Genomic DNA, 57,671 nt, shown 5'->3' on the forward strand with positions numbered 1-57,671 from the left:
CAGGTGGAACTGGAAGTCCGAGGCCACCGCGTCGCGGCCGTTGGCCTGGCTCTCCTCCAGCGCATCCAGGGCGTCGCGCAGGCCCTGCAGCTGCTCGGGGCTGCGGCGCTGGGCGGCGAGCCCGGCGGACTCCACCTCCAGGCTGATGCGCAACTCCAGCACGGCCAGCACGTCACGCAGGGTGACGATGGTCGCCGGGTCGATGCGGAACGGGCCGTCCTTGGGCGTGTCCAGCACGAAGGTGCCGATGCCGTGGCGGGTTTCCACCAGCCCCGCGGCCTGTAGCCGGGAGATCGCCTCGCGGACCACGGTACGGCTGACGCCCTGCTCGGTCATGATCGCCGACTCGGTGGGCAGCTTGTCGCCGGGCTTGATGCGACCATCGCGGATACGCGCGGAAAGCTCGGCGACCACGTCATGGGCGAGGCTGCGGGAACGTTTGCGGGGAAGCGGACTGGTCGGCATGGTGGTCGCTGGAATAGATGAAGTGGCGGTCATCGTACAACATCGGGATGGCGCCCGGCCATGGTCGCCCGGTTGTGCGATGACTCTACCCTGCCCTCGTCCTGCCGATGCCGGATCTCGCGCAGGAGCGGACTCCGTCCGCGATGGCTTCGCCCAGCTCCTTGTTTGGCCGGAGCGGCACCGAACCGATCGCGGACGGAGTCCGCTCCTACGCTCATTGGTGTAACCGCAGTACCGCCTCCAGCTCTTCGCGCAGCCAGGGCTCATGGATTTCCGGCAGGCGCTGCGTGATCTGCCGGGCAACCCAGCGCTGGCCACGGCCGATGAAGTCGAAACGCAGCTCCAGGTCGTCGATGGCCATGGCGCTGGCATGGAAGTCGCCCACGCCGGTATCCGGCGTGGCGCCCAGTCGTTCCAGACAGCGCCGCAGGCGCCGGCAGCTTTCCGCCTCGCCCTGGTGCAAACGCTCCAGGCGGTTCCGTGCCACGGCCTCGTCGGCCTGCCGCAGGCTGTCGAGCATCACCCGCGCACCAGCGCGCTCGGCGCGCATCAAGGTCTGCAACCAGTCAATCAGATCGTCGGACATGAAGCCCCCAGGTCATCGCGAAGGCCCATCCTAGACCGTCTCGCGAAACGGTTTTAAATGAATTGAATTGCACTGACGCTGCAATTTTCCGAATACATCCAGCCCGCGCCGTACCTCTTCATTTCCGCTGCGCCGCTCGTCGGCCTTGACCCCGGACAAGGCATTGCAGAGCGGCCGCGTGCCAGATCTTCGCTTTCAAATCAAAATAACTGCACTTATGCAGCATTATTATTCGTTTGTTGCATCCATCTGCGCTGTTCAGACTGATCGGGCTCCCTGCGGCGAATTGCCTCCTACCTTGCCTCTTCGCCGATTAAGCAACGCTTAGCACTCTCGGGTGCCGTGGGAGCCGTCAGTCAACCGGAGTACGACGGAATCAAGATGGACAGCGCGATACCCCTCTATCAGCACACCCCCCGCGACGCCGAATACAACTACGACATCGTTCGCCGCTTCACCCTCACCACCCTGGGCTGGGGCATCTTCGGGATGCTCATGGGCGTGTTCATCGCCGCCCAGCTGGTGTGGCCGCAGTTGAGCCTGGAGATGCCCTGGACCAGCTTCGGGCGCATCCGGCCGATCCACACCAACCTGGTGATCTTCGCCTTCGGCGGCAGCGCGCTGTTCGCCACCTCTTTCTACGTGGTGCAGCGCACCTGCCGTGTGCGGATCATCTCCGACAGCCTGGCCAACCTGCTGTTCTGGGGCTGGCAGGCGAGCCTGGTGGCCATGGTGATCAGCTACCCGCTGGGCATCACCACCTCCAAGGAATACGCCGAGATGGAGTGGCCCATTGCCGTCTGGGTGACCTTCCTCTGGCTGATCTATGCCTACCTGTTCTTCGGCACCATCGCCCGGCGCAAGGTGCGCCATATCTACGTCGGCAACTGGTTCTACGGTGCCTTCATCGTGGTCACCGGGATGGTCCACGTGGTCAATCACCTGGCGATCCCGGTGACACTGTTCAAGTCCTATCCGCTCTACTCGGGCGCCACCGACGCGATGATCCAGTGGTGGTACGGCCACAGCGTGGTGGGCTTCATCCTCTCGGTGGGCTTCCTCGGCATGATGTACTACTACGTGCCCAAGCAGGCCGAGCGGCCGATCTACTCCTATCGCCTGTCCATCGTGCACTTCTGGGCGATCATCACCCTGTACATCTGGGCCGGCCCGCACCACCTGCACTACACCGCCCTGCCCGATTGGGCGCAGTCCCTCGGCATGGTGATGTCGCTGATCCTCCTGGCGCCCAGCTGGGGCGGCATGATCAACGGCATGATGACCCTCTCCGGTGCCTGGCATAAGTTGCGCACCGACCCGATCCTGCGCTTCCTCGTGGTGTCCCTGGCGTTCTACGGCATGTCCACCTTCGAAGGCCCGATGATGGCGATCAAGACAGTGAACTCGTTGTCGCACTACACCGACTGGACCATCGGCCACGTGCATGCCGGCGCCCTGGGCTGGGTGGCGATGATCTCCATTGGCGCGCTCTACCACATGATCCCCAAGCTCTACGGTCGCGAGCAGATGCACAGCGTCGGGCTGATCAATGCGCACTTCTGGCTGGCAACCATCGGCACCGTGCTCTACATCGCCTCGATGTGGGTCAACGGCATCACCCAGGGCCTGATGTGGCGTGCGGTGAACGAGGACGGCACGCTGACCTACTCCTTCGTCGAGGCGCTGGCGGCCAGCCATCCGGGCTACATCGTGCGGCTGATCGGCGGGTCCACCTTCGCCAGCGGCATGCTGCTGATGGCCTGGAATACCTGGGCCACGGTGCGCGCCGGCAAGCCGGTGTCGAACCTCGAAGCGACCGCGGCCTGAGGACGCGACGATGCTACTGAGCCTTATCGGCCTGATCGCCTGTATCGCCGCCTGCTGGCAATCCTGCCGCCATGACGACGAACAGGCGGCGCTGCTGCCCTTCGCCGACGACCCGGAAGCCGCACGGCGCATGAGTGCGGCCACCGGCCGGCACTGCGAAAGGATCGTCCAGCCGCTGCCGGAGCCGCCACCGCCCTACCGACTGCGCGCCTGATCTCCGACGCCAGTGATTTCCTGCTCCACGGACGGAGCCTCCCCGAGTGCCGATGTTGGCAACTTGCAGGGCTCTTTCCCGCGAGAGCCCGTTTTTTTTCAGACTTCGCTCCCCGGACCTTCCGATGCCCGCCCTCACCGGCTGGCGGCACCGCGCCGCCGCGTACCTGCCCGACATTCCCCATACCCGCCCGCGCGAATGGCTGCGCGCCTCGCTCGGCGCCAGCCTCGGCTTCCTGCTCAGCGCCGCCACCTGCGGCCTGCTGTTCGGCTCCTCGGTGGCGCTGCACTTCGCCGGCCCCTGGGCCGCTTCGGCCGTCCTGCTGTTCGCCGTATCCTCCGGCGCCCTCGCCCAGCCCTGGTCGGTGATCGGCAGCTACCTGTGCGCCTCGCTGGTGGCGCTGCTGATCGGCCTGTTCCTGCCCGCCGGCATCGCCAGCGCGGCCCTCGCCCTCGGGCTGAGCCTGCTGCTGATGTACCCGCTGCGCTGCCTGCATCCGCCGGGCGGTGCGCTGGCCTTCTGCATGGTGTTCGCCTCGCCGGTGCCCGGCGAACCGGTGTGGATGGCATCGCTGCCGGCAATCAGCGGCGGCCTCGGCCTGGTGCTGCTTGCGCTGCTGTTCAACAACCTGACACGCATGCCCTACCCGCGCCGCCGCAGCCTCGCGCCGGACAACCACCAGACCCAGGACCCGGCCCCCGGCGCGCGGGTCGGCATCCAGGCCGCCGACCTCGACCAGGCGCTGGACGAGCTTGAGGGCTTTGTCGACATCACCCGCGACGACCTCGAGCGCCTGGTGCGCAGCACCGAGCGCCACGCCCTGCGCCGCAGCATGGGCGAGACCCGCGCGCGGGAGGTGATGTCCCGCGACTTGATCTGCGCCTCGCCGGAAACCCCGCTCAGCCACGCCCTGCGCCTGCTGGTGAAGCACCACCTGAAGGCCCTGCCGATCCTCGACGAGGAGCGCCGGCTGGTGGGCATCGTCAGCCTGATCGACCTGCTGGTGCCCAGGGGCGCCTGGTGGAAGCGCCTGCTCGGCGGCATCGGCCTGCGCCGCGACCGCCTGCTGGGCGAGGTAATGACCCGCCCGGTGCTGCATGTAGATGCCGACACCCATGCGGTGGAACTGATCCCGCTGCTCTCCGACCACGGCCTGCACTGCCTGCCGGTGCTGGAACGCGGCGAGCTGGTGGGCGTGATCACCCAGACCGACCTGATCGCCGCGCTGGAGCGCGACCTGCTCAGTCACCTGGGCTGACCGCGCTTTCAGTTCGCCTGGGCTGACAGCCCTTTCCGTTACACTGGCCGCCTGAATCGCGCAGAAGCCTTTGCATGGACATCGACCTCACCCGCACCTTCCTGGAAATCGTCCGCCACGGCAGCTTCGTGGCCGCCGCCGACCGCATGCACGTCACCCAGACCGCCGTCACCGCGCGGGTGCAGAAGCTGGAGGCACACCTCAACTGCACGCTGTTCGTGCGCAACCGCGCCGGCGCCCGCCTGACGCCGGACGGCGAGGCCTTCGTCACCTACGCCAACCAGATCCTGCAGACCTGGGAAGCCGCCCAGCGCGACCTGCCACTGCCCGAAGGCATCCACAACGTGCTGCACATCGGCGGCGAGGTAAGCCTGTGCAACCCGCTGATGCTGCGCTGGGTCAGCCGTATCCGCCAGACCATCGGCGACCACGCAGTGCGCGCCGAGATCGGCGACGGCCAGAGCCTGCTGCGCCAGCTGGAGCTGGGCGTGCTCGATGCCGCCCTGGTCTACCAGCCGACCTACTGGCCGGGGATGCAGGTGGAGCAGTTGCTGGAGGAGAAGCTGATCCTGGTGCGCGCGCAGAACCCCGAACCCTACGTCTACATCGACTGGGGCGAAGGCTTCCGCCAGCAGCACGACAGCGCCCTGCCGGAACTGTCCAAGGCGCCGGTATCGTTCAACCTCGGCCCGCTGGCATTGCAGTACATCCTGGAGAACGGCGGCTCGGGCTACTTCCGCACGCGGGTGGTGCAGAGCTACCTCGACCGCAAGGTGCTGCGCCGCGTGCCCAAGGCACCGGAGTTCAGCTACCCGACTTATCTCGTGTATTCGCGGGACCGCGACTCGCAGACGCTGCAGCAGGCCTTCGCGGTGCTGCGCGAGGTGGTGGCGCAGGACCCGGACTGGTCGCAGCGCTGGGACCCGATGATCTGAGCCGCCAGAGCCGGGCAGGATCAGAATCCTATGAACCCTCCTCCAGAGTAATCTCATAGGGGCAAATCGGCCTCACTTCCACCATGGCGCCCTCTTTCTCCAGTGCGCCCACCATGAAACCGCTTTCTCTCATCCGCCACTCGCTGCTGCGCCCCTGGCTGATAATGCTGTCGTGCGTCGCCTCGCTGGCACAGGCGACCGACAGCAACACACCTCCCGAGCTACTCCGCCTGGCCACAGCTCAGTTCACCGTTGGCGCGCCGCTGTGGCGTTCCCTGATAGTGGGCAACCTGGTTACCGAAGCGAAACTCGTCACGCTGGAGGGCGCCCGCAACAACCTGGGCTCCGGCGAGTGGCAACACGACATGGACGGCGAAGACAGCCGCGACTGGCTCTGCTATTGGCTCCCGCATGCAAGGCTGGGCCTATGGCTGGTTTCCGACGCCAGGAAGACCGATGGCAGCCATCGCATCACGCGCATCACCCTGCGCAACCAGCCCCAGCCACAAACCACCAGCGCGTGCGCGGCACTACGGTCTCCCCAGCTTTCGCTGTCGCTCGATGGCTATGACTGGATTGGTGCGTCGAGTGCGGAAGTGCAGGCGGTCATGGGAGTATCGACACCGCCGGCGGACGGCTGGTGGCGCTTCGAACATCACCGCCGGATCGAAGGCAAGTGCGATAGAACCCGATACCGCACCAACTGGCTCTGGCTGCACTTCGCCAAAGGCCGCGTGGATGAGATCGACGCGGGGCAGATCTCCAACTGCTGAGTGTGCCTGGGCACAGTCCACGGCCGCCGTAGGAGCGAGCCCGCCCGCAAGCCCCGCCCGGACAACCATGGCAGGCAGGCTCGCCCCTACAGGTACCACGCCCTTGTCCTCCCCAGGTTCCCGGCCCTTTCCTGTCAGGGGAAGGAGGCGTATGCCGGGTGTTCCTGTGTTCGCAAAACCTTCGCCGACAAGGTCCGCAGCCCTCAACGCTGATACGCAGGGCGGATAACCCGTTCCGGGTTATCCGCCCTGCGCGGCTGCCCTATTGGCCGCGGTTACATCAACCGCGCCTTGAGCAACGGCCGCAGCAGGTAGTTCAGCACGCTGCGCTTGCCGCTGAGGATGTCCACCTCGGCGACCATGCCGGGGATGATCGGCAGCACCTCGCCGTTGCGCATCAGCTGGCTGCCGTCGGTCTTGATCAGCACCTGGTAGTAGTACTCCTTGCCGTGCACCGTATCTTCTTCGATCGTGTCGGCGCTGATCTGTTCCAGGGTGCCCTTCAAATCGCCGTAGATGCTGTAGTCGTAGGCGGTGATCTTGACCTTGGCCGGCATGCCCGGCACCAGGAAGGCCACGTCGCGCGGCTTGACCTTGGCTTCCACCAGCAGGCGTTCCTCCACCGGGATCACCTCCATGATCGGCTCGCCCGGCTGCACCACGCCGCCGCGGGTGCTGATCAGCACGGTGTTCACCCGCCCGCGCACCGGCGAGAGGATTTCCGTGCGGCGCAGCTGGTCCTTGCGCTGCTGGACGATGGGCTCGATCTGCGCCAGCTGGGCCTTCTTCTCCTGCCGCTCGGTGTAGGCATCCTGGAAATAGGTGTTCTTCAGCTCGGTGAGCTTGCCGCTCAGGGTAGCGATGTCCTGGCTCAGCTTGAGTGCTTCCATCTGGCTCACCGCGCGGCGCTCCACCAGCGGCTTGACCAGCGCCAGCTGGCTCTGCGCCAGGCGAACCTGCTGCTGCAGCGAGCGGGTGTTCTCCTCCAGCTTGTCGCGCCGCGACTTGAACAGCTCACGTTCGGAACGCGCCACCGGGCCGTCGGCGGGCACGCCTGCGGGGAAGACGATGTGGTCCTGGCCCATGACTTCCGCGTCCAGCCGGGCGATGGCGGCACCGAGGACCTCGGCCTGGTTGGCCGCTTCCTGCCAGGAGGTCTCGAAGTGCGTGCGGTCCAGGCGCACCAGCGGCTGGCCGACCTGCACCAGCTCGCCCTCCTGCACCAGCAGACGGTCGAGGATACCCCCCTCCAGGCTCTGGATCTTCTGCATGCGGCTGAAGGGCACCACGCGGCCATCGCCTCGTGTCACCTCGTCCAGCTCGGCCCAGGCTGCCCAGGCGACAGCGGCGACCAGGCTCAGCAGCAGCGCCCAGAGCAGCGGCCGCGACACCGGGTGGCTGGAAGCCAGCAGCGGGTCCTGCAGCTCGCGGCGCAGGCGTTCGGCAGCGCGGGTTTCACTGGCCATGGACGGCTCCTTCCTGTCCGGGAATCTGTACGGTGCGGTCCTTGACGATCTGGTCCAGGGCGCCGTCCATCACCACCTTGCCCTGGCTGAGCACCACGGCGCGGGTGGCCACGGCGAGCATGGTCTTCTTGTGCGTGGTCATCACCAGGGTGCGGCCTTCCAGCCAACGCTGCAGGTAGCCGATGACGTGCAGCTCGGTGCTCTGGTCGAAGGTCGCGGTGGGCTCATCGAGCAGCACCACGGGCGGGTCCTGCAGCAGCACACGGGCCAGCCCCACGGCCTGGCGCTGACCGCCGGAAAGGCTGCCGTTGCCCAGCAGCGGCAGGTCCAGCCCCAGCGGGTGCGAGCGGACGAAGTCGCCCAGGCCGACGCCATCCAGCGCCTCGAACATCTCGTCATCGCTGATCGCCGCGCCTTCCAGGTTGAGGTTGTCGCGCAGGGTGCCGTAGAACAGCGCGACATCCTGCGGCAGGTAGCCTATGTGACGGCGCCGATCGGAAGGGTCGATCTGCGCGATGGCCACGTCGTCCAGCAGCAGACGCCCGGACTGCGCGTCGTACAACCCGGCCAGCAGGCGCAGCAGGGTCGACTTGCCGGCGCCGTTGCCGCCCAGCAGCGCAACGCGCTCGCCGGGGCGGATCTCCAGCGCAGCGATGTCCACCGCCGGCGGGTTCTCGCCGTGGGCCAGCTTCAGCGCCTCCAGGCGGTAGTGCCCGGCGAGGCGCTCCTTGCGCACGAAGCGCTTGTCCTGCGGGCGCTCCATGGGCGCCTTCATCAGTTGGTCGAGCCCTTCCATGGCGACCCGGGTGTGCTGCCAGCGACCGAGGATGCCGGCGGCCTGGGACAGCGGCGCCACCGCACGAGCGGCAAGGATGGAACAGGCCACCAGCGCGCCGACACTCAGTTCGCCGGCACTGATGCGGTACACGCCGAACACCACCACGCCGATGTAGCACAACTGCTGCACGATGCTCGCGCCATAGGACAGCGCCGTGGTCAGCGTATGCGTGCGCATGGCATTGCCGGCCAGTTGCGCGGTGAGGTTTTCCCAGAGGTGCAGGCAGCGACCCTCGGCGCGGGTGGCCTTGACCGACTCGAGGTTCTCGATGGATTCGAGCAGGATGCCGTTCTTCACCGCGCCCTCTCGCAGGTTCTCCCGCGACAGCCGCGCCAGCACGCCCTGGCAGAACAGTCCGGGAATCAACATCAGCAATGCCGCCACCGCCGGCACCCAGACCAGGTGCCCGCCGATCAGCGCAATGATCAACAGGAACAGCAGCACGAACGGCAGGTCGCTGATCATCGCCGCACTGGAGGCGGTGAAGAATTCACGCACGCCCTCGAACTCGCGCACCTGCGTACTGAAGGCGCCCACCGAACCGGGCTTGGCCGCCAGCCGGGTGTTGAGCACGCGCTCGAACAGGAGCGTGGAAAGCTGCAGGTCGATACGCTTGCCCATGGTGGTCAGCAGGTGCCCGCGCAACCCGCGGATCACGCCCTCCAGCACGATGGCCAGGCCCACGCCGCTGGCTAGTATCCACAAGGTGTCCATGGCCGCGTTGGGCACCACGCGGTCATACACCTGCATGGCGAAGAGCGCCGAAGCAATCGCCAGCAGGTTCGCCATCATCGCCGCCATGGCGACTTCGAAATAGGAACGCCAGAGCCGCTTCAGCGGGCCGAAGAACCAGTGGTCCGGCTCACGCCTGGCGAAGTCGCCGACGCGCCCGTCAGCCCGGTAACGGCACTTGGCGAAGATCGCCACGCCGCTGTAGCGATGCTCCAGTTCGGCCCGCGCAATCCGCTCGACGCCGCCATCACTGTGCGGCACCAGCACGCTGGCGGTCTGCTCATCCTGCTCGCAGAGCACCAGGGTGCCGCCGTCTTCGAGCAGCAGCAGCGCCGGCAGCAGGTAGTTATCCATCTTCGCCAGGGCCAGGCGATCGACCCGCGCGACTATGTCCGCGCGGCGCAAGGCGCGGGGCACAAAACGCAGCGGCAGCCGGCCCTGGTGCAGCGGCATGCCCTCCCCCAGCTCGGCCACGCCCAGTGGCCGGCCCAACTGCCGGCAGAGCAGCGAAAGGCCCTGGCGCAGGGGATCGGTCTCGACTTCGTGATCCGCCAGCAGAACCACATTCTCGGCGTTCATCAGGAGGCTCCCGGGGCCAGGTGGTTTTCCAGCAGCGGCCCGAGCAGGCCGATCTGCGCGGCGGCACGGTACTCCACGCGCTTGCGCTCGAAGCGCAGGTTGGCCAGTTGGCGCTCGGCCTCGAAGCGCTCGCGCTGCACATTGAGCAGGTCGATCACGTCGCGCCGGCCGACCTCGAACTGGTCCCGGTAGACGCCACTGACCTGCTCCGATTCGCGCACCTGCTGTACCAGCGAATCCTGCCGCCAGCGCAGGGTGTCGTCGGTGTCGAAGAGGGTCTGCAGCTTGCGCTTGATATCGCGCCGCATGGCGTCGCGGGTCCAGCGGGTGGACTCCAGGTGCTGCTGGGCGGCGGTGGGTCGGCGGAAGTTGGACAGACCTTCGAAGGTATCCATGCGCAGGCGCAGCGACACCACCGAGTCGTTTTCCAGGTGCCCGCCGATCTCCCGGCGCAGCGACGAGGCCTCCAGGTTCACCTGCGGCAGCAGCGAGGCCTTGCTCTCGCGCAGCTTGGCCTCGGCCACTTCGGCGTCCTCGGCGGCCTTGCGGTAGAGCGGGCTGTCGACGATCAGGCGGTTCATGTCGGTACCGACCAGGTAGCGTTGCATGGACAGGGGCTCCGGTTCGGCGAGGTCGGCCGGCGGCTTGCCGACCAGCACCTCGTACTGGTTGCGCGCGTCCTGCAGGCTGCCCTTCTCCAGGGCCAGCTGTTCCTGGGCGCGGGATAGTTCGAGGTTGGCGCGGTCCAGCTCGCTGCGGTCGGAGTAACCATCGCCGCCGCGCGCCTGGGTCATCTCGCGGATATCGCCCAGGCGCTGGATGTGCTCGCGCACCGTCTCGATCCGAGCCTGGGCGGCGAGCACGTCGAGGTAGGTCTCGGTGATGTCCAGCGCCGCATCCTCGCGGCTCACCAGCGCGGTTTCATCCAGCTGGCGGTGAGTGGCCCTGGCGCTGTCCACCTTGCTCTTCATCTTGCCCCAGTCGTAGAGCATCTGGGACGCGGTGAGGTCGTAGACCACCTCGCCGAAGTCGAACTCGTTGGGCCCGCCGGACATGCTCACCTGCGGGTAGTAACCGCCCTTGCTGATCTCCACGTCGGTCTTGCCGCGCTCCGCTTCCGCCACCGCAGCGCGCACTTCGGGATGGATGGCGAGGCCGGCGCGCACGGCCTCCTCCAGTGTCTGCCCATGGCCTGCCACGCTCACCAGCAGCAGGCCGTACAACCAGGCGTTGCGTTGCGTCATGCAGTCTTTCCTTCTTCAGGACACGACGACGTGGACGGTGTTCTCCTCCACCAGCAGCGTGGTGTTGCCGAATGAATAGACGTCGTAGCTGACGCCGCTGTGGACCTGGTTGGCCCCGGTATCCACCGCGCCCCTCACGGTGAGGGTGTCGTTGGTGTCGCCGGTGATCTGCAGGACGTTGTTGGCGTCGGTCACCGCATCGACCTGCGCCGCGGTGAGGGTCAGGCTGCTGGGCGCGGCGTCGCCCTTGCCCAGGCTGATCCGCTCGATGTTGGTCATGGTCCCGGTGAGCAGCGAGCCGTAGGTGAGGTTGATGCCGCTGTCGAGCATCACCGTGTCGAAGCCGGCGCCGCCGTCGACGCTCTTGAAGGTGGTCGACTGCAACTGGATGGTGTCGTTGCCATCGCCCGCCTGCACGATGTCGCCCGTGCCGACATGGAGGAACAGGTCCGCTCCCGCGTTACCGTAGAAGTGCTCGGTGCCGCTGGTGCCCATCAGTACGTCCGCGCCGGCGGTGCCGCTGACGCTGATCTCGCCCAGCGCCAGGCCAAGGCCAGAGCCGGTCAGGGAAATGCCGTAGGTGGCGCTGGCGTGGCCGGCGGCGTCGTAGGCGATCAGGTTGATGCTCAGCTGGCTGCCCAGGTTGAGCAGGCCGGTGACGGACAGCCCGAGCTGCGCCAGCAGGTCCGGTGCCAGCAGGTTGATGGTGAAGTGGCCGGTGCTGTCGACGATGGGATGCAGCGCGACGTTCACCAATGGCGTGATGATCTCTACCCCCAGACTGCCGCCGGCTATCGCCGTGCCGCTGAGGCCCAGCACCGGCGGCAGCAGCCCGACGGCGAGGCCGAGGTTGCCGATGGTGACGGTGTTCTGGGTCAGCACGTTCTCCAGGTTGATGCCCACCAGGTTGCCGACGTTGCCTGCCGCATCACGGGCGCCGACGGTGACATTGGCGTCCAGCAGCTGGTCCCAGCTCATGGCGGTGGCCAGGCCGCTCAGCAGGTCCAGCGAAGCGAGCCCGGCGTTGCTTGCCGAGACTTCCGTATGCGACACCAGCCCGAGCAGCTTGGCATCCACCAGCAAGGTGCTGCTGGGCTCGGCGCCGATGGTCAGCAGGTTGCCCACCAATGACAGCACCGGGTTGGCCGGCGCGATGGTGTCGAGGGTGAAGTTCGCCGGGGTCGCTGTAAGCCCGCCGTTGACGTCGGCAGTGACGGTCGCCGCGCCCTGCGGGATCGCCGCCACGCCGGCCGCCGGGAGCATGCTCACCAGCACAACGCCAGCGGTGATTTCCGCCGCCGTGAGCACATGGGCCTGGCTGAAGGTATAGCCGCCGGGGCCGTTGTAGCGCAGGGTCAGGGTCTGCCCGGCGCGGGCGCCGGCCGTCAGGCCCACACGCACCTGGATACCGTCGGCCAGCTCGGCCTTGTTGATGTAACCGTCGGCGGCTTCGGCGATGGTCAGTACCGGTCGCGTGAGGTCTGGCGCCTGCACCTGGATGATGGCTCCGGCATTGCCGGCAGCATCCACCGCGTTGACCGTCAGCAGCTGCCCCGCCGTCAGCGCCGGGCTGAGGTTGACGGTGAAGTTGCCGCTGCCGTTGGCCTGCACCGTAATCGGGTTGGCCGCATCGCCATTGATGACCACCTTCACCGTACTGTTGGCCTCGGCGATACCGGTGAGCACCGTGCCATTGGCGGAAACGCTCAGGCCGCTGGGTGCGACCGGCGCCACGCTATCGACGCCAATGGTGGTCGCCACGCTGGTGTTGCCGGCGGCGTCCTTGGCCGTGACGCTGACCTGCGTGTTGTTCGCCAGCGGGCTGCCGGGGGTGAAGCTCCAGTTGCCGGTGGCATCGGCGGTGACCTGGGCGATGATGGCGCCACCGACCTTGAGAATCACCGTCGAACCGATCTCCGCCGTGCCACTGAGGACCGTGCCATTGCTCGGCGCGACAACCAGCGCGGTCGGCGCCACGGCGTCCACCGTGACGCTGGCGGCGACGCTGGTATTGCCCACGGCATCCTTGGCCACCACGCTGACCTGCACTCCGTTAGCCAGCGCCACGCCGGGGGCGAAGCTCCACTGGCCCTGGGCATTCGCGGTGACCTGGCCGATGACGTTGCCGCCCACGCTGAGTACCAGCGTGGAACCGGCCTCGGCAGTACCGGCCAGCAGCGCGCCGTTGCTCGGATTGACCACCGGCAGCGCGGGTGGCAGCGCATCCACCGTGGTGGTGGCGGCAATCAGGCTGACGTTGCCGGCGGCGTCCTTGGCCACCGCGCTGACTACCACGCCATTGCCCACCGGGGTGGTCGGGTTGAAGGTCCAGATACCACTGGCATTGGCCGTGACCTGACCGAGCAGAGCGCCATTGGCGCCGCTGATGATCACCGTCGAATTGGCTTCGGCGGTGCCGGTGAAAGTGACGCCGTTGCTAGCGGCGATGGTCGGCGTATTGGGTGCGACACTGTCCACGGTAACGCTCGCCGCGACGCTGGTATTGCCCGTCGCATCCCTGGCCACCACGCTGACCTGCACGCCGTTGGCCAGGGGTACACCGGGGCTGTAGGTCCAGTGCCCGGAGCCGTCGGCAACAACCTGGGCGATGGGCGCGCCAGCCACGCTGAGCACCACCGTGGCGCCCGCTTCCGCCGTGCCGGCAAGCACGCTGCCATTGCTCGGCGAGACCACCGGCACGTTCGGCGCTACCGCATCGACCACCACGGTGGCGACGCCGCTGAGGTTGTTGCTGGCATCGCGGGCCACCGCGTTGATCACGGTACCGTCGACCAGCGGCGTGCCCGGGGTGAAGCTCCAGTTGCCGTTGACATCGGCACTGACCTGGCCAATGGGCAAGCCGCCGGTGGTGGTAAGGAGGATGGTGGCGTTGGCTTCGGCCGTGCCGCTGATGACCGTGCCGTTGCTCGGGGTGATGACCGGGACCGCCGGCAGGCTCGCGTCGATGACGACGCTGGTCGTCAGGCTGACGTTGCCGACCGCGTCGCGAGCGCTGATCACCACTTCCAGGCCGTCGGCCAGCGGCGCGTCCGGCACATAGTGCCAGTTGCCGTTGGCATCGGCCTGGGCCGAGCCGATCAGGTTGCCCAGGCCATCGCGCAGGAGGACCGTCACGTTGGCTTCGGCAGTACCCGCCAGCACGGCGCCATCGCTGGGCGTTACGGTGGGCGCCAGCGGCGCCAGGGCATCGATGGTGACACTGACGCTCGCGCTCAGGTTGCCAGTGGCATCTACCGTCACGGCGTCCACGACCGTACCGTTGGCCAGCGCCGAGGGCACCGGGAATGACCAGGTGCCGTCACCTTGCACCGCCACCCGCGCCAGCTCCACGCCATCGACGCTGAGCACCACGGTCACGCCCAGTTCGGCAGTGCCGCTGAGCAGCGTGCCATTGCTGGGGTCGATCACCGGCGGCTCGGGCGCCTGGCTGTCGACCACCGTGGAAGCGGACCCGCTGGTGTTGCCGGCGGCGTCCTGGGCCACGGCGGTGACTGCAGTGCCGTTGGCCAGCGCCGGGCTGGGGGTGAATGCCCAGTCGCCGCTGCCGTTGGCCTGGGTGGTGCCGATGAGGTTGCCGTTGCCGTCGGTGAGGACAACGGTGGCGTTGGCCTCGGCGGTACCGGCCAGTTCGGTGCCGTTGCTGGGTTCGATGGTCGGCGGCGGCGGTGCGACGTTGTCGACCGTGGTGCTGACCGAGCCGCTGGTGTTGCCGACCGCATCGCGGGTGGCGGCCTGGATGACCACGCCATTGCCCAGCGGCGTGGCCGGGTCGAAGGACCAGTTGCCGGCGCCGTCGGCGACGGTGGTGCCGATGGGATTGCCGCCGCCATCGGTGAGCACCACGGTGACGCCGGCCGTGGCGGTACCGGTGATGTGCACGCCATCGCTCGGATCGATGGTCGGGCTGGCCGGCGCCACGGCGTCCACCGTGGTGCTGGCAGAACCACTGGTGTTGCCCGCAGCGTCCTGCGCCAGGACGTTGACCACGGTGCCATCGGGCAGAGGGACACCCGGCGCGAAGGACCACTCTCCGGAGCCATTGGCCGTGACCTGGGCGATGGGGTTGCCGTTGCCATCGGTGAGGATGACCGTGGCGTCTGCCTCGGCAGTGCCCGTGAGCAGCGCGCCGTTGCTGGCATCGATGGTTGGGGTGGGCGGCGCCAGGTTGTCCACCGTGGTGGTGGCCGCGACGCTGGTGTTGCCGGTGGCATCCGTGGCCACGGCATTGACCACAGTGCCATCGGCCAGCGCTGTGCCAGGGGTGAAGGTCCAGTTGCCGCTGCCATTGGCGGTGGTCTGGCCGATCAGGTTGCCGTTGCCGTCGGTGAGCAGCACGGTGGCATTGTTCTCCGCCGTACCGTGCAGTTCGGTGCCGTTGCTCGCCGCGATGGTCGGTGCGACGGGTGCGACCGAGTCCACCGTGGTGCTGACACTGTTGCTGGTGTTGCCGGCGGCGTCCTTGGCCTGGGCATTGACCACGGTGCCGTTGGCCAGCGCCGGGCTGACCGCCAGGCTCCAGGCACCATTGGCGTCGGCGCGCACCTGGCCGATGGCATTACCGCCGCCGTCGGTCAGCAGCACCAGCGCATTGGCTTCGGCGGTGCCAGTGAGCAGCGTGCCGTTGCTGAGGTTAATAGTCGGGTCGGCCGGCGCGGTGGTGTCCACCGTGGTGCTGACCGAGGAACTCTGGTTGCCGGCCGCATCCACCGAAACGGCATTGACCGTGGTGCCGTTGGGTAGAGCCGGCGATGGCGTGTAGGTCCACTTGCCGTTGCCATCGACGCCGACCTGGGCAATCGGATTGCCGTTGCCATCGGTGAGCACGATGCTCGCCCCGGCCTCGCCGGTGCCGCTGAGCACATTACCGTTGCTGGGCAGGATGGTCGGCGTGGTCGGCGCGGTGGTGTCGACCACCGTGTTGACCACGCTACTGGTGTTGCCGGCGGCATCCTGGGCCACGGCATTCACCGTGGTGCCACCCACCAGCGGCGGGTTGGGGGTGAAACTCCACTGCCCGGTGGTGGCATCGGCGACGACCTGGCCGAGGGGACTGCCGTTGCCGTCGGTGAGGAGCAACGTGGCGCCCGGCTCGGCGCTGCCGGTCACCACGTTGCCATTACTGGCGTTGATGGTCGGGGCGATGGGCGCCACCGCATCCACCGTGGTGCTGGCGGGCGCGCTGACGTTGCCGGCGGCATCCTGCGCGACGACATTGACCACCGTGCCGTTGGCCAGCGGCGCAACGGGGGAGAAGTTCCAGTGCCCGCTGCCATCGGCGACGGTCTGCCCCACGGGGTTGCCGTTGCCGTCGGCGAGGATCACCGTGCTGCCAGCTTCGGCGGTGCCGCTGAGTTCGGTGCCATTGCTGGCGACGACGGTCGGCGCATCCGGCGCCACGGCGTCGATGGTGATCGCAGTGGCGCCGCTGGTGCGGCCCTCGACCACCGCCACGGCCACCACTTCGGTGCCATTGGCCAGGGCCAAGCCGGGTTCATAGCTCCATTGGCCGCTGATGGGGTCCGCAGTGACGCGGGTGATCTCGTTGCCGTTGCCATCGCTCAGCACGACCTCCGCGCCGGGCACGGCGGTGCCGGAGATCACACTGCCATTGCTGGCATTGATGATCGGCGCGTCAGGCAGGGTGTTGTCGACCACCACGCTCTGCAACGGTCCCTGGTTACCCGCAGCGTCACGTGCTACGGCGTTTACCGTGGTGCCGTCGGGCAACGGGCTGGCCGGCGTGAGGCTCCAGTGGCCGTTGGCGTCAGCGATGGCCGTTCCCAGCGGGTTGCCGCTGCCGTCGCTGAGCAGCACGGTGCTGCCGGCCTCCGCGGTCCCCGACAGCAAGGCGCCGTTGGTGGCGTTGATGACGGGCTGCCCCGGCGGCACCGCGTCGATGGTGACTGCGGTCGGCTGGCTGATGTTGCCCGCTGCATCGCGCGCGGCAACCTGCAGTACTTCCCCGTCGCCGACGGTGCTCGTTGGAGTGATGCTCCACTGCCCCGTCACCGGGTCGGCGGTCGCGCTGCCCAGCTCGACGCCGCCACGGCTGATGGTCACGGTACTGCCGGGCTCTGCGGTGCCCGTGAGCACGCTGCCGTTGCTCGCCGCGACCACAGGCGCCGCCGGCGGCGTGGCATCGATGATGATGCTCGCCACCGAGCTGGCGTTACCGGCGGCGTCCTGGGCGATCACGTCGATCTTCGTTCCGTCGGCCAGCGGCGGGTTCGGGGTGAAGGTCCAGTTGCCGTCCGGGTCGGTGGTGGCCTGGCCGATCAGTACGTTGTTGGCGTACACGAGGGTGATGGTGCTGGCGATCTCGGAGGTCCCGGTGATCAGCGTACCGTTGCTCGGGTCGATGCTCGGCGCCGGCGGTGCGGAAGCATCGACCACCATGCTGTCGCTGCCACTGGTGTTGCCGGCGGCGTCCTGGGCTACCGCGCTGACCGTCACGCCATTGCCCACCGGGGTGGTCGCGGTAAAGCTCCAGCGGCCTTCGGCATCCACCAGGGCGCGGCCGATTTCTCCATCCGGCCCGCTGAGGATGACCGTGCTGCCCGCCTCGGCCGTACCGGTGAAGGTGCTGCCGTTGCTCGGGAGGATGTCCGGCGCGCCGGGGGCGAGCCCGTCCACGCTGCCGTTGACGATCGGCGTGGTGTTGCCGGCAGCATCGGTGCCCTGCACCGAGATGGCCGTACTATCGGCGATCGGGCTGCCGGGCGTGTAGCTCCAGCGCCCGTCCGGGCCGACCTGCACGCGGGCCACTTCACTGCCGGCGACATTGACGATGACCGTACTGCCGATCTCGCCGGTGCCACCCAGTGCCAGGCCATTGCTCGGGTCGAGTGTTGGAGTGCTGGGGGCGCTGGAATCCACCGTCACCTGCACCGGGCCGCTCTCGTTGCCGGCTGCGTCGCGAGCGACGATGGTCACCACGGTGCCGTCGGCCAGGGGTTGGTCCGGGGTGAAGGTCCAGTTGCCACCCACGCCCACCGTGACCTGCCCCAGCGCATTGCCGGCGCCATCGGTGAACACCAGGGTGCTGCCCTCTTCCCCCGTACCGCTGAGCACGGTGCCGTTGCTCGGCCCGGCGGCAGGAGTCGTCGGTGCGCTGGTGTCGATGGTCAGCGTGGTGCCATTGCTGGGATTGCCGGCCGCATCGGTGGCGACCACGGTCACGCTGCTGCCATCGGGCAGCGGCGACGCCGGGGTGATGCTCCAGTTGCCCTGGTCGTCGGCGGTGGTCTGCCCCACCGGATTGTTGTTGCCATCGGTCACCGTGACGGTGCTGCCCGGCTCGGCAGTACCGCTGATCTGCGTGCCGTTGCCGGGGTTGACCAGCGGGTCGGCCGGCGGCGTGCTGTCGACGGTCACCGTGGTGGTTTCGCTGCGGTTACCGGAAGAATCCACGGCGACGACGCTCAGGGTCGCGCCATCGGGCAGCGGCGTGCTCGGGGTATAGCTCCAGGTGCCGCCGGGGCCGACCGGCACCTCGGCGATCACCTGGCCGTTGGCGGAGATCACCACCACCTGCGCATTGGGTTCGGCGGTGCCGCTCAGTTCGGCGCCGGTGCTGGGGGTGACCACCGGCGCAGCCGGCGGCTGTGCATCCACGGTCACGCCCACCGTGCCGCTTTCGTTGCCCGCTGCGTCGCGGGCCATCACCGTCACCTGGGTACCGTTGGGTAGCGCCGGCTGTGGAGCGAAGCTCCAGACACCGCCGCCATCGGCGATGGCCTCGCCGATGACGTTGCCGCCGGCGTCGCGGATGATCACCGTGGCGTTCGCCTCGGCGGTGCCGGTGAACAGCTGGCCGTTGCTCGGATCGACCAGCGGCGTAGGCGGTGCCACGGAATCCACCGTGGTGTTCGCCGGCTGGCTGACATTGCCGGCCGCATCGGTCGCCGTGACGTTGACCAGCGTACCGTCGGGCAGGGCCGTACCGGGTGTGAAGGTCCACTGGCCGTTGTCGTCTGCCGTGACCACGGCGATGGGGTTGCCGCTGCCGTCGGTGAGCGTGACCGTGGAGCCTGGCTCCGCCGTGCCCGTCAGGGTTACGCCCATGCTGCCGTTGATAGTGGGCGCAGCCGGCGCCACGGAGTCCACCGTGCCGACAATGGGCACGCTTTCATGGCCGCTGACCGGGTCGACGGCGACCACCTGGTAATCGGAGCCGTTGGCCAGCGGCGAAGCCGGCGTGACGCTCCAGTTGCCGTCGCCATCGGCGGTGGTGCGGCCGATCTCGTTGCCATTGGCATCGCGCACTATCACCTGCTGGCCGGCCTCGGCGGTGCCGCTGATGACACTGCCGTTGCTCGCATCCGGTGTCGGCGGCGTGGTCAGGTTGCTGTCCACCGTCGTGGTGGTTTCCGCGCCGACATTACCCGCCGCATCGCGCACCGCCAGGCGCAGCACGAAGCCAGTGGGCAATGCCTGGCTGAAGCGGAACAACCAGAAGCCATTGAGGCCCACCGCCGCCTCCCCCAGGGGCTGGCCGGAAGCATCCATGATCACCACGATGCTGCCCGGCTCGGCGGTCCCGCTGATCTGCGTGCCGTTGCTCGGCCCGGCCGAGGGCGCAGTGGGCGGCAGGTTGTCGACGGTGATCTGACCGACCTGGCTGACGTTGCCCGCCGCATCCGTCGCGGTGGCGCGCACCTGGGTACCGTTGCCCAGGGGCGTGCCCGGCGTGAACGACCAGTCCCCGGTGATCGGGTCGGCCACCACCTGGGCGATGGGGTTGCCGTTGCCATCGGTCAGCGTCACCGTACTGCCCGGCTCGGCCAAGCCATGCAGCACGTCACCGTTGCTCGCGTCGATCTGCGGGGCATCGGGCGCCTGGCGGTCCACGATCACAGGCGTCGGCTGACCGACGTTACCGGCAGCGTCGCGGGCAACCACGGAAACCTGCGTGCCGCTGGGCAAGGCCGACGGCGGCGTGAAGCTCCACTGCCCGGTGCTGGCGTCGGCCGTGACCTGGCCGATGGGATTGCCATTGGCATCGAGGATGATCACGGTGGCGCCTTGCTCGGCGCTGCCACTGAAGCTCAGACCATTGCTGGCGTTGACCTGCGGCGGTGGCGGCGCGACGGCGTCCACCACGACACTGGTGGGCGGGCTGGGGTTACCGGCGGCGTCGACGGCCCGGACCACCACCACCGCTCCGTCGGGCAGCGAGGCTCCGGGAGTGAAGGACCATGCGCCGCTTAGACCGTCGGCGCGCACCTGGCCAATGGGGTTGCCCTGGTTGTCGACGAGGGTCACCAGGCTACCGGGCTCGGCGATACCACTGAGAACGGTGCCGTTGCTGACGTCCACCTGGGGCGCATCGGGCGCCACCCCGTCGACGACCAGGTTGACCACCTGGCTCTGCTGGCCGCTCTGCGGATCCACCGCGACAACCTGCAACTGGGTGCCATCGGGGAACTGCACGCCGGGGATGTAGCTCCAGTGACCGTCGCCATCGGCTGTCACGATCGCGATCGGGTTGCCGTTGGCGTCGCGAATCTCCACGCGATCACCGACATCCGCCAGGCCGCTGATGTTCGAACCGTTGCTCGGATCGACCGTGGGCGTCGAGGGAATGCTGGAATCTACCGTGACGCTGGCCGCCGCTCCGGTGTTGCCGGCAGCGTCCGTAGCCGTCACCGATACCACCGCGCCATTGGCCAGCGGCGGGTTGAAGATGAACTGCCAGTGGCCGCTGCCGTCGGCCTGGACCTGGCCGATCACCTGGCCGTCGGCATTGCTCAGCAACACCGTGCTGTTGGCTTCCGCGATACCACTGAACAGCCCGCCATTGCTCGGGTTGACCGTGGGCGCCGCTGGCGGCTGGGTATCCAGGGTGGTCTGCGCCGGGCCGCTGAGGTTGCCGGCAGCGTCCTTGGCGACGACGGTGACCTGGGTGCCGTTGGGCAAGGGCGAACCGGGATGGTAGCTCCAGTGCCCGGTCCCATCGGCAACGACGGTCGTCAGCGGGGTTCCGTTACCGGTGGTGAGGACGACAGTTGCACCGGCCTCCGCCGTTCCCTCCAGCCCTCCGGCATTGCCCGAGGTGATGACGGGCGTGCCGGGCGCGATGCCGTCCACCGTGACGCTGGTGGAACCGCTCTCCCCCTGCGGCCCGCGTGCCACGGCATTGACCACGGTGCCGTCGGCCAGCGGAGTGAGGGGGGTGAAGCTCCAGTGGCCATCGCCACCGACCAGCGCCACGCCGATCAGGGTGCCCTGGGCGTTGGTCAGGTAGACCTGGGTGCCGACCGTCGCGGTGCCCTGGATGAGGTGGCCGTTGCTCGGGTCGATCACCGGTGCGGGCACGCTCCCGCCCGGCGCGTGGATGGTGGCAATCGGGCTGGCGTTGCCGGCTGCGTCGCGGACGATGATCGAAACGATCTGCCCGGCTGGCAGCGGCGAATCGAGGTTGAGACTGAAGCGGCCGTCGGGCCCGACCTGCACGGTCAGGTCAGGGGTGCCGTCATTGTTCAGGTCGATGGACAGCGAGCTGCCTGGCTCGGCGATCCCGGCAAGGCCCCTGCCGTCGGCGCTGATCGTCAGGTCATGGGCCGGTTCCGGCGGCGTCGTGTCGGGCCCGTTCACCACGGTCGGCGGGCTGGTATTCCCGGCCGGGTCGGTCACCGTCACCGATACACCCTGGCCGTTGGTCACCGGAGCCGGGAGGGTGATCTCGAAATGCCCGTCGGAGCCGGCAACCCCGGTGGCGTCGGGGATGCCGTCGCCATTGGTGTCGACCTTCACGGTAGAGCCCGGCTCGGCGCTGCCGCTGACCTTGCTGCCATCCTCCGACACCGCCACGCCCGTCGCGGCACCCGGCGCCGTGGTATCCGGCGCCGTGACGGTTGTGCCGGAACTGGCGCTGCCGCCATTGGGCCCGCGCACGACCACGGTGACATTCTCACCGTTGCTCAGTGGTGGGCTGACGGGCACCTGGAAGTTGCCGTTGCCATCCACTGGCGCGGTGTAGTCGGGCTGGCCATCGCCGTCGACGTCCACCTCGACGGTCGTACCCGGCGTGGCACGGCCGGTGATCACGCCACCGTCAGGGCTGACCGTGACATCGGTCGCCGGCGCGGGAGGCGCGGGTGGGTTGCTGCCTCCACCACCGCCACCGCCGCTGCTGGCGATGGCGGCGCCGCCGGCAATCACCGCGGCGCCGGCGAGGATGGTCCCGGCAGTTCCCAAGCCGGCAATACCACCGGCGGCGCCCGTACTGCCTGCCGCTGCGCCGGCCTCGGTGAGTGACTCGAATCCGGCATCGATGGGCTCGGCGGCATAGGTAGGCACCAGCGTGCCGTCAGCGGCGACCTGATCCAGTTCGGTCACCACCAGGTCACCCTTCTCGTCCACCAGGTAGAGCTGGCTGGGCGGCTGGCCTTCGGCGAAGAAGTTGGCGATGCGGAGGGTCTCGCCATCCTTGAGCTGCACCACGAGGTCGGCGCCGACCTGCTGGTAACTGGCGACCGCGTCGGCAGTGACGTTCAGCGCCACGTTGCTGGCCTGCTGAAGAACGATGCTCCCTTCGACCGTCTGCTGCGTGGCGGTGGCCACCTGCACCTGAGACGCCACGACCTTCGCCTGGATCGCCATGCTAACTTCCTCTGCCCGGAATAATGTTTTTGTTTATGGCCAGAAAGAGATAGCAGCTTCTGTGCAGCGCGCCGGAAGCGCTCCGAAAGGCTCTTGGACGAAGGGTTTAATTGAAAGGTAGTAACCTATGCACCGGGCAGTAAGTTCAGATTTTATTGATCAATGGAAGATAGGATCGCCATCAACTACCGCTGCGCTTTTTGACAATTATTTGACATTTGCCGCAGGCGCCGTGCGCTCTGCTCTTTCGCACGAACCGGGTGAATCGATAACTTGAACCGCATATCGAGACAGGCATCCGACAATATTCAGTCGCTTGTTCGACTATCGCCAATGGCTGACATCCTTGTAATCCCTGGATTACATAAAAGCCGTTCGTCGGATAGCCTGATCCGACTCGATCCTGTCCGCCCGGACAGGCCATAACCGGCACACAAAAAGTCCCGGATCCCCGAAACAGAGCGAAGCGGCAGAACAGACCCGCTGACATGCAAAAATGAATGTAAAAGGCCTATCCCCAGCGGGAAACGACAGCCAGTTCCGCCTGTTGAATAGCGCTGGATCAACTTCAGGCGAGACCTGTAGAACCGCGCTTGATTGAAGGCTCGGATAGTCCCTGATATTCCAGAGTTGGAATCAGCGTCCGCAATAAAAGCGGTCAACGGCGGAATAACGAATGGCATCCGCCAGGAGTTATCGCGCGACGGCTGCCCAACTAAAGCCGGGGCAGTTAGACCGCCGGGGATATATAGCAGAGTGTCCGAAGACCGAACGGGAAGTCCGGGCCTCGGAACTCGCTTACTCATCGCGGCAACTTACAGCGCCATATCGCTGGAGGCCTTTTCCGGCGCCGGGGCGGCATCGGCCGGCTGGGGGGCCGGGGCCTGGTCGATGGCCGGCGGTGGGTCCAGTTGCAGGACCTTGGCGGTGTAGCTCCACTCCTCGAACGTCTTCTCCGGGCTGTCGTTGAGTCTGGTGCCGTAGCTCGGGACGATCTGGTGGACCTTGGCCTGCCATTCAGGGGTGGCGAGTTTGTCCTTGAACACCTTCTCCAGCACGCTGAGCATGATCGGCGCGGCGGTGGAAGCCCCCGGCGATGCACCCAGCAGGCCGGCGATGCTGCCGTCGGCGGCAGAAACGATCTCGGTGCCGAGCTTCAGCACGCCGCCCTTGTCCGCGTCACGCTTGATGATCTGCACGCGCTGGCCGGCCTGCCAGAGTCGCCAGTCCTCGGCCTTGGCTTCCGGGAAGTACTCGCGCAGCGCCGCGAGACGGTCGTCGTCGGAGAGCATCAGCTGGCCGGCGAGGTATTCCACCAGCGGGTACTCGTCGATACCTACGCGGGTCATCGGCCAGACGTTGTGGACGTTGGTGCTGCCCAGCAGGTCGAGGTAGGAGCCTTCCTTGAGGAACTTGGTGGAGAAGGTGGCGAACGGCCCGAAGAGGATCACGCGCTTGCCGTCGAGCACGCGGGTGTCCAGGTGCGGCACCGACATCGGCGGTGCGCCGACCGACGCCTTGCCATAGGCCTTGGCCAGGTGCTGCTGGGCGATGGTCGGGTTCTCGGTGACCAGGAACGAGCCGCCCACCGGGAAGCCGGCGTAGTCCTTGGCTTCCTCGATGCCGGACTTCTGCAGCAGGCGCAAGGCGCCGCCGCCGGCACCGATGAAGACGAACTTCGCGTCGGTCTGAGTAACGCTGCCGTCCTTGAGGTTCTTGTAGCCGACGCGCCAGGTGCCGTCGTCGTTGCGGGTGATGTCCTCGACTTCGCTGGAGAGCTTCAGGCTGAAGTTCGGCCTGGTCTGCAGGTAGCCGGCGAACTGGCGGGTGATCTCGCCGAAGTTCACGTCGGTGCCGATCGGCGTCCAGGTGGCGGCGATCTTCTGCGACGGGTCGCGGCCCTGCATCATCAGCGGCACCCACTTGGCGATCTGCGCCGGGTCCTCGGAGTACTGCATGCCGCGGAACAGCGGGCTGGCCTGCAGCGCCTCGTAGCGCTTCTTGAGGAAGGCGATGTTGTCGTCGCCCCAGACGAAGCTCATGTGGGGGGTGGTGTTGATGAACGAGCGCGGATTCTTCAGCACGCCGTTCTGCACCTGCCAGGCCCAGAACTGACGCGAGATCTGGAAGGATTCGTTGATCTCCACCGCCTTGGCGATGGTGACGTTGCCGTCCTTGTCCTCGGGGGTGTAGTTCAGCTCGGCCAGGGCGGAGTGGCCGGTGCCGGCGTTGTTCCAGCCGTTGGAGCTTTCCTGGGCGACGCCGTCCAGGCGCTCGACCATCTCCATGCTCCAGCCCGGTTCCAGCTCGTTGAGCCAGACGCCCAGGGTGGTGCTCATGATGCCGCCGCCGATCAGCAGCACATCGACTTTCTTGGTGTCCGCGAACGCGGGCGCGCAATTCACTGCCAGAGCGAGGCCCAGCAGCGCCCCGCTAACTTTCTTGATCATCGAAAGGTTTCTCGTCGTTAGGGCTTGGCCTTCCCCACCGGCGTCATACAGCGTGAAGGCCAGGCCCCGCGCACGGAGCGCAAACGATGGGCAAGGCGACAGATGACGGGGATGAGTCGGGACTCAGTTCCCTCCTCCGCCGGCTCTGGGGCCTGCTTGATGGAATGAGGGACGTCCTGCGCAGAGAGACACGCAAAGCCTTCGGCTTTGGCTTTTGTTGTGGGAGGGATGCATGGTCTGCTGAAACGTTTGCGCATTCTATAGAAAGCGAACTGCATCACCAACCGTTTCGCTCAACTATCCGTTGCACGGTGTTCCAGCCAGCTATCCCGCCCCGGCCGCAGATCCCGCACCGCGCTGGGCACCAGGCCCGTCCAGCGTTTGAATGAGCGGCGGAAGTTGGTGGTGTCGGTGAAGCGCAGGTACTCGGCGACCTCCTCGTTGCTGTAGCCACGCGACCAGTACAGGTACAGCGCCACGTGCTTGCGCACCTCGTCGTGCACCGCCTGGAAGTGCGTCTGGTGTTTCTGCAGCTTGCGCTTGCAGGTGGCCGGGCTGATGCCCATGCGCTCGGCGAGCCGGTCGAGGCTCAGCGGGTCGCGGGCCTCGCGCTGCAACAGGCGGTAGACATGCTCCAGAACGCCCTCGCCCAGACCCAGTTGCTCCTGCTCGCGCCGCGCATCGCGCTGCGCCGCCTGGCCGGCGGTGAGCGAGGCGCGCGGCCAGGGCTTCACCAGGTAGTCGCGGGGAATCAGCATGGCATCGACATGGCAGTCGAACTGCAGGTTGAGCCCCAGGTGCGCCTGGTACTGCTCGATGTAGTCGGGCCGCGAATGGGCGAACAGGTACTTCCACGGCAGGCGCTCGTCGGACAACCAGCGGCACAGCGCAGTCACGGCGGTCATGCCACTCTCCACCAGGAAGCGACGGGCGCCGCCGACACCACAGGCGTCGACCCAGTACAGGCAGGCGAAGCGTTCCTCCACCAGCAGGCGCGGGGCGAGCAACGGGCTGAAGCGCGCGCGGTGGCGGATCAGCAGGTCCAGCGCTTCCTGCAGGTTGGCGGCGTGCATCAGCGCGCCACTGGCGGCGCCCTGGTGCCCCGGCAGCAGGCGCTGGCCGAAGAGAAAGCCCAGCTCCTCGCCGCCGCTGCCCTGGCGGCAATTGTCCACCAGCCGCAGGTACTGCTCGGCGCTGATCAACCGCTGGCCGGCGATGATGTCTTCCTGGAACAGCCCGGTGCCACGCAGCAGGCGGTGACTGTCCAGTTCGCGGCTGAGCGCGAGGTCGAGCAGGCAGGCCGGCTGGTGTTGCGCCGGGATGAAGCGCAGGTCGCGCTCGTAGTAGTTCAACGGGGCCTCCATGCGACAGGCCTCAGGCGCTGCGGGCCAGGCGCGGCCGTGACTTGGCGCGCGCCATGGACAGGCTCAGCCGCTCCAGCAGGCTGTCCGACGATTCGTCGCGCGCCATGCAGGCCACCGCAGTGGCGCTGAGGACGAGGCTCTCGCCCTGGGGCACGCTCTTGTGCGCGTAGTAGCGCACGGCGTTCTCCAGCTCCCCGGCGATGCGCCAGGCCTGGGCCTCGCCGGTGCCGGGCAGGAGGGCAACGAAACGATCACCCGCCAGCCGGCACAACAGGTCGCAGTGGCGCAGGTTGAGCAACAGCAACTGACTCACCGCCTGCAGCACGCGGTCGCCCTCGGCGTGGCCATGGTTGCGGTTGAAGGGTGCGAAGTCGTCCAGGTCCACCAGCACCAGGGAGAACGCCTGCTGCTCCTCGCCGGAGCGACGCTGCTCCAGTTCGATCTGCCGGCGCAGGTAGGCGGCGCCGTTGAGCGGAGTCAGGCGGTCGTGGTGGAGGTGCTCGCGGAACAGCCGCTCGCGCTTGCTCAGCTGCTGGCCGAGGGCTTTCTGCTCCTTGCTCCAGTGGTACAGGCCGAGCGTGATCAGCAGCAGGCCGATGGGCATCGGCACCGATTCGAGCCAGTGGTCCCAGGAAATCTCCGCAGGCAGCTGGATGAATTCGTCGAGGGCATCCATCCACATCGAGAAGAACACCGCCCCCAGGCCCACCGCCAGCAACGTGGTGACCCGCCCGGCCGGCCGGTGCGCGAGCACCAGGCAGACCCAGCAGAAGGCCAGCAGCGCCGAACCGCCCTCGCCCACCACGTCGAGCCAGTCGATCCGGTCCCAGGTCTTGATGTGCCCGGCTGCGAGGTAGAGCACCAGGCCGATGTTGGCGAGCACGACCAGTGCGATCAGTTTCAGGCGGTGCAGCTTGAGCAGGTTGGACATGGGAGCGGTATCCGCAACGAGTGACGGACGCCAGCCAAACAGGTCCCCGTGATGCTTTGATGACAGCGCCGAGGGTGCAATCGGCTCACTCGAAACCGTCCCCATCCTGCGAAAAAGACCTGTGCCGCCGCTCCCCGCACCAAGCCCTGCGCCCTGCCGCCGGGGCTGAGCCGAACGCACCGGGTCAATTGGGCTCAGAAACGCACCCTGCAACGCTGAAACCCCTGTATTTCGGGGCCTGCAGCTGATCGCTGTCATGTAACCGTCATTCCCGCTGCCTAGCTTCCGCTCCCCAGTTGACCGGGCCCAATCGCCCCGGTCGGGGGAACAGGCACAAGGGGAAATGCCGTGATCGATCAGCAATTGCCGCGGACGCTGCGTCCGCTGTTCAAGGTCAGCGCCCTGGCGCTGGCGATTGCCGCCACGCCGTCAGGCTGGGCTGAGGAAACCGCCGAGGCCGGCGAAAGCGTCACCGTATACGGCCAGGCCGACAGCCTGGACAAGGCGCTGCGTCAGCAGCGCCGCTCCGACAGCGTGGAGAGCGTGGTGCATGCCGACAGCATCGGCCAGCTGCCCGACAGCAACGCCGCCGAAGCCCTGCAGCGCGTACCGGGGACGTCCGTCGAGCGCGACCAGGGCGAAGGCCGCTTCGTGCGGGTTCGCGGCCTGGGCCCCGACCTCAATGCCGTCACCATCAACGGCACCCTGGTGCCCTCGCCCGAGGCCGGTCGCCGCGCCGTGGCGCTGGACGTGCTGCCCAGCGAACTGATCCAGTCACTGTCGGTGGTCAAGACCCTGACCCCGGACATGGACGCCAACTCCCTGGGCGGCACCATCGAGGTGGAAAGCCTCTCCGCCTTCGACCATGACGGCCTGTTCTTCAGCGGCACCGCACAGACCAGCTACGACGAGAACACCAACCGCTTCAGCCCGAAATACTCCGGCGCCGCCAGCCAGCGCTTCAGCCTGGGCGACGGCACCGACAACTTCGGCGTGGCCGCCGCGCTCAGCTGGCAGAAGCGCAAGTTCGGATCGGACAACGTCGAGACCGGCGGCGACTGGGACTTCGACGACGGCGCCCGGCTCAACAGCCTGGAGCAACGCGACTACGACATCCAGCGTGAACGCAGCGGCGGCGCGCTGAACTTCGACTACCGCCCGGACGACGACAGCAAGCTCTGGTTGCGCACGCTCTACAGCGAGTTCAAGGACGAGGAAACCCGGCAGTCCACCAAGATCGACTTCGAGGATGCCCTGGCCGAAGGCGAAAGCGGCGAAGCGGAAGTCGAGCGGCGCCTGAAGAGCCGCGAGGAGACCCAGACCATCCAGTCCTATGTCTTCGGCGGCGAACAGCGGCGCGGCGACTGGACCTTCAGCGGCCAGGTCGGCTGGAGCAAGTCCGACGAGGACAGTCCCGGCCACATCGACCCGGCCGTCTACAGCGGCGGCGACATGGACAGTGGCTGGTATGACAGCGAGAAGCCCCGCCTGAACATCGACTCGGCCTTCTACGACCCGACCCGCTTCAGCCTGGACAAGGTCGAGTGGGGCAAGTCCTACACCTCCGACCGCGAGAAGAACCTGCGCCTGGACCTGGCCCGCGACTACGACCTGGCCGGCAACGCGTCGACCTTCAAGTTCGGCGGCAAGCTCAGCCGACGCACCAAGGACAACGACGAGGACGTCTGGAAGTACGAAGACCTCGCCGACGCGGGCCTGAGCGATGACCAGCTGAACCTCTCCAATGCGCTGGACGGCACCGTTCACTACCGCCTGCAGAAGTTTGGCCAGGGCATCTCCGCCGACGCCATCAAGCACCTCATCGGCGGGCTGGACGCGTCGCAGTACTACGACGAGGAGGCCTCCACCATCAATGACTTCCGCATGCACGAAGACATCGATGCCGGCTACTTCATGAACACCGTGGACGTCGGCGACTGGCGCTTCATCGCCGGCCTGCGCTACGAGGGCACGCACTTCGAGGCCAGCGGCACCGGCATCGACAACGGCGACTACCAGGCCATCGAGCGCAAGCGCGACTACCACCACTGGCTGCCAGGTCTGCACGCCCGCTACCAGCTGGACGACCAGACGCAGATCCGTGCGGCCTGGACCAACACCGTGGTGCGCCCGACCTTCGAGCAACTCGCGCCCGGCTATGCCATCGACGGCGACGAAGCCGAGTTCGGCAACCCCGACCTCGCCGCCCTGCGCTCGCACAACCTGGACCTGGCCATCGAGCGTTACCTGGGCCGCGCCAGCGTGGTTTCGGCGTCGCTGTTCTACAAGGACATCAAGAACTTCGTCTACAACACCGACCTCGCCGGCAGCGGCGCCTGGGTGGACTTCGACGAGGCGGCCACTTTCGCCAACGGCGACAAGGCCAAGGTCTACGGCCTGGAACTGGCCTGGTCGCAGAAAATGGTCATGCTCCCTGCGCCCTGGGACGGCCTGCTGCTGGGCGCCAACGCCACCTTCAGCCGCTCGCGCGCCGAGATCGCCGATGCCGACGGCAACAAGCGCAACATCGACCTGCCCAGCCAGTCCGACGTCACCGGCAACCTGCTCATCGGCTACGAGAAGGACCGCCTGAGCCTGCGCCTGACCGCCAACTACAAGTCCGATTACCTCTACGAGGTCGGCAACGTCAGCGACAAGCGCTACGACAGTCGCGTCGACGACCAGACGCAGATCGACTTCAGCGCGCGCTACTCGCTGACGGACAACCTGCAGGTGTTCTTCAACGCCGAGAACCTCGGCGACGAGCCCTACTACATCTACAGCGGCCACCGTCGCTACAACTACCAGTACGAAGAGTACGGCCCGACCTACACCGTCGGCCTGACCCTCACCCACTTCTGAGGACCGCGCACGCCGGTCCGCCGGCGTCCGCGCAGCACCACAAGGACAGACGCCTTCCATGAAACGCCGCTACTCCCTGATTCCGCTGCTCGCCGGCCTGCTGCTGGCCGGCTACGCCTGCGCCGAATCCGTCGCCCTGCAACCCTGGCCGACCCGTGCCAAGGCCCAGGCCATCGCCCTGCTGCCCGGCGCCGGCAGCGTCGTCGCCAGCAAGCGCGACGGCCTCCTGCTGCTGGACGAGGCAGGCAGCGAACGCGGTCGCCTCGCCGGCCGCTACGACTTCCTCGACCAACGCCCCTGGGGTGACGGCAGCCTGCTCGCCACCTTCGACCGGGAACGCCAGCAGCCGCTGTTGCAGCCGTTGGCCGGCGACGGCCACTGGGGCGCTGCGCTGCGCCTGCCGAGCCCGGACTTCGCGGTCAACGGCCAGTGCCTCTACCGTGACGCCAGCGCCAACCTCTACCTGTTCCTGGTCGGCGAGAACGGCCAGGGCGAGCAATGGCTGGTCGGCCACGGCCAGAAGCTCGAGCGCGAGGCGCGCAAGGTGCGTCGCCTGGCCCTGCCGCCGAGCGCCGAGCTGTGCCGCGCCGACGACAGCGACGGCACCCTGTACGTCGACGAACCGGGCATCGGCCTGTGGGCCTATGGTGCCAACCCGGAGGCAGACGGCAGCCGCCTGCCGGTGGACCTGAGCGCGCCCTACGGCAAGCTCGTCGGATCGCTCAGCGGACTGGCGGTGGTGTCCGACGGCGTGCTCGCGCTGGACAAGGGCCCTGCCCTGCAGCGCTACGTGCGTCAGGGCGACGGTTGGGAGAACCTCGGCGCGATCGCGCTGAACGGCCCGAAGAAAGCCGAACAACTTGCGGCCACCGAACAGGCCGACACGCTGCGCATCGTCCTGCAGGACGACGCCAGCGGGCACTACTACCACGCCGAAGTCCCTGCCCTGCCCGCACGCGCCGAAGCGCCCCGCACGCTACCCGAGGTGATGCCGGCGGTGCAGACGCAGAGCGTGCAGCGCCATGGCGACGCCGCCGATGACCCGGCGATCTGGGTCAGCGCGAAGAACCCGAAACTCAGCCGCGTACTGGGCACCAACAAGCAGGAAGGCCTGCTGGTCTTTGACCTCCAGGGTCGCCAGTTGCAGAGCCTGGCTGCCGGGCTGGTGAACAACGTCGACGTGCGCCACGGCTTCCGGCTCGGCAATCGCCGCGTCGACCTGGCGGTGGCGAGCAACCGCAGCGACAACAGCCTGACCCTGTTCGCCATCGAGCCGGCAGACGGCAAGGTACGCGAGATCGGCCGCGTGCCAACGCCGCTGGAGGAAGTCTACGGTCTGTGCCTGTACGCGCCCCGCGACGGCGACATCCAGGCCTTCGTCAATGACAAGGACGGACGCTTCCAGCAGTACCGGCTGAGCGCTCCCGGCGGCCAGGTGAAAGGCGAGCTGCTGCGCGAATTCCGCGTCGCCAGCCAGCCCGAAGGCTGCGTCGCCGATGACCGCAACCAGCGGCTGTTCCTCGGCGAAGAAGACGTGGCGGTCTGGACCCTCGGGGCAGAGCCGGACGCCAAGGCCGAGCCGGAACAGGTACTGGCCGTGGGCGACCTGCTTCGTGACGACGTCGAGGGCCTGGCCCTCTACCACGGTGCCAAGGCCAGCTACCTGCTGGTTTCCAGCCAGGGCAACGACAGCTACCTGGTGCTCGACGCCGCCGCGCCCTACCGCGTTCGTGGTGCCTTCCGCGTCGGCCTGAACGCCGCTGCCGGCATCGACGGCACCTCGGAAACCGACGGTATCGAAGTCACCTCGGCCAACCTGGGCGGCGCGTTCGGCCAGGGGATGCTGGTGGTGCAGGACGGCCGCAAGCGCCTGCCCGAAGGCACGCAGAACTTCAAGTACGTGCCGTGGGCGGACATCGCTCGCGCCCTCAACCTCGACTGACCACCAGGCTCCCCGTGACGGGGAGCCTCACCGGGAGACCACCATGCAAGCCACTCTCGAACACACCAGCATCTGGGCACTGGTCGAAGCCGCCAGCCCGCTCGCCCAGGCCGTGCTGCTGATCCTCCTGGCCGCCTCGCTGGTGAGCTGGTACGTGATCGTCCAGCGCAGCCTGCTGCTGGGCGGCGCCCGCCGTCGCCTGCGCGCCTTCGAAGCGCGCTGGCGGGCCAGCGGCGACCTGCAGCGGCTGTTCCGGGAAACCACCGAACCCGGCGAGGACGCCGGCGTCGAGCGTATCTTCCATGCCGGCTACCAGGAGTTCCTGCACCTGCGTGACGAGCCGGGCATCGATCCCGCGCTGCTGATCGAAGGCAGCGAGCGCGCCATGCGCGTGGTCATCGCCCAGGAGGAGGAACGCCTGCAGCGCGGCCTGCCGTTCCTTGCCACGGTCGGCTCCACCAGCCCGTACATCGGCCTGTTCGGCACCGTCTGGGGGATCATGAACGCCTTCATCGGCCTCTCCGGCGTGCAGCAAGCCACCCTCTCCACCGTCGCGCCGGGCATCGCCGAAGCCCTGGTCGCCACCGCTGTCGGCCTGTTCGCAGCAATCCCGGCAGTCATGGCGTACAACCGCTTCGCTGCCAGTTCCGACCAGCTGCTGGGCCGCTACTGCGCCTTCGCCGAACAGCTGCAGGCCCAGCTCAACCGTCGCATCCACGCCGCCCCGGCGCTGGCCGCGGCGGCCTGACCGGAGGCCGGCCATGCGACGCATACGCAGCAAGCACGCGCCCAAGGCGGAAATGAACGTAGTGCCCTACATCGACGTCATGCTGGTGCTGCTGGTGATCTTCATGGTCACCGCCCCGATGATCCAGCAGGGCCTGAAGGTGGAACTGCCCAAGGTGGCCAGCGAGGCGTTACCCAGCGAGACCGAGCGCCCGGTGCTGACGCTCACGGTGCAGGCCGACGGCGGCTACCACTGGTACCTGGGCAGCCAGGTGGATACCGAACAGCGCACCGACGCCGCCGGCAACCTGGACGAGCTGACCGCCAAGCTCACCCGCCTGGGCGCCGACACCCAGGTGCTGATCCGCGCCGACCAGGCGGTGGACTACGGCCGGGTGATCGCCGCCATGGCCGCCCTGCAGCGCGGCGGCGTCAGCGATGTCGGACTGATCACCGAGGCGCCGCAATCGTGAACCCCAGGATCACCCGCCGCGCCGTGCCTGCCGCCATCAGCGTCGGGCTGCACGCGCTCGCGCTGGCCGGCCTGTACATCGGTTTCCACCCGTCGGCGCCGGCTACCCCGGCGCCGAAGGTGATGCGTACCGCGCTGGTCAGCCTGCCGAGCCCCGCGCCCATCGCGCCAGCGCCGCCCCCCGTGGTGCAACCGCCCGAGCCCGTTACACCGCCCCCGCCACTGGTCGAGGCGCCGCGTCCGACGCCGCAACCTGACGTCGCCCAACTGACGCGGCGCAAGGCCGAGCAGCGTGAACGCGAAGAGCGCCAGCGCGAGGAACGGCGCCAGGAGCAGCAGCGCATCGCCGAGCAGCAACGCCAGGAACAGGAGCAACGCTCACGCCAGCAAGCCGAGCAACGGGCCCGCGCCGAACACGACCGCCAGCTCGCCGCACAGCAGGCAGCCGCCGCCGAGGCCGCCCGCGCCGCGCAGAACTACCAGCCACTGGTGAAGAAGGCTCCGACCTACCCGGACAGCGCCCTCGACCGCCATCTGGAAGGCGACTGCACGGTGGAATACACCGTCGCCCCCAACGGTTCGGTGCGCGACCCGCGCGTGGTCCCCGGCGCCTGCAGCCACAGCGTGTTCGAGCGCCCGTCGCTGCAGGCCGCCACCCGCTTCCGCTACCAGCCACGGGTAATCGACGGCCAGGCCGTCGCCGTGGCCAACGTGCGCAACACCTTCCATTACCGAATCCAGGAAACCTCCCGATGAGTGCCGAGCCGACCGATTTCCACGCCCATCTTTCCGCCTTCGACGATGAGTCGATCAACCCCTCCGGCAACCTGCCGATGAGCGAGATCATCGACGCCTCGCGCCGCCGCCTGTTGAAGAACAGCCTGGTGCTGGGCGCCGTCGGCTTCCTCGGCGGCGGCCTGTTCCCCGGCCGCTCGTTGTTCGCCGCCGACGTCCCGGTGCCTACCGCGCTGCTGGGCTTCAAGGGCGTGCCGGTGCAGCAGGACCCGAAGTTCGACCGGGTGATAGTCGCCGAAGGCTACAGCGCGCGGCCGTTCTTCTCCTGGGGCGACGCCGTGGTGAGCGGCTCGCCGGCCTGGAAAGGCGATGCCAGCGAGGACTGGAAAGCCCAGGAACTGCAGGCCGGCGACAACCATGACGGCATGCACTACTTCCCCTTCCCCGATGCGCCGGACAACCACGGCCTGCTGGTCATCAACCACGAGTACATCAACCCGACGCTGCACCCCAAAGGCCAGACCTTCGAGGACCGCCCCGATGGTTCGCGCGGCCGCCCGGAAGGCGAGGTACGCAAGGAAATCGCCGCCCACGGCCTGAGCGTCATCGAGGTGAAGAAGGACGCCGGCGGTCAGTGGCAACGCGTCGAGGGCTCGAGCTACAACCGTCGCATCACCGGCAGCTCGCCACTGGACCTGTCCGGCCCGCTGGCCGGCCACGACCTGCTGCGCACCGCGAGCGACCCCGAGGCCAAACAGGTGCTCGGCACCCTGAACAACTGCTCCATGGGCGTCACGCCCTGGGGCACCTACCTGGCCTGCGAAGAGAACTGGCACCAGTACTTCGTCAACCGCGACAAGGACGACTACGCCAAGCGTGTCTCGCACAAGCGCTACGGCCTGTCCAACGGCCAGTTCAGCAACTACTACGCCTGGGAAGCGGTGGATGCGCGCTTCGACGCCACGCCCAAGGCCGACCAGCCCCATGGCGGCCATGTCAACGAACCGAACCGCTTCGGCTGGGTGGTGGAGATCGACCCGTTCGACCCGACCTCCACGCCGAAGAAACGCACCGCCGTCGGCCGTTTCTGCCGCGAGTGTTCGACCCTCTCGCTGGGCGCCGACAACCGCATGGCGTTCTATTACGGCGACGACACCAAGGGCGAGTACATCTACAAGTTCGTCCCGGCCGGCCGATACGACGCGAACAACCGCGCGGCGAACGTCGACCTGCTCGATGAAGGCACCCTCTACGTCGCCCGCTTCAATGCCGATGGCAGCGGCCAGTGGCTGCCGCTGGTGCACGGGCAGAATGGCCTGAGCGCCGAGAACGGCTTCGCCAGCCAGGCCGAGGTGCTGGTCAACGCCCGCGCCGCCGCCGACAAGCTGGGCGCCACGCCGATGGACCGCCCCGAGTGGGTCGCCGTGCAGCAGACCACCCGCGAGGTCTACGTCAGCCTCACCAACAACGATGCCCGCGGCAAGAAGCAGCCGGTGGACGCCGCCAACCCGCGCAAGGAAAACCTCCACGGGCAGATCCTGCGCTGGAACGAGGCAGGCGGCGACCCGACCGCCACCAGCTTCCAATGGGAAATCTTCCTGCTGGCCGGCGAGCACAAGGGCTCCAGCGCGCCGGAGAACCTGATCGGTACCATCAACGGCGACATCTTCTCCTCGCCGGATGGCCTGTACTTCGACACCGCCGGGCGCCTGTGGATCGAAACCGACTACGACGATGACGTCCCGGCGATGCAGGCCATGGGCTGCAACCAGTTGCTCTGCGCCGACCCGCACAGCCGCGAGGTGCGGCGCTTCCTGGTCGGCCCGCGCGGCTGCGAGCTGACCGGCATCACCCAGACCCCGGACGGCAAGACGCTGTGGGTGAACATCCAGCATCCGACGCTGAGCTTCCCGGCCAGCGACGGCAAGAGCATCCCGCGTTCCACGACGCTGGTGATCACCAAGGATGATGGCGGTGTGATCGGTACCTGATCGGTCCCCTGCAGGAGCGGGCCCTGCCCGCGAACCGGCCGGCAGGCCGGAGCCAACTGCGCGCCTGCCTGACCGACCTGGCGCGCAGCTGGTCGCACGCACGACCCGCTCCTGCACCGTCTAAACACGCACCACAACGTTACCGATGCGCACCGTGAACGCGCACGAATCACCCCATCCGTTACCGTTTCGCCCCCTTTCCCCGTCGCGCCTCCTACGCCGGTTTCCTGCGCGCACCGCTCTACCCCGCCCACTTCCAATCGTTTCGCCGTCTTTGGCATGGCAACTGCTTAATTGCATGCATGGATAATTGGATCCAAAAATCCACGAGGAACACCCCATGCGCCTGGTACCCGCTGCCCGCCCACCGATGAGCGCCGAAGACGAGGCCTACGACTACCTCCTCCAGGCTATCTGCACCGGCCGCTACAAGACCGGCGACCGCCTGGTGGCCGAAGATATCGCCAGCGAGATCGGCATGAGCCGGATGCCCGTGCGCGGCGCCTTCAAGCGCCTGGACGCCGAGGGCCTGGTGACCCTGCGGCCCAATCGCGGCGCCATCGTCAGTGGCCTGAACATCGAAGAGATGCGCGAAGTCTTCGAGATGCGCAGCGCCCTGGAAGGCCTGGCCATCCGCATCGCCGTGCCGCAACTGACCGACCGCGACCTGTCCCGTCTGGAGCGCATGCTCGACGAGATGGACGACTACCGCGACGACAGCGCCGAGTGGGTCAGCCGCCACCGCGCCTTCCACGAATACCTCTGCAGCCTCGCCGGGCGCCCGCGCCTGCTGCGCCAGATCACCGCGCTGTATTCGGTGATCGAGCCGCACATGCGCCTGTGGCTGCAGCACGTCGACAAGCCCATGAGCGCCCGTGAGGAACACACCGTGATCCTCGACGCCCTGCGCTCGGGCGATGCCCGCGAAGCCGAGCGGGTCATCTGCGACCACATCGAGGGGACGATTCCCTCGCTGGCGAAGTTTCTGGAGGCTCAAGCCACCTGAAAGCACGTGCCACCCACGCGCAATCCACCCAAACGCAATCCACGAAGAAGCGAATCGAAGCAACGGGCGCCTAGACCCGTACTTCTGTGTCCCTGAACTGCCCCTGGCAACCCCACCCCGGAGCTCAACATGTTCGAACGCAGGATCCCGCAGTGCCTTCTCGCCCTTTGCCTGGCCGCCCCGCTGGCGCACGCCGATGTGAAGATTCCCGACCGCTTGCAGAACGCCAGCAAGGTGACCTTCTGCGGCGGCATGGACTCCCCGCCCATGGGTTTCTATGACTCGAACCAGAAGCTCACCGGGGTCACCATCGACCTGGGCGAAGCCATCGCCAAGCGCCTGGGCGACAAGAAGATCGACTGGCGCATCACGCCCTTCTCCGGGCTGATCCCGGCGCTGCTGGCCGGCCAGTGCGACATGCTGGTGGATCAGTTGTTCGACAAGCCCGAACGGCGCGAAGTGATCGACATGGTCAACTACATGTACTCCAGCCAGGCCGTGGTGGTCGCCAAGGGCAACCCCGAGGGTATCCGCACGCTGGACGACCTCTCCGGCAAGAAGGTCGCGGTGCTCAACGGTTCGACCATCCGCACCCTGCTCGACGCCCACAACGAGAAGCTGGCCAAGGCCGGCAAGCCGCCGATGAAGGTGGTGGTCTACAACACCGACACCGATGCCTTCCAGTCCCTGCGCATCCGCCAGACCGACGCCTACGGCACCACCGTGGAAACCGCCGGCTACTACCAGAGCATGGCGCCGGACCTGTTCGAGATCGGCGTGCCGGCCTTCGCGCGCATCCTCACCGGCCTGGGCATCCGCAAGGACGACAAGCAGCTGAGCGAGGCCGTCACGCAGATCATCAAGGACATGCAGGCCGACGGCAGCTACGCCGCGCTGCTGGCCAAGTGGCACATCGAAGGCGACAAACTGGACTGAGGTAACGAGACATGAACTTCAGTTGGGACGTGTTCTGGCAATACCTGCTGCGGCCGAGCGACATCTACCTCTACGGCCTCTGGCTGACCTGCGTGATCGCCGTCAGCGCGATGGTCCTGGGCTGCGTGCTCGGGCTGCTGGCGGCGCTGATGCGCCTGTCGTCCAACCCGCTGCTGCAATACCCGGTGCGCTTCTACGTGTGGCTGATGCGCGGCACGCCGCTGCTGGTGCAGATCGTCTTCCTCTACACCGCGCTGGCCGCCGGCGGGATCTTCCGCTTCGAGGACCTTGACCTGGGGCTGTTCATCCTGCCGGGCAACATCCAGGCGGCGATCATCGCTCTGGGGCTCAACGAAGGCGCGTACATGGCCGAGATCATCCGTGCCGGCATCGGCGCGGTGGACAAGGGCCAGTACGAGGCCGGCAAATCCCTGGGGATGACCTTCCCCAAGCTGATGCGCCGCATCGTGCTGCCGCAGGCCTTCCGCGTGATCGTTCCGCCGCTGGGCAACGAGTTCAACGTGATGCTGAAGAACACCACGCTGGTCAGCGTGATCGGCGTGCAGGAACTGCTGCTGAGCACCCAGATGGTCACTTCGGCGACCTTCCGCGTGTTCGAACTGTACCTCGTCGTGGCGATCTACTTCCTCGCCCTGACCACCCTGTGGGGCTTCTTCCAGCGCTGGCTGGAAGTGCGCTTCGGCAAATCCGACGGCCACACTGCCGCACCGAACCGCATGTTCGGCCGGCAGGCGATGAAACTGCTGAGGGGGCGTTGAGATGATCCCGGACATGAAAGACGTGGTGATCCAGGCCCGCGACGTACACAAGGCCTTCGGCGAGCTGGAAATCCTCAAGGGCGTGTCCCTGGAGGTGCGCCGTGGCGAAGTGGTGGTGCTGATCGGCGCCTCGGGCTCTGGCAAGACCACCTTCATCCGCTGCATGAACCACCTGGAAGACATCCAGGGCGGCAGCATCCGCGTCAACGGCGAGCTGATGGGCTACCGCGAACGCCCGGACGGCAAGCTGGTGCGCGACTCGGAAAGCAACATCGCCCGCCGCCGCCGCGACATCGGCATGGTGTTCCAGCGCTTCAACCTGTTCCCGCACATGACCGTGCTGGAGAACATCATCGAAGCGCCGACCCAGGTGCTCGGCGTCCCCCGGGGCGAGGCGCTGGATCAGGCCCGCCGGCTACTGGCACGGGTACGCCTGTCGGACAAGGCCGAGCACTACCCCGGCCAGCTCTCCGGCGGCCAGCAGCAGCGAGTGGCCATCGCCCGCGCCCTGGCGATGAAGCCCCAGGCCATGCTCTTCGACGAACCCACCAGCGCCCTCGACCCGGAAACCGTCGGCGAGGTCCTGCAGGTCATGAAGGAGCTGGCCGACGAAGGCATGACCATGGTCGTCGTCACCCACGAGATGGGCTTCGCCCGCGAAGTGGCAGACCGCGTGGTGGTGCTGCACCAGGGTGAACTCATCGAGGAAGGCCCGCCCGCGCAGGTCTTCGGCAATCCGCACCACCCGCGCACGCGGGAATTTCTAAGCCGCGTTCTCTAACGATAAGGACAAGTCATGCGTAAACGCGTTCTCTTCGCCAGTACTCTGACCCTCCTCGCCTGCGCCACCGCCGCGCAGGCCGACGACAAGCTGGTGCGCTTCTACAACTGGTCCGACTACATGGGCCCGGACACCCTGAAGAACTTCGAGAAGGACTCCGGCGTCAAGGTCCAGTACGACGTCTTCGACACCAACGAGATGCTCGAAGCCAAGCTGCTCTCCGGCCACTCGGGCTACGACCTGGTGGTGCCGTCCAGCCAGTTCCTCACCAAGCAGATCAACGCTGGCGTCTACCAGAAGCTCGATCGCTCGCAGCTGCCCAACTGGAAGAACCTCGACCCGCGCCTGATGAAGCGCCTGGAAGCCGCCGACCCGGGCAACCAGTACGCCGTGCCCTACATGTGGGGCACCGTCGGCATCGGCTACAACTACGACAAGGTCAAGGCCGCACTGGGCGATAGCGCCCCGCTGGATTCCTGGGACCTGATCTTCAAGCCGGAGAACCTGGCCAAGCTGCACGGTTGCGGCGTCGCCTTCCTCGACGCGCCAGTGAAGATCATCCCGCAGGCGCTGCACTACCTCGGTCTGAACCCGAACAGCACCAACCCGGACGACTACACCAAGGCCTCCGCCCTGCTGCAGAAGCTCGCCCCGTCGATCACCTACTTCAACTCCTCCAAGTACACCACCGACCTCGCCAACGGCGACATCTGCGTGGCGGTCGGCTACTCGGGCGACGTGATGCAGGCGCAGACCCGCGCCCAGGAAGCCGGCAAGAAGATCGACGTGCGCTACGTGATCCCCAAGGAAGGCGCCAACCTGTGGTTCGACATGCTCGCCATCCCGCGCGACTCGAAGAACCCCAAGGGCGCCCACGAACTGGTCAACTACCTGCTGCGCCCGGAAGTGATCGCCCCGGTCAGCGACTACGTCGGCTACGCCAACCCCAATACCGGAGCCACCGCGCTGCTCGACCCGAAAGTGCGTGACAACCCCGGCATCTACCCCAGCGACGCGGTGATCGAGAAGCTCTACGTCTCCGCCGACCTGCCGCCGAAAATCCAGCGCGTGATCACCCGCGAATGGACCCGAATCAAGACTGGCCAATGACCTTCGAAGAGCCCTGCCATGCTTAAGTTTTCCGCTCACGAGTATCCCTACGCCTCCCAGCGCCAGAGCGTCTTCGCCCGCAACGGTATGGTCGCCGCCTCGCAGCCCCTGGCTGCCGAGGCCGGCATCGCCATGCTGCGTGCCGGCGGCAACGCCATCGACGCCGCCATCGCCACCGCCGCCGCGCTGACCGTGGTCGAACCCACCGGCTGTGCCATCGGCGGCGACGCCTTCGCCCTGGTCTGGGTCAAGGACCAGCTGCACGGCCTGGACGCCAGCGGCCACGCGCCCGCCTCCCTCTACATCGACAAGGTCAAGGCCGCAGGCTTCGACAAGATGCCCGTACACGGCTGGCTGCCGGTCACCGTGCCGGGCATTCCCTCGGCCTGGGCGGAACTGTCCGCGCGCTTCGGCAAGCTGCCTTTCGCCGACCTGCTGCAGCCCGCCATCGCTCTGGCCCGCGATGGCTTCCCGGTGTCCCCGGTGGTCGCCCACCAGTGGGAAATCGCCCGCCGCGAATACCAGCAAAGCCGCGCCGCCGTGCCCGCGCTGGAAACCTGGTTCGAGACCTTCACCGTCAATGGCGAAGCACCGCGCGCCGGCCAGCTGTTCCGCAACCCGGCCCAGGCGAAAACCCTCGCCGAGCTGGCCGAGACCAAGTGCGAAAGCTTCTACCGCGGCGCCATCGCCGAGCGCCTGGCCGCCCACTCCGCCGCCACCGGTGGCGCGCTGAGCGCCGCTGACCTGGCCGGCTACAAGCCCAAGTGGGTCGAGCCGATCAAGACCAACTACCGCGGCTATGACGTCTGGGAAATCCCACCGGCCGGCCAGGGCCTGATCGCCCTGATGACCCTCAACATCCTCCAGGGCTACGACTTCGACCAGCGCGACAGCCAGCTCACCTGGCACCGCCAGCTCGAAGCGATGAAGAAGGCCTACGCCGACGGTCTGCACTACATCACCGACGCCGAGCACATGCGCGTCAGCACCGCTGCGCTGCTGTCCGACGACTACGCCGCGCGCCGCCGCGCCGAGATCGGCGAACAGGCTGCCGAGCCCAGACATGGCGACCCGCACTCCAGCGGCACCGTGTACATCGCCACCGCCGACGGCGAAGGCAACATGGTCTCGTTCATCCAGAGCGCCTACCACGGCTTCGGCTCTGGCGTGGTACTGCCCGACAGCGGCATCGGCCTGCAGAACCGTGGCTCGGAGTTCAGCCTCGATCCGGCGCACTCCAACGCACTGGCGCCGGGCAAGAAGACCTTCCACACCATCATCCCCGGCTTCCTCAGCAAGGATGGCGTGGCCGTCGGCCCGTTCGGCGTGATGGGCGGCTACATGCAGCCCCAGGGCCACGTGCAGATGGTGATGAACCTGGTGGACTTCGGCCTCAACCCCCAGGCCGCGCTGGATGCCCCGCGCTGGCAATGGCTGGGCGGCATGAAGGTCGGCATCGAGCAACACGCCAACCGTGACCTGGCCTTCGGCCTGGCGCGGCGCGGCCACGAGGTGGAGATCGCCTGCGACCTGACCGACTACGGACGCGGGCAGATCATCGTCCGCGATCCGCAGACCGGCGTGCTCTGCGGCGGCACCGAGCCGCGTGCGGATTCGCATATCGCGGTCTGCTGATGCCCGCCGCTCCTCGCCGGCGCTCGCCGGTGAGGAGCACTTGCGGCCTTACGGCCTCTCGCAGGCCCCGCCCTCGGGCGTCAGGGTGATCTCGACCCGTCGGTTGGCAATCCTGCCCTCTTCCGTGTCATCGCCTGCGACGGGCTCACTGGCGCCGGCGCCACGCACGACGAAACAATCGCTCGGGATATCTCCCATGCGCTGCATCCAGTCGCGTACCGCCTCGGCGCGGTTGCGCGACAGCTCCAGGTTCCGCTGGGGGTCACCGGTGGAGTCGCTGTGGCCAGTGATGACGATCAGCCAGCCGGGTTGCGCCTTGATGCCGAACAGGCTGCTGATCAGCATCTTGGTGGACTCGGGCTTCAGCTCCGCCTTGCCCGGCGGGAACAGCAACTGACTGTCCAGGCGGACCGGGCCGGCAGGCCCCTGCGCCGCGGAATCCGAGCCCGCTACCACTGTCGGCAGCGGCGCACTCGTCCCCGTCATTACCGGCCACCAGCGGCCATGGACCCAGGCGAGCAGCCCGGTCAACAGCATCAGAATGCCCAGCAGCAGCATCCAGGCCCAGAGCGGGCGTCGATTGCGTGCTGCCTGCTGCTCGACCGGCGGCTCTCCGTTATCCAACTTCAGTACGACCACGGCAGGCGCCTCGCTGCGTGGCTTGCGCGGGGTTCGGCGGCGAGTCGGAGAGACCGGCAGCTGAGCCGTTGGGGCGACATCATTCAGCGCCGCCGCTGTCGTCGTTTCGGCTGTTGCGGTGGTTGGCGCCACCTCGACGTCGGCAGTGGCAGTATCCGGTGCCAGGCGTTTGAGCAAGCCCTGCAGCTGACCGCGCAAGGCCTGCAATGGAAGCAACGGCGCCGGTTCGTGGCGCCCCAGCAGTTCCGCCAGCCGCTGGAGCTGCCCATCCAGGAGGAGCAGCTCGGACAGGTCGTCGACCGACAACGGCAAACCCCGCATCCAGGGGCGCAGTTCGGTGAACAGCCAGGCCAGTATCTCCAGTCGAACCGCCAAGGCCGGGGGCCAGAGCCGCTGCCAGCTTCGCTGGAGCAGTCGCTCGATCAGGCTCAAGCCGTCGGCCAGTCCTGGCAATGCACGCCGTTGGGCACGCGCAAGGGCAAAAGCGGCGACCGCTTGCAGCTCCATCCCATGCTCGCGGAACTGAGCCAGACACAGACGCTCCACCCGCGCCCAGTCCAAATCCGGCCGCGCCGGGTGGCTGAGTTTTGCAAGCTCCGCCCCCAGCGCCGCAGACTGTTCGCTCCCCTGCGGATCACCGCCCAGGCGCAGCTCTTCGTCGACCACGCCCATCCCCTCGTCAAGCTCCCCGGCCATCAGCGCACCAGATAGTCACGTTGCTTCAGGTGGCGCACCAGCACCTTGCCCTGCGGTTCCAGCGTCGTACCAAAGGTTGCGCGGGCACCGTCGCGCAACTCCACGTCGAGGCTGTATTCCAGGTGCCCCGGCAGTACCTGCGGCAGGAGCACGACCTGTACCGCGGCCAGGCGCGGCTCGTACTTGAGCAGCATGGCGGACATGGTCGCCATCAGCCCGTGGGCGCTGCCCGGCATGCCATGCAGAATCTGGCTCATGTCCGGCAGGCCATAGTCGGGCAGATGACTGAGGGTGCCGGCGCGGCAGTTGAGGATGCGCTGCAGGTTGTCCAGCACGGACAGCATCGGCTGGTCTTCCTCGCGGACCTGGTGCAGGTCGAGTTCTCCGCTGAAGTTCTGCAGCAGCAGCTCGTAGAGCGACGGGTTCTGCTCGGTCACCACCAGGAGTCCTTCTTCGGCAACGGCACCAGGTTCAGGACGTTGTCGCCCAGTTCGATGACGCGCGCCTGGTCCGGGTCCAGCTCGTCACGGCCCAGCACCAGGCGCCAGCTGCCGCTCTGCAGGTCGGGGAAACGGAACAGCGCCACCACGGCAACGAACTGTGCGTCGGCCAGCATCGGCACGTTCAGCTGCGCCCCCTCTTCCGGCTTCACCACCAGCCGGCGTTCATCCAGCAGATCGGCCGCCAGCGCCTGCTCGCCCTCGCCCAGCAGCTGCTGGTAGCTGGCCGTGTCCAGCGCCTTGCGATCACGCAGCTGATAGACACGCACCAGGGTCGACACCGACAACCCGTTCATGTCCCGCTTGTCCGTGTTCAGCGCGGGGCGCCCGGTGAAGTCCAGGTGCAGCACCTTGACCTGCTTGTAGAAGATGGCGTGGCCGACCGACTTGCCGGCATCCATGGTCCGCTGCGTCAGCCCGCAGCCACCCAGCAGCCCGGCCGCCAGCAGCAAAGCCAGCAGCGATCTAGAAACGGTAAGCGACATCTTGTGTCTCCCTGCTCATCGAGTTTTCGCTCAGTCCCTGATAGCGCCCCAGATTGACCGTGACGCAGGTGTGCCCCGCCGTTCGCCGCATTCCCTCGTCCAGGCCGGGCACCGCCGTCATGCCCAGCAGGACAGCGGGATTGCCGAGGCTGGGCGCCGGCAGGCAGGCCAGCGGCAACGACAGCTGCAAGCGCGCCGTGCAACGCCAGCCCAGGTAGACCCGCAGCAGCACCAGCAGGTCGCTGTGCAACTGCCCGCCGGGTAGCCAGCCGCGCGCCTCAGCGAAATCTTCGGTGGACAGCACGAGCAGCAACTGGCTGTTGGCATCCGCCCCGCTGGCACCCAGCGGAGTGCCCTGCCCCAGGCGCACCGGATGGTTGCGCGAAAACCCGGCCGGGCTGGCCAGCGGCACCTTGCGCGGCCAGTGCGGCGTCACCTGTGCCTGGGTCGAGGGCGCCAGCAGCTTCACCAGCGCCACGACACCTTCGGCATTACGCGTCGGCAGGCGCATCACGCCCAGCAGCGCGAGGAAACGCGACACCGGTGTGGCGATGTGCTCGGCGGTGCCGGGAATACCCAGGCCGATTAGCCCCAGCAGGCACTGCGAGGTGGCGTCCGCGCCACCCGCCTCGAACGAAGCGGGATAGGAGTACTTGCGCCAGATGCGGTAGAACTGGGTGAAGACCCGGTGGTTGAAGATATCGAGGAAGGCCTCCAGCGCCTCGTGCCCCTCGCGGCGCTGGGCGATGTCGTCCAGGTAGGCGGTGGGCATCGGCGAGTCGACGCCATAGAGCCCGAGCAGGCGCGTGCGCACCGTGACCGGGCGCAGCGGGTGCTCTTCATCCACCTCGAAAGCCTTCAGCTCGCTTGCCGGGAAACCCATGCCCGGATGCGGGCGGAAGCGCACGGCATCGTCCGCCGGGTTCGCCGTGCTGCCCAGCGGCGCATTGCCCGGCAACGCGGCCTCCAGCAACTGGCAGAAGCGATACAGGCTGGCCTGGGGCAGCCGGTCACCGAGCGCCTCCAGCAGCCCGCTGGCCTTCAGCCGGGAATTCGCTGACTGTGGTTCTCGTTCCATCGCAGGCACTTTCCAGTGGGTTGCAGGATCAGCGTGAGCTGGTTGAACAGGTGAATATCGGCGTACAACGCGAAGAAGCGGTTGAGCATTTCACCGAACAGATGGATATCGCCCTCGCCCGAGAAGCCGTTGGCATCGAGCGTTACCTCGATGTCCACGCCACGCAGCAGAAACCCTTTTTCGAATCGCTGGATCAGGTGATGGCGAACTTCGGCGATGGCCTCCAGGCGCCGACGGTTCAGCTCACTGTGGGTCCAGTCGTACAGCGCCAGGGTGCCGCGCAGGACCTCGGCGTTATCCAGCATCGGCAGGAAGTTCGAACCCAGGTGGCTGAGTACGCGCCAGTGGAAGCGGTCGCGATTCGGCGGATAGCAGGGCAAGGTCGGCGCGCAGAGGTTGCGAACCCGCAACTCGACCTGCGCCGCCTTCAGCACGGTATCCAGCAGCGTGCTCTGCAGCGCCTTGCGCGGGAGCAGGCCATTGGTGCCGGTCAGACGCAGCGACAGGCTCTCGCCCTCGCGCAGACGGTCACGGTCGAAGCCCTCGCCGCCGAGGATCAGCCAGGTGTCGTGCATGCCGTTGACGCCACGCTTCAGGCGCGTGTGGAAGTAGCGCTCGGGCGCCTCGTCGCGGAGCATCCCGCCCTTGTGGCGGAAGCTGGTGAAAGGCACGTAGTCCTGGCGCTCGGTGCTCTTGGAGGAGGTAACGCTGTCTACCGAATAGATCTCCGTGTGACCGTCCTGCAGGCGCATCGGGCGCAGCAGGTAATCGGTCTGCAGGGGTGCCAGGCGCATGGGGTCGGCTTCCAGCGGGAACAGGTTGATCACCGGTACCGCGTGCAGACGCAGGTGCTCGGCGCTGAGCAGGAACTCGTGGGGCCACTGCTCGCCCAGCACCACGTCCAGCTCGAACCAGGGCAGTCCTTCCTGCACCGGCATCTGCTCCAGCCCGTGGAGGGTGACGAACATGAATTTCTCGCGGAAGGTGAAGTACTCCAGCAGCAGCTGGTACCCGCTGAAGGCGCTGTCGGCCTTGGGCCAGAGACGGTCCTGGGCGGCGAAGCCCTTGGGCGAGAAGTGCCCCTGCAGCGGTCGGCGATCCACGTCGCCGGGCAGCCGCAGATACAGCACCTGGGTCTGCAGCGTCAGCGCCTGGTGCAGTGCGCTGGCCAGCGGAGCGTCTGCATTGAGGTAGAACGGCAGGCGACTCAGGTCGATCTGCTTCCAGTCCGCCAGGGTGCCGCAGGTGAAGCGCAGGCGCAGCACCGAACGGCCGTCGGGCTCGCTGGCCACCCGCAGCGAATCCAGCGCCAGCGGGTGCAGCTTCACGGCCTCGGTGGTGGTGTAGCAGCAGCGGGTTCGCTGCGGACCGATGGGGCGCGAAAGCACCTCGAAACCGGCCTCGATCACCTCGTCGCGCTTCATCTGCAGAGGGTCCGGCGTCAGCTCCACCACCGACAGCGACGGAATCGTGCGCAAATAGTGCGGCCACAGCAGGCTCACCAGCCCTTCGGTCAGCTCCGGCAGGTCGTCGTCGAGCTTCTCGCGCAGGCGCCCCATGAGGAAAGCGAAGCCTTCGAACAGGCGCTCGACATAAGGGTCGCGCGCTCCGGCCTTGTCCAGGTTGAGCTGCGCTGCGCGGTCGGGAAACGCCTCGGCGAACTCCTTGCCCGCCTCACGCAGGTAGCGCATTTCGGCGTCGAAATAGCGCAGTGTCAGATTGTCCATGTTCCAGTCCTGGGAAGAAGGTTCAGCCGCAGAGCACGGCGGCGCGAACGGGATCGATGGCGACCAGGGCGGCCAGCAGGCTTTCCATGCGACGGGCCAGGGCGGGCTTGTCGGCGTCGCTGCGCTGGGCTTTCTGCCGCAACAGCTTGAGCAGGCGGGCCTTGACCTCGAAGCACAGTTCGGGCTCCCAGTCGACGAGGGCCTGCGCCTGGCTGTCCAGCTCGCTCAACAGGTGCGCCGCCAGCTCGGCCTTGCCATGCTGCTCGGCCACGCGGGCCATCAGCAGGCGCAACAGCCAGCGCTGGCGACCGCTGCGCAGGTCCGGGCGGGATGCCAGCCAGGCCAGCGCCGCCTCCACACCGTCGCTGTCGGCCTGGGCCAGGGCTTCGCTTTCCAGCGCCAGCACATCGTCACTGGCCGAACCGGCAGCCACGGCCGTGCTCATCCATTGCGCGGCCTGCCCGGTGCTGACGTGCTGGGCGATCCAGTTGCGCGTGGTCTCGTCGGCGAACGGCGTGCCGTCGCTCCAGTGCAACTGCTCAAGCCCCGGCAGGCGCTCCAGCAGCATGCGCAGATCACCTCTGACCAGCTCGGCCCAGCCGTCATACGGCGTGCCCAGCCGGCCCAGCGCCTGGCACAAGTGCCATTGCAGGTCCAGCCAGAAATGGTTCACCCCTTCGGCAAACATGCGCTCGGCGTGGTCGAGCAGCTCGGTCCAGCCCTGCTGCAGGTTGAGACGCTTGAGCTGCGCCCGGTACTCCGTGCGCGGCGGTGCCAGCCGCGTGTTGCCGCTGGCATCCTGGGGCGGGAGCTGGTGCACGGTGTCCCAGCGCAGGCTGGTCAGCAGGCGATGCGCCGCCAGCCAGCCCTGGGGCTGATCGCGCAGGTAGCTCGCCAGCACCTTGCCGCTGTCGAGCAGGTCGCGCCCGGACTGCACCTTGCCCGGTGCCGGGACGGCGGACGACAGCGTCGGCTCGTTGTGCGCCGCACTGTTCTGCGGCACAAGTGCATTCACTCCGCCGGATTGCGAGAGTCGGCTGCCCAACGCCGCATAGAGGCCGCCCAGTCCCGGCCGCTCGGCTTCCGGCCAGGACGCGAAGATGTCCTCCAGCCAGGCCAGCGCCGCGACCGTGCGCTGGGTCTCCGCCTTCACCACCTCCGGGAACAGCGACAGGCTGTCCAGTACCTTGGCACTGGCCAGCCATTCCAGCGCCATGCGCCGGCTGTTCGGGCGCGCCGGCAGCACCTGAGCACCGAAGCGATCGAGCAACGCCGCCAGCAGCTCCAGGCCGTCAGCGAAACCCGCCTCGCCGTCGCCCTGGGTTCGTGCCCAGAGGTAATAGCTGGCGATTCGCACGTCCTTGCAGCGCTGCTTCAACAGCTGCTCCGCCAGACGCGCCACCAGTTCGACATTGGCGGCGGAGAGCTTGTTGACCTCCTCGCGCATGCGCTGGAAATCGTCGTCGTAGCCGGGGTCCTCACCCACCGCAGCCGCACCCTCGATAGGTTTCAGCCACGCTTTCCACTGCGCCGCCTGCGCCTTGGCCAGCGCCACGGCGTCCTGCCCTTCCAGGCAGGTCGATATCAATCCCTGCAAACTCATCGGTACGTCCTGAAGTCCCTTGCTGTCATTCGCCGTCGTAGCCGAGCGGATCGACCGCAACGTACGGCCCGCCCTGCCCTGCGCCCACAGTGAAAATGTTCTCCGGCAGCGTGAAGCCGCGCAGCTGCAATACCGCCAGCGGACCACGCCCCAGCTCCGTCTGCAGCAGCCAGGTCAATGGCAGCTCATCCGGCGCCTTGAGGACCAGCTCGAAGCGGGTATTGCTGTCGTCCAGTGAGCTCACCTGCGCCTGCTCCAGCAGGCGGATCAGCCCCCACACGCCGGAGTAGTCGCCGAACAGCCGCGCGCCACCCTTGAGGCTGGTCCAGCTCAGCGAGGCGCCCGGATGGTCGGTGCCGCCCGGCCAGGTGAACTGCTGCCAGCTCTCCATCTGGTTGAAATACTCGAGCGTCACGCCATCGAGGATGAAGGTGGTCTCCACCAGATTGCGCACCGGCTTGGCCTGCAACTGGAAGGTCATGCCCATGCCGCCGTCCGTGTAGAGGATGTCCGCCAGATCGCTGAGCTGGTTGACTGCCCGGAGGAACTGCGGATTGAAGTGCAGCCCCTGGCTGTGTGCGCTATCCGGCACCCAGCGGTTGCCTTCCTTGCGCAGCACGCCGCCCAGTTGCGACTTGAGGAACTGGTCAATGCGCCCGCTGCCGGAGCGGATCATCTGCCCCAGCATCGGCAGCGACGCATCGCTGCCGGTCGCATCGAACGGATAGCGCCCCTTGAAAGCCCGGTTCCAGTTCTCCACCACAGCGCGTTGCCACTGGCGATTCAACCCGGCCGCCGAGGGCTGCAACACCCCTTCCCAGGCCTGGTTGAGCGGCTGCACGAAGAGGTTCTGGCCAAAACCGCTCCACTCCGCGCCCAAGCTCGCGGCGATCAGGCCGCCGTAGTCGAGGGTATCGGTGAGGTCCACGCTGGTGCCCTGGAACACGGTCTGCGCCAGGGCCTGGGTCATCGCCTGGGGATCGCTGGCATTGGTCACGTGCTGCAACTTCAGGCGCACACGGGTAACCCGCGTCAGGAAGGCCTGCAGACTCAAGCCGTCCTCGCTCGCCATCGCGCCCTTGTCCTTGCCCATCAGCGCGAGCAGCGGGCCAAAGGTGTTTTCCAGCGGCCCCCGCGGCGCGCTGCTCTTCTGGTCGATGGCGGGCTGCTTGTCCTTCTCCAGCAACTGCTGCGCCGAGCGCATCAGCGAATCGGCCAGCGCCTCGCCCTTGACCTCGGTCTTGCCCTGGTACGCCAGGGTGTTCATCAGCGCGATCAGCGGCGACTGGCGCACATCGCTGAGCAGGGTCAACTGGCTGATGGAGTCGGACAGGCTGTCCGCCTGACGCCAGCGGATGCTGTTGAGGAAGGCCAGCCAGGCATCGCTGAACTCCTGGAAGTAGCGCTCGGTCAATTGCGCCTTGAGCACCTCGGGACTCAGCTCGCTGTCGATAGTGCTCTGCTGGTCGCTCAGCACCCAGTCGATCTCCTCCCGGCGGGTCTCCGCCATTTCGTCGATCGCCTTGCTGACCTGCCCTTCCCAGGCCTGGCGGGTGAATACCCCCGGCACGCTGTTGGGCGTGTCGAACAGACTTGCCGAGTCGGTTTCGCCGACCATGTCCGTCAGTGTCAGCGCCGCGTAGTTGTTGCTCGCCCGGTCGATCACCTGCTGGTACAGGTTGGCCACGCCATTACGCCGCCCCAGCTGCCCCAACAACACCTGCCGGGCCTGCCCGACCAGCGCGGGCTTCGCCTCGATACGCCACTCCGGGTGTGCCGCCAGATGCTGCGCGTAGAAAGTCCACAGAGCAGGAGACAGTCCCTGCCACAGCCCTGGCGCCACACCGGGGCGATCGGCCAGCGCCTCACCCAGTACCTTGGCCAGGAAAGCCGGATCGACCTTCTCCGGCCGCGCCATCATCAGGTAGGCCTTGAGCTGCGCGTGCGCCCCTTCTGCACGCGCTGACCGCTCCGGGCTGTCCGCCGGCAAAGCGGCCAGATCAGCCAGCTGCGCCTCCAGCGCTTGCGCGGCCACATCGCGCATCAACCGATTGTTCGCCTGCGCATAGCGCGGCCACAGCGACTCCAGCAGCGCATCGTTCTGGCTCAGGCCGAAGCGCTGATACCAGGGCACCCCATGCGCGCGCCGGTAATCCAGCCGCGCGATTTCGCGAGTCAGCTCATTGAGTGCCGAAAGCTGGGCGTCCGGGTTGCCGGGTTGGCCGATGGTGGCCAGAGCGCTTTGCACCGTGGCGATCTGCGCGCGGTTACTGGTGAAGGAGACCAGCAGGGCCAATAGGCAGAGGGCGGAGCAGCCCAAGGTGACGGCGTACAGGCCACGCCGCCAGGTCCAGCCGCTCGGTTTGCCACCCAGCGAATGGTCAGCGAGCACTCCACGCCAAGCCGGGTCTACTTGCCATCCATGCTCGACGCCACCGCTCGCTCCCCGTAGCGGCAAGCTGAACCAAAGCCCCCTGGCCGTCACGTTCTTCGCTTGCAGCAGTGGTTCCAGCGCCTCCTTCCAACGCGCAATGCCCTCGCTCCGAAGGTCGCTGGCAAGGCGCAGCAGGAAGTCGTGGGCGCTGTTCTGCCCCATCTGCGCCAGCCCTTTTTCACGCAACGGCTGCTCCAGGCGCTCCAGCCTGCCCGCCAGTTCTTCGCGGCCCAGGCCCGGCACCAACTGGCAGCCGACAGCCTCGCGCGGGCGTTCACCCTGGTCCCACTCGCTACGGCGTACCTCCCAGACATGCACCGGAGCCTGCCAGCGCAGCGCGTGAGTCATCTTCCGCAGATGGCGCACGGCATTGCCTATGTGCTCAGGCTCGGCGCTCTGTTCCTTGTTCAGCGCCCAGACGATGCCGTCCAGCGGACGCCGCGGGCAGAGCTTGCGCCAACGCTGCACCAGTTGCTCATTCACCGCGCCCTGCAGACTACCGCCCCAGAGCAAGACAGTGCCCTCGCCTTCGAGCCATTGCTGACCAGCAAGTGGCGGGGCGATGGCCTTGATTTCTTCCGGCTCACCAACGACCAGCAGCAGGCGGACCTTGCGGCGCCAGAAGTAGCCAAAACTGCTACGCAGCTCCTTGATAACGGGGGCGGCAGTGCTCTCCCGCTTGCCAGCCTCTGGACTCTTGCCCTTGGGAGCGGTTTTTCCAGCCGTCTGCTCATCGAAAGCAGAGCGACCTGCCCGTATGGCCAGCCAACAAAAAGCACCGCCCACCGTCAGCATGAGGCCACCGAATGTTCCGGTGAACCACAGCCAGGTCCGCTGCCGCTCACTTCCGGCTTGAACCCCCAGCAATCCAGGCTCTCGCCAGATCAGCAAAGCCAGGGCGGCACAGGCCAGGATCAATACGCCTGCCAGAATCCAGAACACCACTAAACGTCCAGACCGCATCACGACTCCATCTTGTTCACGCTGGCGGAAGCGGAGGCAGGCTTTAGGACAGCGCACCACAACGCGCCATCGAATGCCGCCCCATCGGAAAGAAGCAATTGCGGCGAACCTGAAGCGCACGCGGCACCGACAGCCGTAGCAATGGCCAGCCACGGAGCCAATTGCCCCGGAGCCCCCAGGCTCCAGGTCAGGTCATGAATCCCCTTTCCTGGCCTTGCGGGAGCGCCCAGATCCTCCAGAACCGCGACGGGTACTCCAGCCTGTTGCGGATCGATCCCTGCCAGCCACGCTTGATTCACCGCCGAGGGCGACAGTGCTGCCCACAAGAGAGCACGCTCCACCGCATGCCTGACCGGGTCCTTGCGCAGAGCGGCGTAGCGCTCGGGGCGATGCAGGACAGCCAGCTTCGTCTGCGAAGCATCGCCCGAACGCTGCAGAAGCAGCCCGACCGCAGCCTCTGCCGAACCTTCCAAAGCTTCGGGACTGATGCGCAGCGCAACGACCAACAGCAAGGGAGGAGACTGCTCGTCCAGCCACTGATCGATGATCTCCAGGTCCTCTACATGGACCCAGGTCACCGGCTGGCGTATTCCGGAGTCTGCCCAGGCCTGATCCCAGGCGGTTTGGCGCTGCTCCTCGTCCAGGGAACTGTCCAGCATCAGCCGAACCGACAACGGAACATCCTTTGGCAGCAGGGCCAGGGGTGCAGCCATATCGGCCAAAAGCCGCGACAACGCCCCCGTCATCTGCTCCACGAGGGTATCTTCAGGGCCGCACGGCAAACGGGAGCAGCGGGCTTCCCCGCCCATATCCCCCGCGGGCTGCATCTTCAGGGCCGACTCCTGGCCAAGCAGAGACTCGATCTGATCCCTTGGCGACGAAGACAGGAACGCCGTCTGCATATTGACCGCCAGCACGGACAACGAACGGCGCCCACGTCTGGTCTCGGCATCGCGGAAAGCCTCCCGGCGCTCGTCCCAGCCATCGGCCACCAGTTGTTGGCCCGCGTACACCAGCCATCGACAGCCGAGCACCGCGCACCACAACAACAGCGGCCAGCCCAGCACCGTCCACCAGAAGCGCTGCGGATGTTGCGCCCAGCCCTCGCCGCCCAGCCCAACGGCTGCCGCTACCCCGGCAAACACCAGGACAGGAAGCAGCCCTAGCCAGAGAAGCCAGCGCGGCGAACTCGGGCGCACCGCAGCCGCAGGGATCGAATCGAGATCGACAGCCATGCTCAGAACGCCGTGACATCCGGCAGCGAAGTAATCAGGGCGCATCCGCAAGCACAGCGGTCCCCGTTGAATGCCACTGGGATGCCAACGTCGCAGACATCGGGGTTCCCCTCGGAAATCACCGTCTCCCCGTGCGCAGAACACTTCACCGGATCACCCAGGCGAGCGATGCCCAGACCATTGAGAATCCACTCGGTCGATCCCGAAACAACGGACCCGCCGCTGGTGGTTTTGTCGCCGACACGGATAATCCCTCTCATGACATATCCTCAAAATAAAGTTACCAAGGCAGAAAAATAAAAATTGAATTTAAAATCTCAAACACTACACAAGCCAAACACCCGCCAAAAATCCGCACAACCTGAAACCTACCGCCCCTCATCAATCCTGATGAGAATCAGCCTTTCATCCCTGAACTCGTAGTAGCGAGTACGATAGCAAGGCAACAGAAGCTTTCCATCAACCCCTACCTCAGGATCAGCAGCCACTCCAGAGATGATAAGTAGTCGACTCCAACTCTTAAAATCCGCATCATAAAAATCATCATCAGGGCCATTCAGTTGATAGGCATTTGGAAATCCCGCAACCACCTTTCCGCTCAACGCGTCGAAAATCTCACCGCATATTGCATTACCCCCACATCCTTTAGTAACTACAACATAGTGACCGGCAAAGTTAGGCTCACTACTGAAGAATTTATGTGAATGCGACACGCGCCCCTCCCCCCCCGACGTTTGAGCCACTTAAATCTCGACCATTCTCCTCGAAGAAATTATCCACTTTATAATCTTCAAATCTCGGCGCTTGTAAATCTGCACAAATCATCGACGAATAAAAAGCAAAGCTTAAAATCAGGAGCCGCGAACCAGCATAAAAATTAATTTTCGACATATTTATCCCGGACTAGAACATAGCTTTTATAAGACCTTAGCCCTCCAAGCTCAGACCACACGGACACTGACCCAGTGCTACCAGAAACATCAACCCCATACCCCCCAGAATAAAGGGCAAGATCGTACCTCTCGCGCCCTCCCACAACCAACCAAATCGGCCCAAGATTAGCGCCCCAACCACAGGCATCACTGGTAGTAATAAAAAACACCTGCTTCTGCTCAAACCCCACTATCTGCTTGCCGACAAGCTGACACCCCAATTCCTTGAAAGGATGAAACGTTTTACTACTTAAAACCTTAGACACCACCTTGTTATCCAAAACAGCAAGGCTGTCATCTTCGATAGTGCACGCCCATAAATTAAAACTTAGAACAGACATGACAAAAAGAGCAGACACCCCACCCCAACGGCTTGCCGGCCACACTAAAAAAACACTTATACAGTAATTATCAATTCGAAGCATGACAAGAATTCCCATCATTAATACAGCGACCATACTGCTCGGCATACTTATTTTCGTAATGCAACGAATGGGGTTCTTCCAGAACAGCAGAAATGTTGAATAACTCGCGAGTCCCGGCATCGTACTTTATCCAGCCAGCAGAACCCGAGCCATCAGTATCGAAGACCAGTTGAGCGACAACCACCTCACCTTGGCGATCATCGATCAGAAGATTGATCTTCCCCTTATCCACATATAGGAATGGAAAGTTGCTACTACGCACTAACTCTGTTAGAAAGCTGTAACACTCACTGCGACCATCCTTAACAAGGCCATCTTCAGCGCGGACTGTGCTAAGCGCCGACAACGCAGCGGCTCCAAATGCAACCAAGACATGCCGTGCTTTCACTCTACCTCCCAGAGTTGCGATTAGCCATTCGATCGCCGACGCACTAGGTGCGTGCAAATATAGAAAATCTTAAACAAACCTACCTCATATACTCCGTTCTATACCCAGAAAACCCCTTCCCATCGAAGAAAAAGCAAAACCTCCCACTCTTTATAACTCTATAAACAAGAATATCGCCAACAATACAAATTTTGTTATCGTGATCATTAAATAAAAGCCCCTTGCCCGGAGAATTCCCGCCCTTCGCCTCCGAGTACGAATCAATTGGCAGCGGGTAAACCTCTCCAGCTTCTTTATTTACAACAACAAGCGACTTCTGGTCATACTCCACTCTTTCAGGAATGGATATAAGAAAGAGCCCATTAAAGAAATTAGGCTTCTGCTCGCGAATCATCTTTCTTATTAGAAGCCCATGCCTTTCATCACAGAAATCAATGGGACTATAAGAAAAAGAACAGCCATCCAAGGTCTCACCTGCAATTACTACACGTAGTCCCCCTGCAACATCGACGTGCACACGCTCATCAGCACCACCGAAAACCAGCGGAGGAAGCAAAAACAACAGAACAAAGACTGCAGACGCCACTTTCATAACTGGGCGGCTCAACTGAAAATCCCAAGCCATTCGCGCAAACAGGCCAGGCCATTTAAACGAACTGAAGAAATTATTGTGACTTCTCTCATAGCAGACACAATCCAGATTGGACACCAGCGTTCAAACAACCCACCTCATACACTGTTATCAAAGAGAATGATTCACACACAAGAATCAGGCCCTGAAAAACCTCACTGCCCAAGTAACTCTCGAATCTCATCCAGCCTTCTTATCACCATCCGCATTGGACACACATCATGCATGGGAGATCCAACATATTTCTCGGCCAGCTCACACTGCATATCTCTATATAAAGCCCAACTTCTCTGCGCCGCTTCCAGCTTTCCTACATCCTCTGGCGAGTCATCAAGGTATTTAATTTTAAGATCATCAAAAGCGCTCTCCATCTCCTCACTCGCAGCTTTACCTGTAGAACTCGAGCAAGACATGACAGACATATTATTTGTCGCGCCATACTTTGAAATACACTCACCATAAATTTCAGAATAATTTATCTGTACCCCGCCATTAGCCGATTTGGCAAGAACTAAAAATATTGCACCACAAAGGCACAGAACTCTACGCAGCATCATAAATCTATTCCCCTCTACCGGACTCAATCCCACTCAACAGTTCACGAAGTGCCTTAGTAGACTCTGCGCTAGCACTATTAGCACTCCCTGCATAATACGAAAGATTCCCATCTGAAACCCGACCATCCGATATAACTCTTCCTGCCGGAGAAGCTATAGATGCCCATTCTTTTGAAGCTGCAAACTGGGCATCATCAGCACTACCCTTTCCATACCTGACAAATCTCTCCAGCGCCCCACCTCCGGCCTTACCTAACAAATACTCGGCAAAAACGCGCTCCTGCAACTCTTCAGAGTACTTCTCTTCCCCTGACAAGCCCAGTGCCGTTTTTGCAGACCTTAGAGTTCTGATTACCGTCTGATATTTACCGGTCGCAAACATTCTGTTTTGGTTATTCCCGGAAAGTTCATCCGTGGCAATTATCGAGTTTATAGTCTTCTCAGTTACAGTCCCTTTCGCTGGGCTATAAAATGAATAGCCCACCTTTCCATCTAGGACGTCTTTGGTCCCCGTGTTATATGACTCATAACCTCCTTCACCTTTAGCAATGACATCTCCTATGCGTCTAATCAGTATATCCACACAGCCAACTCCAAACTTACCAGTCAGCCCGACTGCTTGGATATGCCAAACCGCCCCCCGCATCGGCAGCCCCAACTTATCCGCCACTTCACTCCACCAACTCAACTTCTGAATCCGTTGCTTTTCCTCCCGCCAATTCTCGTTGGGTGTGGAGGAGGTGTCGCCATACAGTTTGTCCAGCACGTCCCATTTGCCGGGGCGCCAGTACCATTCGCTTTCGTAGTGAATGATCAGTTGCGCCAGGGATTGGGCCAAACCGGGTAGCGCGATGGCAGCCTGAATGGCTTCAGCGGTGAGAGGTGCCTCACGGCCCGGGTCAATCAAGTCGAACAGGCGGTTGCGCACCGGCCCCTTGTCGGCCAGGTCGGCCTTCAGCCGGGTGTCGCTGTCATCTTCCTCGACTTCGCCCAGGGCGCACATCAAAGCTGCGCAGTTGCGCTCCGGCGTTTCGGTGTTGACGATGAAGTCATAGCCCACCCACTCCCACGGGCTGTTCCACGGGGTAACGCCAACCTCTTCAAGCACCCAGCCGT

Annotated in this window: 40 protein-coding genes and 1 pseudogene (2 of these 41 only partly in view); 17 read left to right on the plus strand and 24 right to left on the minus strand. The window is 66.0% G+C overall.

Annotated features, from left to right (window positions below; translation table 11 throughout):
• Together IB255_RS19475 and IB255_RS19480 are read right to left on the minus strand one after the other, a co-directional pair.
• Positions 1–465 carry the 5' portion of a FadR/GntR family transcriptional regulator gene (locus IB255_RS19475; RefSeq protein ID WP_081519704.1) on the minus strand. Its footprint begins 276 nt before the window's first position, so the window shows 465 of its 741 coding nt (coding positions 1–465); the start codon lies at positions 463–465; its stop codon lies beyond the left edge, outside the window.
• 214 nt (positions 466–679) lie between these two features.
• Positions 680–1,051: a DUF6306 domain-containing protein gene (locus IB255_RS19480; RefSeq protein WP_081519703.1), complete on the minus strand. Its 372-nt coding sequence runs from the start codon at positions 1,049–1,051 to the stop codon at positions 680–682.
• 381 nt (positions 1,052–1,432) lie between these two features.
• Here IB255_RS19480 and ccoN point away from each other — a divergent pair, with 381 nt between their 5' ends.
• The 5 genes from ccoN (at position 1,433) to IB255_RS19505 (ending at position 6,058) form a co-directional block, all read left to right on the plus strand.
• A complete protein-coding gene (gene ccoN, locus IB255_RS19485; protein WP_151187312.1) occupies positions 1,433–2,878 on the plus strand; it encodes a cytochrome-c oxidase, cbb3-type subunit I in 1,446 nt (481 codons plus the stop codon).
• 10 nt (positions 2,879–2,888) lie between these two features.
• Entirely contained in the window at positions 2,889–3,092 is a 204-nt protein-coding gene (locus IB255_RS19490) for a hypothetical protein (RefSeq protein ID WP_081519702.1), read from the plus strand.
• 124 nt (positions 3,093–3,216) lie between these two features.
• The gene (locus tag IB255_RS19495) at positions 3,217–4,350 is read left to right on the plus strand and encodes a CBS domain-containing protein (RefSeq protein WP_081519701.1); all 1,134 of its coding nucleotides are present in this window, start codon (positions 3,217–3,219) and stop codon (positions 4,348–4,350) included.
• Between the two features lie 74 nt (positions 4,351–4,424).
• Positions 4,425–5,285 carry a LysR family transcriptional regulator gene (locus IB255_RS19500; RefSeq protein WP_081519700.1) on the plus strand — a complete coding sequence of 287 codons (861 nt, stop codon included), beginning with the start codon at positions 4,425–4,427 and terminating at the stop codon, positions 5,283–5,285.
• Positions 5,286–5,398: 113 nt separating this feature from the next.
• On the plus strand, positions 5,399–6,058 hold the full coding sequence (locus IB255_RS19505) for a hypothetical protein (RefSeq protein WP_081519699.1): 660 nt from the start codon (positions 5,399–5,401) through the stop codon (positions 6,056–6,058).
• A gap of 275 nt (positions 6,059–6,333) precedes the next feature.
• Here the strand turns inward: IB255_RS19505 and IB255_RS19510 are convergent, their stop codons facing one another.
• From IB255_RS19510 to IB255_RS19540, 7 genes and pseudogenes are all read right to left on the minus strand, one after another.
• Positions 6,334–7,524 carry an HlyD family efflux transporter periplasmic adaptor subunit gene (locus IB255_RS19510; RefSeq protein WP_081519698.1) on the minus strand — a complete coding sequence of 397 codons (1,191 nt, stop codon included), beginning with the start codon at positions 7,522–7,524 and terminating at the stop codon, positions 6,334–6,336.
• Positions 7,514–9,673, minus strand: a complete 2,160-nt coding sequence (locus tag IB255_RS19515; RefSeq protein ID WP_081519697.1) for a type I secretion system permease/ATPase — start codon at positions 9,671–9,673, stop codon at positions 7,514–7,516. The genes IB255_RS19510 and IB255_RS19515 overlap by 11 nt, the downstream gene beginning before the upstream one ends.
• Positions 9,673–10,990, minus strand: a pseudogene (locus IB255_RS19520) (TolC family protein). The gene IB255_RS19515 and the pseudogene IB255_RS19520 overlap by 1 nt, the downstream one beginning before the upstream one ends.
• Positions 10,933–22,542: an Ig-like domain-containing protein gene (locus IB255_RS19525; RefSeq protein WP_192210716.1), complete on the minus strand. Its 11,610-nt coding sequence runs from the start codon at positions 22,540–22,542 to the stop codon at positions 10,933–10,935. The pseudogene IB255_RS19520 and the gene IB255_RS19525 overlap by 58 nt, the downstream one beginning before the upstream one ends.
• 815 nt (positions 22,543–23,357) lie before the next feature.
• Positions 23,358–24,992 (minus strand): malate dehydrogenase (quinone), encoded by a 1,635-nt coding sequence (mqo, locus tag IB255_RS19530; protein ID WP_192210717.1) that lies wholly within the window; start codon positions 24,990–24,992, stop codon positions 23,358–23,360.
• Between the two features lie 293 nt (positions 24,993–25,285).
• Positions 25,286–26,356 (minus strand): AraC family transcriptional regulator, encoded by a 1,071-nt coding sequence (locus IB255_RS19535; protein WP_037005978.1) that lies wholly within the window; start codon positions 26,354–26,356, stop codon positions 25,286–25,288.
• Between the two features lie 10 nt (positions 26,357–26,366).
• Positions 26,367–27,287 carry a GGDEF domain-containing protein gene (locus IB255_RS19540; protein WP_151187326.1) on the minus strand — a complete coding sequence of 307 codons (921 nt, stop codon included), beginning with the start codon at positions 27,285–27,287 and terminating at the stop codon, positions 26,367–26,369.
• A 348-nt stretch (positions 27,288–27,635) separates the two neighbouring features.
• Here IB255_RS19540 and IB255_RS19545 point away from each other — a divergent pair, with 348 nt between their 5' ends.
• The 12 genes from IB255_RS19545 to IB255_RS19600 all read left to right on the plus strand — a co-directional run bounded on the left by IB255_RS19545 (position 27,636) and on the right by IB255_RS19600 (position 42,262).
• Positions 27,636–30,149 carry a TonB-dependent receptor gene (locus IB255_RS19545; protein ID WP_192210718.1) on the plus strand — a complete coding sequence of 838 codons (2,514 nt, stop codon included), beginning with the start codon at positions 27,636–27,638 and terminating at the stop codon, positions 30,147–30,149.
• A gap of 58 nt (positions 30,150–30,207) precedes the next feature.
• A complete protein-coding gene (locus IB255_RS19550) occupies positions 30,208–32,091 on the plus strand; it encodes a phytase (RefSeq protein ID WP_192210719.1) in 1,884 nt (627 codons plus the stop codon).
• Positions 32,092–32,134: 43 nt separating this feature from the next.
• Positions 32,135–32,839 carry a protein TolQ gene (gene tolQ, locus IB255_RS19555; protein ID WP_081519692.1) on the plus strand — a complete coding sequence of 235 codons (705 nt, stop codon included), beginning with the start codon at positions 32,135–32,137 and terminating at the stop codon, positions 32,837–32,839.
• A gap of 13 nt (positions 32,840–32,852) precedes the next feature.
• Positions 32,853–33,290, plus strand: a complete 438-nt coding sequence (gene tolR, locus IB255_RS19560; RefSeq protein WP_017516969.1) for a protein TolR — start codon at positions 32,853–32,855, stop codon at positions 33,288–33,290.
• Positions 33,287–34,045 (plus strand): energy transducer TonB, encoded by a 759-nt coding sequence (locus tag IB255_RS19565; protein ID WP_318652765.1) that lies wholly within the window; start codon positions 33,287–33,289, stop codon positions 34,043–34,045. Before tolR ends, IB255_RS19565 begins: the two co-directional genes overlap by 4 nt.
• Positions 34,042–36,015 carry a PhoX family protein gene (locus IB255_RS19570; RefSeq protein WP_192210720.1) on the plus strand — a complete coding sequence of 658 codons (1,974 nt, stop codon included), beginning with the start codon at positions 34,042–34,044 and terminating at the stop codon, positions 36,013–36,015. The genes IB255_RS19565 and IB255_RS19570 overlap by 4 nt, the downstream gene beginning before the upstream one ends.
• A gap of 340 nt (positions 36,016–36,355) precedes the next feature.
• The gene (locus IB255_RS19575; RefSeq protein WP_081518192.1) at positions 36,356–37,021 is read left to right on the plus strand and encodes a GntR family transcriptional regulator; all 666 of its coding nucleotides are present in this window, start codon (positions 36,356–36,358) and stop codon (positions 37,019–37,021) included.
• A 129-nt stretch (positions 37,022–37,150) separates the two neighbouring features.
• Positions 37,151–37,957: an ABC transporter substrate-binding protein gene (locus IB255_RS19580; RefSeq protein WP_081518193.1), complete on the plus strand. Its 807-nt coding sequence runs from the start codon at positions 37,151–37,153 to the stop codon at positions 37,955–37,957.
• Between the two features lie 11 nt (positions 37,958–37,968).
• Positions 37,969–38,736: an amino acid ABC transporter permease gene (locus IB255_RS19585; RefSeq protein WP_081518194.1), complete on the plus strand. Its 768-nt coding sequence runs from the start codon at positions 37,969–37,971 to the stop codon at positions 38,734–38,736.
• Between the two features lies 1 nt (position 38,737).
• Complete coding sequence (locus tag IB255_RS19590) at positions 38,738–39,517, plus strand: amino acid ABC transporter ATP-binding protein (protein WP_081518195.1); 780 nt, start codon at positions 38,738–38,740, stop codon at positions 39,515–39,517.
• Positions 39,518–39,532: 15 nt separating this feature from the next.
• Positions 39,533–40,627, plus strand: a complete 1,095-nt coding sequence (locus tag IB255_RS19595) for a polyamine ABC transporter substrate-binding protein (RefSeq protein WP_081518196.1) — start codon at positions 39,533–39,535, stop codon at positions 40,625–40,627.
• An 18-nt stretch (positions 40,628–40,645) separates the two neighbouring features.
• Entirely contained in the window at positions 40,646–42,262 is a 1,617-nt protein-coding gene (locus IB255_RS19600) for a gamma-glutamyltransferase family protein (RefSeq protein WP_081518197.1), read from the plus strand.
• A gap of 48 nt (positions 42,263–42,310) precedes the next feature.
• On the opposite strand, the gene IB255_RS19605 is transcribed toward IB255_RS19600, so the two are convergent.
• The 15 genes from IB255_RS19605 to IB255_RS19675 form a co-directional block, all read right to left on the minus strand.
• The gene (locus IB255_RS19605) at positions 42,311–43,597 is read right to left on the minus strand and encodes an OmpA family protein (RefSeq protein WP_225594929.1); all 1,287 of its coding nucleotides are present in this window, start codon (positions 43,595–43,597) and stop codon (positions 42,311–42,313) included.
• Positions 43,597–44,034, minus strand: coding sequence for a type VI secretion system baseplate subunit TssE (gene tssE, locus IB255_RS19610; protein WP_081518693.1), 438 nt, complete (start codon positions 44,032–44,034; stop codon positions 43,597–43,599). The genes IB255_RS19605 and tssE overlap by 1 nt, the downstream gene beginning before the upstream one ends.
• Positions 44,031–44,582 carry a type VI secretion system lipoprotein TssJ gene (gene tssJ / locus IB255_RS19615; protein ID WP_081518198.1) on the minus strand — a complete coding sequence of 184 codons (552 nt, stop codon included), beginning with the start codon at positions 44,580–44,582 and terminating at the stop codon, positions 44,031–44,033. Before tssJ ends, tssE begins: the two co-directional genes overlap by 4 nt.
• Complete coding sequence (gene tssG / locus IB255_RS19620; RefSeq protein WP_081518199.1) at positions 44,563–45,660, minus strand: type VI secretion system baseplate subunit TssG; 1,098 nt, start codon at positions 45,658–45,660, stop codon at positions 44,563–44,565. The genes tssJ and tssG overlap by 20 nt, the downstream gene beginning before the upstream one ends.
• On the minus strand, positions 45,624–47,387 hold the full coding sequence (tssF, locus tag IB255_RS19625) for a type VI secretion system baseplate subunit TssF (protein ID WP_081518200.1): 1,764 nt from the start codon (positions 47,385–47,387) through the stop codon (positions 45,624–45,626). Before tssF ends, tssG begins: the two co-directional genes overlap by 37 nt.
• A gap of 22 nt (positions 47,388–47,409) precedes the next feature.
• A complete protein-coding gene (tssA, locus tag IB255_RS19630; RefSeq protein ID WP_081518201.1) occupies positions 47,410–48,990 on the minus strand; it encodes a type VI secretion system protein TssA in 1,581 nt (526 codons plus the stop codon).
• A gap of 25 nt (positions 48,991–49,015) precedes the next feature.
• A complete protein-coding gene (locus tag IB255_RS19635; protein ID WP_081518202.1) occupies positions 49,016–52,387 on the minus strand; it encodes an ImcF-related family protein in 3,372 nt (1,123 codons plus the stop codon).
• Entirely contained in the window at positions 52,387–53,622 is a 1,236-nt protein-coding gene (locus IB255_RS19640) for a hypothetical protein (protein ID WP_081518203.1), read from the minus strand. The genes IB255_RS19635 and IB255_RS19640 overlap by 1 nt, the downstream gene beginning before the upstream one ends.
• 2 nt (positions 53,623–53,624) lie before the next feature.
• Positions 53,625–53,882: a PAAR domain-containing protein gene (locus IB255_RS19645; RefSeq protein ID WP_081518204.1), complete on the minus strand. Its 258-nt coding sequence runs from the start codon at positions 53,880–53,882 to the stop codon at positions 53,625–53,627.
• A gap of 108 nt (positions 53,883–53,990) precedes the next feature.
• Entirely contained in the window at positions 53,991–54,335 is a 345-nt protein-coding gene (locus IB255_RS19650) for a hypothetical protein (RefSeq protein WP_139791566.1), read from the minus strand.
• A 164-nt stretch (positions 54,336–54,499) separates the two neighbouring features.
• Positions 54,500–54,979, minus strand: a complete 480-nt coding sequence (locus IB255_RS19655) for a hypothetical protein (RefSeq protein ID WP_139791567.1) — start codon at positions 54,977–54,979, stop codon at positions 54,500–54,502.
• Complete coding sequence (locus tag IB255_RS19660) at positions 54,966–55,367, minus strand: hypothetical protein (protein ID WP_139791568.1); 402 nt, start codon at positions 55,365–55,367, stop codon at positions 54,966–54,968. The genes IB255_RS19655 and IB255_RS19660 overlap by 14 nt, the downstream gene beginning before the upstream one ends.
• A 79-nt stretch (positions 55,368–55,446) precedes the next feature.
• A complete protein-coding gene (locus IB255_RS19665) occupies positions 55,447–56,076 on the minus strand; it encodes a hypothetical protein (RefSeq protein ID WP_139791569.1) in 630 nt (209 codons plus the stop codon).
• A gap of 77 nt (positions 56,077–56,153) precedes the next feature.
• On the minus strand, positions 56,154–56,555 hold the full coding sequence (locus tag IB255_RS19670; RefSeq protein ID WP_081518205.1) for a lysozyme inhibitor LprI family protein: 402 nt from the start codon (positions 56,553–56,555) through the stop codon (positions 56,154–56,156).
• Positions 56,556–56,559: 4 nt separating this feature from the next.
• Positions 56,560–57,671 carry the final stretch of an SH3 domain-containing protein gene (locus IB255_RS19675; protein ID WP_192210721.1) on the minus strand. It continues 2,197 nt past the right edge of the window, so only the last 1,112 of its 3,309 coding nucleotides appear in the window; the start codon falls outside the window, past its right edge; the stop codon is at positions 56,560–56,562.

This window comes from Pseudomonas sp. PDM22 (assembly GCF_014851965.1).
In the GTDB taxonomy this organism is placed as follows: Bacteria; Pseudomonadota; Gammaproteobacteria; order Pseudomonadales; family Pseudomonadaceae; genus Pseudomonas.

What these genes read in the sequence shown, in the direction of transcription:
- IB255_RS19480 (WP_081519703.1), bottom strand. Translation starts at nt 1,051, where the DNA reads ATGTCCGACGATCTGATTGACTGGTTGCAGACCTTGATGCGCGCCGAG.
- ccoN (WP_151187312.1), top strand. Translation starts at nt 1,433, where the DNA reads ATGGACAGCGCGATACCCCTCTATCAGCACACCCCCCGCGACGCCGAA.
- IB255_RS19490 (WP_081519702.1), top strand. Translation starts at nt 2,889, where the DNA reads ATGCTACTGAGCCTTATCGGCCTGATCGCCTGTATCGCCGCCTGCTGG.
- IB255_RS19495 (WP_081519701.1), top strand. Translation starts at nt 3,217, where the DNA reads ATGCCCGCCCTCACCGGCTGGCGGCACCGCGCCGCCGCGTACCTGCCC.
- IB255_RS19500 (WP_081519700.1), top strand. Translation starts at nt 4,425, where the DNA reads ATGGACATCGACCTCACCCGCACCTTCCTGGAAATCGTCCGCCACGGC.
- IB255_RS19505 (WP_081519699.1), top strand. Translation starts at nt 5,399, where the DNA reads ATGAAACCGCTTTCTCTCATCCGCCACTCGCTGCTGCGCCCCTGGCTG.
- IB255_RS19510 (WP_081519698.1), bottom strand. Translation starts at nt 7,524, where the DNA reads ATGGCCAGTGAAACCCGCGCTGCCGAACGCCTGCGCCGCGAGCTGCAG.
- IB255_RS19515 (WP_081519697.1), bottom strand. Translation starts at nt 9,673, where the DNA reads ATGAACGCCGAGAATGTGGTTCTGCTGGCGGATCACGAAGTCGAGACC.
- IB255_RS19525 (WP_192210716.1), bottom strand. Translation starts at nt 22,542, where the DNA reads ATGGCGATCCAGGCGAAGGTCGTGGCGTCTCAGGTGCAGGTGGCCACC.
- mqo (WP_192210717.1), bottom strand. Translation starts at nt 24,992, where the DNA reads ATGATCAAGAAAGTTAGCGGGGCGCTGCTGGGCCTCGCTCTGGCAGTG.
- IB255_RS19535 (WP_037005978.1), bottom strand. Translation starts at nt 26,356, where the DNA reads ATGGAGGCCCCGTTGAACTACTACGAGCGCGACCTGCGCTTCATCCCG.
- IB255_RS19540 (WP_151187326.1), bottom strand. Translation starts at nt 27,287, where the DNA reads ATGTCCAACCTGCTCAAGCTGCACCGCCTGAAACTGATCGCACTGGTC.
- IB255_RS19550 (WP_192210719.1), top strand. Translation starts at nt 30,208, where the DNA reads ATGAAACGCCGCTACTCCCTGATTCCGCTGCTCGCCGGCCTGCTGCTG.
- tolQ (WP_081519692.1), top strand. Translation starts at nt 32,135, where the DNA reads ATGCAAGCCACTCTCGAACACACCAGCATCTGGGCACTGGTCGAAGCC.
- tolR (WP_017516969.1), top strand. Translation starts at nt 32,853, where the DNA reads ATGCGACGCATACGCAGCAAGCACGCGCCCAAGGCGGAAATGAACGTA.
- IB255_RS19570 (WP_192210720.1), top strand. Translation starts at nt 34,042, where the DNA reads ATGAGTGCCGAGCCGACCGATTTCCACGCCCATCTTTCCGCCTTCGAC.
- IB255_RS19575 (WP_081518192.1), top strand. Translation starts at nt 36,356, where the DNA reads ATGCGCCTGGTACCCGCTGCCCGCCCACCGATGAGCGCCGAAGACGAG.
- IB255_RS19580 (WP_081518193.1), top strand. Translation starts at nt 37,151, where the DNA reads ATGTTCGAACGCAGGATCCCGCAGTGCCTTCTCGCCCTTTGCCTGGCC.
- IB255_RS19585 (WP_081518194.1), top strand. Translation starts at nt 37,969, where the DNA reads ATGAACTTCAGTTGGGACGTGTTCTGGCAATACCTGCTGCGGCCGAGC.
- IB255_RS19590 (WP_081518195.1), top strand. Translation starts at nt 38,738, where the DNA reads ATGATCCCGGACATGAAAGACGTGGTGATCCAGGCCCGCGACGTACAC.
- IB255_RS19595 (WP_081518196.1), top strand. Translation starts at nt 39,533, where the DNA reads ATGCGTAAACGCGTTCTCTTCGCCAGTACTCTGACCCTCCTCGCCTGC.
- IB255_RS19600 (WP_081518197.1), top strand. Translation starts at nt 40,646, where the DNA reads ATGCTTAAGTTTTCCGCTCACGAGTATCCCTACGCCTCCCAGCGCCAG.
- IB255_RS19605 (WP_225594929.1), bottom strand. Translation starts at nt 43,597, where the DNA reads ATGGCCGGGGAGCTTGACGAGGGGATGGGCGTGGTCGACGAAGAGCTG.
- tssJ (WP_081518198.1), bottom strand. Translation starts at nt 44,582, where the DNA reads ATGTCGCTTACCGTTTCTAGATCGCTGCTGGCTTTGCTGCTGGCGGCC.
- tssG (WP_081518199.1), bottom strand. Translation starts at nt 45,660, where the DNA reads ATGGAACGAGAACCACAGTCAGCGAATTCCCGGCTGAAGGCCAGCGGG.
- tssF (WP_081518200.1), bottom strand. Translation starts at nt 47,387, where the DNA reads ATGGACAATCTGACACTGCGCTATTTCGACGCCGAAATGCGCTACCTG.
- tssA (WP_081518201.1), bottom strand. Translation starts at nt 48,990, where the DNA reads ATGAGTTTGCAGGGATTGATATCGACCTGCCTGGAAGGGCAGGACGCC.
- IB255_RS19635 (WP_081518202.1), bottom strand. Translation starts at nt 52,387, where the DNA reads ATGCGGTCTGGACGTTTAGTGGTGTTCTGGATTCTGGCAGGCGTATTG.
- IB255_RS19640 (WP_081518203.1), bottom strand. Translation starts at nt 53,622, where the DNA reads ATGGCTGTCGATCTCGATTCGATCCCTGCGGCTGCGGTGCGCCCGAGT.
- IB255_RS19645 (WP_081518204.1), bottom strand. Translation starts at nt 53,882, where the DNA reads ATGAGAGGGATTATCCGTGTCGGCGACAAAACCACCAGCGGCGGGTCC.
- IB255_RS19655 (WP_139791567.1), bottom strand. Translation starts at nt 54,979, where the DNA reads ATGCTTCGAATTGATAATTACTGTATAAGTGTTTTTTTAGTGTGGCCG.
- IB255_RS19670 (WP_081518205.1), bottom strand. Translation starts at nt 56,555, where the DNA reads ATGATGCTGCGTAGAGTTCTGTGCCTTTGTGGTGCAATATTTTTAGTT.